This is a genomic window from Flavobacterium sp. UM26 (assembly GCF_057922445.1).
On record NZ_JBVHCY010000006.1, the window covers coordinates 115344 to 173014 of the forward strand.

The 57671-nt window shown below is 36.2% G+C and carries 54 protein-coding genes; 27 read left to right on the forward strand and 27 right to left on the reverse strand.

All coding sequences use genetic code 11. The annotated features are described in order from the left end of the window. Positions 1–109 precede the first annotated feature (109 nt). The 5 genes from ACZ1AQ_RS08835 (at position 110) to ACZ1AQ_RS08855 (ending at position 6894) form a co-directional block, all read left to right on the forward strand. Entirely contained in the window at positions 110–1777 is a 1668-nt protein-coding gene (locus tag ACZ1AQ_RS08835) for a glycosyl hydrolase (RefSeq protein ID WP_489632552.1), read from the forward strand. Positions 1778–1930: 153 nt separating this feature from the next. Beyond that, a complete protein-coding gene (locus ACZ1AQ_RS08840) occupies positions 1931–3073 on the forward strand; it encodes a glycoside hydrolase family 26 protein (RefSeq protein WP_489632553.1) in 1143 nt (380 codons plus the stop codon). A 30-nt stretch (positions 3074–3103) separates the two neighbouring features. Next, positions 3104–4489 (forward strand): MFS transporter, encoded by a 1386-nt coding sequence (locus ACZ1AQ_RS08845; protein ID WP_489632554.1) that lies wholly within the window; start codon positions 3104–3106, stop codon positions 4487–4489. Between the two features lie 28 nt (positions 4490–4517). Next, positions 4518–5705 carry a glycoside hydrolase family 130 protein gene (locus ACZ1AQ_RS08850; protein ID WP_489632555.1) on the forward strand — a complete coding sequence of 396 codons (1188 nt, stop codon included), beginning with the start codon at positions 4518–4520 and terminating at the stop codon, positions 5703–5705. A gap of 4 nt (positions 5706–5709) precedes the next feature. Beyond that, positions 5710–6894, forward strand: a complete 1185-nt coding sequence (locus ACZ1AQ_RS08855) for an AGE family epimerase/isomerase (RefSeq protein WP_489632556.1) — start codon at positions 5710–5712, stop codon at positions 6892–6894. 158 nt (positions 6895–7052) lie between these two features. Here the strand turns inward: ACZ1AQ_RS08855 and ACZ1AQ_RS08860 are convergent, their stop codons facing one another. After that, positions 7053–7178 carry an aldo/keto reductase gene (locus tag ACZ1AQ_RS08860; protein ID WP_489632557.1) on the reverse strand — a complete coding sequence of 42 codons (126 nt, stop codon included), beginning with the start codon at positions 7176–7178 and terminating at the stop codon, positions 7053–7055. A 78-nt stretch (positions 7179–7256) separates the two neighbouring features. Between ACZ1AQ_RS08860 and ACZ1AQ_RS08865 the strand changes: the two genes are divergently transcribed. Both ACZ1AQ_RS08865 and ACZ1AQ_RS08870 read left to right on the forward strand, forming a co-directional pair. Beyond that, a complete protein-coding gene (locus tag ACZ1AQ_RS08865) occupies positions 7257–7484 on the forward strand; it encodes a DUF433 domain-containing protein (protein WP_315170055.1) in 228 nt (75 codons plus the stop codon). Continuing rightward, a complete protein-coding gene (locus tag ACZ1AQ_RS08870; RefSeq protein ID WP_489632558.1) occupies positions 7484–7819 on the forward strand; it encodes a DUF5615 family PIN-like protein in 336 nt (111 codons plus the stop codon). The genes ACZ1AQ_RS08865 and ACZ1AQ_RS08870 overlap by 1 nt, the downstream gene beginning before the upstream one ends. Here ACZ1AQ_RS08870 and bglX read toward each other — a convergent pair whose 3' ends face one another. From bglX to ACZ1AQ_RS08890, 4 genes are all read right to left on the reverse strand, one after another. Continuing rightward, positions 7820–10114 (reverse strand): beta-glucosidase BglX, encoded by a 2295-nt coding sequence (gene bglX / locus ACZ1AQ_RS08875; protein WP_489632559.1) that lies wholly within the window; start codon positions 10112–10114, stop codon positions 7820–7822. A gap of 260 nt (positions 10115–10374) precedes the next feature. Further along, positions 10375–11751 carry a sialate O-acetylesterase gene (locus tag ACZ1AQ_RS08880; RefSeq protein ID WP_489632560.1) on the reverse strand — a complete coding sequence of 459 codons (1377 nt, stop codon included), beginning with the start codon at positions 11749–11751 and terminating at the stop codon, positions 10375–10377. Further along, a complete protein-coding gene (locus ACZ1AQ_RS08885; protein ID WP_489632561.1) occupies positions 11741–12868 on the reverse strand; it encodes an SGNH/GDSL hydrolase family protein in 1128 nt (375 codons plus the stop codon). The genes ACZ1AQ_RS08880 and ACZ1AQ_RS08885 overlap by 11 nt, the downstream gene beginning before the upstream one ends. Positions 12869–13060: 192 nt before the next feature. Next, complete coding sequence (locus ACZ1AQ_RS08890; protein WP_489632562.1) at positions 13061–13486, reverse strand: DUF1573 domain-containing protein; 426 nt, start codon at positions 13484–13486, stop codon at positions 13061–13063. 163 nt (positions 13487–13649) lie between these two features. Between ACZ1AQ_RS08890 and ACZ1AQ_RS08895 the strand changes: the two genes are divergently transcribed. The 4 genes from ACZ1AQ_RS08895 to ACZ1AQ_RS08910 all read left to right on the forward strand — a co-directional run bounded on the left by ACZ1AQ_RS08895 (position 13650) and on the right by ACZ1AQ_RS08910 (position 17462). Continuing rightward, a complete protein-coding gene (locus ACZ1AQ_RS08895; RefSeq protein WP_489632563.1) occupies positions 13650–14915 on the forward strand; it encodes a sensor histidine kinase in 1266 nt (421 codons plus the stop codon). Continuing rightward, entirely contained in the window at positions 14908–15594 is a 687-nt protein-coding gene (locus ACZ1AQ_RS08900) for a response regulator transcription factor (protein ID WP_489632564.1), read from the forward strand. Before ACZ1AQ_RS08895 ends, ACZ1AQ_RS08900 begins: the two co-directional genes overlap by 8 nt. Positions 15595–15736: 142 nt before the next feature. After that, positions 15737–16405 carry a hypothetical protein gene (locus tag ACZ1AQ_RS08905; RefSeq protein ID WP_489632565.1) on the forward strand — a complete coding sequence of 223 codons (669 nt, stop codon included), beginning with the start codon at positions 15737–15739 and terminating at the stop codon, positions 16403–16405. 4 nt (positions 16406–16409) lie between these two features. Further along, entirely contained in the window at positions 16410–17462 is a 1053-nt protein-coding gene (locus ACZ1AQ_RS08910; protein ID WP_489632566.1) for a PCMD domain-containing protein, read from the forward strand. Between the two features lie 222 nt (positions 17463–17684). Here ACZ1AQ_RS08910 and ACZ1AQ_RS08915 read toward each other — a convergent pair whose 3' ends face one another. The 4 genes from ACZ1AQ_RS08915 to ACZ1AQ_RS08930 all read right to left on the reverse strand — a co-directional run bounded on the left by ACZ1AQ_RS08915 (position 17685) and on the right by ACZ1AQ_RS08930 (position 23559). After that, a complete protein-coding gene (locus ACZ1AQ_RS08915) occupies positions 17685–19226 on the reverse strand; it encodes an acyl-CoA carboxylase subunit beta (RefSeq protein WP_489632567.1) in 1542 nt (513 codons plus the stop codon). A 37-nt stretch (positions 19227–19263) separates the two neighbouring features. Continuing rightward, positions 19264–20703: an acetyl-CoA carboxylase biotin carboxylase subunit gene (locus ACZ1AQ_RS08920; protein ID WP_489632568.1), complete on the reverse strand. Its 1440-nt coding sequence runs from the start codon at positions 20701–20703 to the stop codon at positions 19264–19266. 7 nt (positions 20704–20710) lie between these two features. Further along, positions 20711–21196: an acyl-CoA carboxylase biotin carboxyl carrier protein subunit gene (locus ACZ1AQ_RS08925; protein WP_489632569.1), complete on the reverse strand. Its 486-nt coding sequence runs from the start codon at positions 21194–21196 to the stop codon at positions 20711–20713. Positions 21197–21357: 161 nt separating this feature from the next. Further along, a complete protein-coding gene (locus tag ACZ1AQ_RS08930; protein ID WP_489632570.1) occupies positions 21358–23559 on the reverse strand; it encodes a B12-binding domain-containing radical SAM protein in 2202 nt (733 codons plus the stop codon). A gap of 215 nt (positions 23560–23774) precedes the next feature. Between ACZ1AQ_RS08930 and ACZ1AQ_RS08935 the strand changes: the two genes are divergently transcribed. Continuing rightward, a complete protein-coding gene (locus tag ACZ1AQ_RS08935) occupies positions 23775–24791 on the forward strand; it encodes a PDDEXK nuclease domain-containing protein (RefSeq protein ID WP_489632571.1) in 1017 nt (338 codons plus the stop codon). A 4-nt stretch (positions 24792–24795) separates the two neighbouring features. Here the strand turns inward: ACZ1AQ_RS08935 and ACZ1AQ_RS08940 are convergent, their stop codons facing one another. After that, a complete protein-coding gene (locus ACZ1AQ_RS08940) occupies positions 24796–26079 on the reverse strand; it encodes an MFS transporter (RefSeq protein WP_489632572.1) in 1284 nt (427 codons plus the stop codon). Between the two features lie 122 nt (positions 26080–26201). Here ACZ1AQ_RS08940 and bshC point away from each other — a divergent pair, with 122 nt between their 5' ends. The 3 genes from bshC to ACZ1AQ_RS08955 all read left to right on the forward strand — a co-directional run bounded on the left by bshC (position 26202) and on the right by ACZ1AQ_RS08955 (position 29602). Next, positions 26202–27791, forward strand: a complete 1590-nt coding sequence (gene bshC / locus ACZ1AQ_RS08945; protein WP_489632573.1) for a bacillithiol biosynthesis cysteine-adding enzyme BshC — start codon at positions 26202–26204, stop codon at positions 27789–27791. Positions 27792–27805: 14 nt separating this feature from the next. Further along, positions 27806–29074 (forward strand): acyltransferase family protein, encoded by a 1269-nt coding sequence (locus ACZ1AQ_RS08950; RefSeq protein ID WP_489632574.1) that lies wholly within the window; start codon positions 27806–27808, stop codon positions 29072–29074. A 108-nt stretch (positions 29075–29182) separates the two neighbouring features. Then, a complete protein-coding gene (locus ACZ1AQ_RS08955) occupies positions 29183–29602 on the forward strand; it encodes a nucleoside-diphosphate kinase (protein ID WP_064715300.1) in 420 nt (139 codons plus the stop codon). 98 nt (positions 29603–29700) lie between these two features. On the opposite strand, the gene ACZ1AQ_RS08960 is transcribed toward ACZ1AQ_RS08955, so the two are convergent. The 15 genes from ACZ1AQ_RS08960 to ACZ1AQ_RS09030 form a co-directional block, all read right to left on the reverse strand. Beyond that, on the reverse strand, positions 29701–30174 hold the full coding sequence (locus tag ACZ1AQ_RS08960) for a hypothetical protein (RefSeq protein ID WP_489632575.1): 474 nt from the start codon (positions 30172–30174) through the stop codon (positions 29701–29703). Between the two features lie 21 nt (positions 30175–30195). Beyond that, positions 30196–30492: a DciA family protein gene (locus tag ACZ1AQ_RS08965; protein WP_489632576.1), complete on the reverse strand. Its 297-nt coding sequence runs from the start codon at positions 30490–30492 to the stop codon at positions 30196–30198. Then, entirely contained in the window at positions 30473–30913 is a 441-nt protein-coding gene (locus tag ACZ1AQ_RS08970; protein WP_489632577.1) for a lipocalin family protein, read from the reverse strand. Before ACZ1AQ_RS08970 ends, ACZ1AQ_RS08965 begins: the two co-directional genes overlap by 20 nt. Positions 30914–31191: 278 nt before the next feature. Further along, complete coding sequence (locus ACZ1AQ_RS08975) at positions 31192–31353, reverse strand: hypothetical protein (protein WP_489632578.1); 162 nt, start codon at positions 31351–31353, stop codon at positions 31192–31194. A gap of 6 nt (positions 31354–31359) precedes the next feature. Continuing rightward, positions 31360–32313 carry a signal recognition particle-docking protein FtsY gene (ftsY, locus tag ACZ1AQ_RS08980; RefSeq protein WP_489632579.1) on the reverse strand — a complete coding sequence of 318 codons (954 nt, stop codon included), beginning with the start codon at positions 32311–32313 and terminating at the stop codon, positions 31360–31362. 121 nt (positions 32314–32434) lie between these two features. Next, positions 32435–32587: a DUF4295 domain-containing protein gene (locus tag ACZ1AQ_RS08985; RefSeq protein ID WP_489632580.1), complete on the reverse strand. Its 153-nt coding sequence runs from the start codon at positions 32585–32587 to the stop codon at positions 32435–32437. Between the two features lie 46 nt (positions 32588–32633). Then, a complete protein-coding gene (rpmG, locus tag ACZ1AQ_RS08990) occupies positions 32634–32816 on the reverse strand; it encodes a 50S ribosomal protein L33 (protein ID WP_017495179.1) in 183 nt (60 codons plus the stop codon). Positions 32817–32844: 28 nt separating this feature from the next. Next, positions 32845–33081: a 50S ribosomal protein L28 gene (gene rpmB / locus ACZ1AQ_RS08995; protein WP_024980263.1), complete on the reverse strand. Its 237-nt coding sequence runs from the start codon at positions 33079–33081 to the stop codon at positions 32845–32847. 71 nt (positions 33082–33152) lie between these two features. After that, positions 33153–34406 carry a CinA family nicotinamide mononucleotide deamidase-related protein gene (locus tag ACZ1AQ_RS09000; RefSeq protein ID WP_489632581.1) on the reverse strand — a complete coding sequence of 418 codons (1254 nt, stop codon included), beginning with the start codon at positions 34404–34406 and terminating at the stop codon, positions 33153–33155. 65 nt (positions 34407–34471) lie between these two features. Further along, positions 34472–35176, reverse strand: a complete 705-nt coding sequence (locus ACZ1AQ_RS09005; RefSeq protein ID WP_489632582.1) for a hypothetical protein — start codon at positions 35174–35176, stop codon at positions 34472–34474. Between the two features lie 10 nt (positions 35177–35186). Beyond that, entirely contained in the window at positions 35187–35531 is a 345-nt protein-coding gene (locus tag ACZ1AQ_RS09010) for an Hpt domain-containing protein (protein WP_489632583.1), read from the reverse strand. Continuing rightward, complete coding sequence (locus ACZ1AQ_RS09015) at positions 35531–36142, reverse strand: fumarylacetoacetate hydrolase family protein (protein WP_489632584.1); 612 nt, start codon at positions 36140–36142, stop codon at positions 35531–35533. The genes ACZ1AQ_RS09010 and ACZ1AQ_RS09015 overlap by 1 nt, the downstream gene beginning before the upstream one ends. A gap of 77 nt (positions 36143–36219) precedes the next feature. Next, positions 36220–36990, reverse strand: a complete 771-nt coding sequence (locus ACZ1AQ_RS09020) for an exonuclease domain-containing protein (RefSeq protein WP_489632585.1) — start codon at positions 36988–36990, stop codon at positions 36220–36222. Between the two features lie 168 nt (positions 36991–37158). Next, entirely contained in the window at positions 37159–38469 is a 1311-nt protein-coding gene (locus tag ACZ1AQ_RS09025; RefSeq protein WP_489632586.1) for a dihydrolipoamide acetyltransferase family protein, read from the reverse strand. An 83-nt stretch (positions 38470–38552) separates the two neighbouring features. Further along, complete coding sequence (locus ACZ1AQ_RS09030; protein ID WP_489632587.1) at positions 38553–39716, reverse strand: glycosyltransferase family 2 protein; 1164 nt, start codon at positions 39714–39716, stop codon at positions 38553–38555. 115 nt (positions 39717–39831) lie between these two features. Between ACZ1AQ_RS09030 and ACZ1AQ_RS09035 the strand changes: the two genes are divergently transcribed. The 9 genes from ACZ1AQ_RS09035 (at position 39832) to secA (ending at position 50311) form a co-directional block, all read left to right on the forward strand. Then, complete coding sequence (locus tag ACZ1AQ_RS09035; protein ID WP_489632588.1) at positions 39832–40758, forward strand: T9SS C-terminal target domain-containing protein; 927 nt, start codon at positions 39832–39834, stop codon at positions 40756–40758. Positions 40759–41153: 395 nt separating this feature from the next. Beyond that, a complete protein-coding gene (locus ACZ1AQ_RS09040) occupies positions 41154–43010 on the forward strand; it encodes an ABC-F family ATP-binding cassette domain-containing protein (protein WP_489632589.1) in 1857 nt (618 codons plus the stop codon). 103 nt (positions 43011–43113) lie between these two features. Further along, positions 43114–43572 (forward strand): FKBP-type peptidyl-prolyl cis-trans isomerase, encoded by a 459-nt coding sequence (locus ACZ1AQ_RS09045; protein ID WP_489632590.1) that lies wholly within the window; start codon positions 43114–43116, stop codon positions 43570–43572. A 114-nt stretch (positions 43573–43686) separates the two neighbouring features. After that, positions 43687–44256, forward strand: a complete 570-nt coding sequence (locus ACZ1AQ_RS09050; protein ID WP_489632591.1) for a hypothetical protein — start codon at positions 43687–43689, stop codon at positions 44254–44256. 84 nt (positions 44257–44340) lie between these two features. Next, entirely contained in the window at positions 44341–45120 is a 780-nt protein-coding gene (locus tag ACZ1AQ_RS09055; RefSeq protein WP_489632592.1) for an O-methyltransferase, read from the forward strand. Positions 45121–45223: 103 nt separating this feature from the next. Further along, on the forward strand, positions 45224–45910 hold the full coding sequence (locus tag ACZ1AQ_RS09060; protein ID WP_489632593.1) for an ABC transporter ATP-binding protein: 687 nt from the start codon (positions 45224–45226) through the stop codon (positions 45908–45910). Positions 45911–45983: 73 nt separating this feature from the next. Then, entirely contained in the window at positions 45984–46553 is a 570-nt protein-coding gene (locus ACZ1AQ_RS09065) for a cob(I)yrinic acid a,c-diamide adenosyltransferase (protein ID WP_489632594.1), read from the forward strand. Positions 46554–46659: 106 nt separating this feature from the next. Beyond that, positions 46660–46881, forward strand: coding sequence for a DUF2795 domain-containing protein (locus tag ACZ1AQ_RS09070; RefSeq protein ID WP_007138072.1), 222 nt, complete (start codon positions 46660–46662; stop codon positions 46879–46881). A gap of 85 nt (positions 46882–46966) precedes the next feature. Beyond that, the gene (gene secA, locus ACZ1AQ_RS09075; protein ID WP_489632595.1) at positions 46967–50311 is read left to right on the forward strand and encodes a preprotein translocase subunit SecA; all 3345 of its coding nucleotides are present in this window, start codon (positions 46967–46969) and stop codon (positions 50309–50311) included. Between the two features lie 124 nt (positions 50312–50435). Here the strand turns inward: secA and ACZ1AQ_RS09080 are convergent, their stop codons facing one another. Then, positions 50436–51095 carry a TrmH family RNA methyltransferase gene (locus ACZ1AQ_RS09080; protein ID WP_489632596.1) on the reverse strand — a complete coding sequence of 220 codons (660 nt, stop codon included), beginning with the start codon at positions 51093–51095 and terminating at the stop codon, positions 50436–50438. A 301-nt stretch (positions 51096–51396) separates the two neighbouring features. Here ACZ1AQ_RS09080 and ACZ1AQ_RS09085 point away from each other — a divergent pair, with 301 nt between their 5' ends. From ACZ1AQ_RS09085 to ACZ1AQ_RS09095, 3 genes are all read left to right on the forward strand, one after another. Continuing rightward, positions 51397–52104: an SIR2 family NAD-dependent protein deacylase gene (locus ACZ1AQ_RS09085; RefSeq protein ID WP_489632597.1), complete on the forward strand. Its 708-nt coding sequence runs from the start codon at positions 51397–51399 to the stop codon at positions 52102–52104. A 58-nt stretch (positions 52105–52162) separates the two neighbouring features. Next, positions 52163–53509, forward strand: a complete 1347-nt coding sequence (purB, locus tag ACZ1AQ_RS09090) for an adenylosuccinate lyase (RefSeq protein WP_489632598.1) — start codon at positions 52163–52165, stop codon at positions 53507–53509. A 153-nt stretch (positions 53510–53662) separates the two neighbouring features. Continuing rightward, on the forward strand, positions 53663–55894 hold the full coding sequence (locus tag ACZ1AQ_RS09095; protein ID WP_489632599.1) for a cation:proton antiporter domain-containing protein: 2232 nt from the start codon (positions 53663–53665) through the stop codon (positions 55892–55894). A gap of 240 nt (positions 55895–56134) precedes the next feature. Here ACZ1AQ_RS09095 and guaB read toward each other — a convergent pair whose 3' ends face one another. After that, complete coding sequence (guaB, locus tag ACZ1AQ_RS09100) at positions 56135–57607, reverse strand: IMP dehydrogenase (protein ID WP_489632600.1); 1473 nt, start codon at positions 57605–57607, stop codon at positions 56135–56137. Positions 57608–57671: the final 64 nt, after the last annotated feature.

The following is a 57671-nucleotide window of genomic DNA, read 5'->3' on the forward strand; positions in this document are numbered from 1 at the left end:
GTTTCATATTTTGTTTTGTTTGAGTGGTTTTTAGAAATAAACAGGGTGAACGTTCACCCTGTTTATTAAAAAACAAGTCAATAAAAACTATTGATTTAAATTAAATTAGATGAAAAAAATAATTCCAATATTTTTCTTGACCTTGCTTATGGGTTCTTGCTCAAGCAACGAAAACACAGTAGAAAGCGAGAAAAAACTACTCTCATTTAGCATCATCGAACTGCCTAATTCAACTTTTGTGATCAATACAGATTATTCTATAACCACCAATGTTCCATCAGGTACGAGTTTAGATAATTTAACCGCAAAATTTGAAGTCTCTCCAGAGTCGAATCTTTTCATTGGCTCTACGCCGCAAATTTCGGGTCAAACCAAAAACAACTTTACGCAACCTATTCAATATGAATTGGTTACTAAAGAAAAGAAAATAAAATACACGGTCAACATTACTCATTTTCCAAACAATTTACCTCTTGCTAATGCTGGCGATGATAAATTCATTATAATCCCAAAAGGCACTTCCTCCGCAACCGTAACTTTAGATGGTTCAAAATCGTCAGACTCTGAAGCTCCAATAGTAAGTTATGAATGGAAAAACGGAAACACTATACTTGGTACTACTCCTACACTATCCACAAACTTAAATTTAGGAACTCATTCTATCGTTTTAAAAGTGACTGATACTACTGGCGATACTGCTACAGATACAGTAATCGTAAGTGTTACGCAACAAGGAGTTTATACCCCTATCGACAATAATGCAACTCAAGAAACTAAAAACCTGTTTACAAACATTGCATCAATTGCAAATAGTGACAAATTCATTTTTGGGCAAGAATTCCCTTTATCATTTCAATTAAAAAGTCTTGATTTTGACTTAAACACCTCCGACTGTAAAGATATTACAGGAGATCACCCAGGCGTTTATGGAATTGACCCACATTATATGCTTTATAAAACTGCCTCGCAAAAACAACTTCATATTGACGAAGCAAAACATGCATATGCAAATGGATCTATTGTAACCTTTGATTTTCATCAACAAAGCAAAAGTGACCACAAAATATATTTTAATGATATTACAACAAGTACAGACAAAAGTCTAATGTTTGATATTGTAAACAATAGAAACAATGCAAGAGATTGGTTTTATAAAGAACTAGATCAAGTACTTAACATTATCAATAATGATTTAGGATTTCCTATCGTTTATAGACCTTTTCATGAAATGGATGGAAATTGGTTTTGGTGGGGAACACAAGCCACAAATCACAGCCCACAACTGTACATCGATTTTTATAGATTGACCGTAGACTATATGAGAAATAAATCAAATTTGATTTTATTCGGTTGGACACCTAATGAAAAAATAAATAACAGTTATTATCCCGGAGATGCTTACGTTGATGTGGTAGGAATCGACGCATACAGCCAAAATGCGACTACGCTCAAAAACAACCTGATTGACTTGACAAAATTCGCAACGAATCATAATAAAGTAGCCATCTTATCAGAAACTGGAAAAGGAAATTATGTAAATGACGCTCCTACTTTCTGGACCTCAACTATTTTAAAAGCGATTCAAGATGGTGGAAGTGACATCAGAATAGCTTGGGCTCTGGCTTGGTTTAATGCACCTTGGGATTCTAATCAAAGTAATTTATTTATTCCAAATAGTAGCTCCTCTACAGAGGTAAAAGATGATTTTAAAAAGTTTTATAATAGTGAAACAACTTTATTTCAAAATGAAGTAAAAGCATTAAAAGTTTACAATTAAACGGAAGCAATTTCCTTTTTGTAAACCAAAATTAAGAGTTCCTATTACTATAAAAAATGATTGTATGGATGACCAAAGAAATGTTTTTAAAAAGATCTCATTTTTACTATTTCTAATTTAAAAACATAGCTTAACATCACTAAAACTAAATAAATGTATACCACCAAAACAAAAAGATTATTTTTCGTTTTTTCCTTAGGGATAACCATCTTCAGTTATGCTCAGAAAAGTGTTTCTACCTCATTACTTGTAGATAAAAAAGCAACTTTTGAGACACAAAGGCTATACAAAAACTTACAAGCCTTGACTCCAAAAGGTATTCTTTTTGGACATCAAGATGACCTAGCCTATGGCGTAAAATGGAGATACGAAGAAGGTCGTAGCGATGTAAAAGATGTAACTAATGATTATCCAGCCGTATATGGATGGGATCTGGCAGGACTCGAAAAAAAATCCGATAAAAACATAGATGGAGTACCTTTCGATAAAATGAAACAATACATTATTGAAGGCCATTCTCGTGGAGGTGTTATAACAATAAGTTGGCATTGTGACAATCCATTGACAGGAGGTCCTGTATCGGATACCACCCCAAATTCATTAGCCGCTGCATTACCAAACGGTACAAGTCATGAAAAATTCAAATCATGGTTGGATGAAATCGCAACATTTTTTAGTGCTCTAAAAGACAAAAAAGGGAAACCAATTCCTGTTTTATTTCGCCCTTTTCATGAACTAAACGGAAGCTGGTTTTGGTGGGGAAAAAACAACGCAACTTCTGAAGATTTGATTGCACTATGGCGATTTACTTTTGACTATTTACAAAGCAAAGGCGTTCATAATTTAATTTACCTATACAACACGGATAGATTTAAAACTAGAGAAGAATACTTAGCATCGTATCCTGGAGCTGATTATGTAGACATGTTGACTTTCGACACCTACCATAGTTATCCACCAACAGCTGAGGCTTTTATAGAAAATTGCCAACGTCAACTCAAAATTGTAACAACCATTGCAAAGGAACAGAATAAAATCACTGCATTTGCCGAAACAGGATTCGAAGCAATTCCTTATGATAAATGGTGGACTGACACTTTGATGAAAGCTATTGGTGACTATAAAATTTCTTATGTCCTATTATGGAGAAATCAAGGTTGGCAGGAAAAAGAACAAAAGATGCATTACTACACCCCTTATAAAGGACATCCAAGCGAAAAAGATTTTATTGACTTTTACAATTTGAAACAAACATTATTTGGACGTGATGCCGCAAAGGCCAAACTTTACAAATAACAAAAAATAACAATTAAGTTTTATTTACAAATGCACGAAAAAATAAGTTTAAAAGAAAAAATAGGTTACGGACTTGGCGATGCAGCCTCTTCTATGTTTTGGAAAATATTCAGTATGTATCTACTGTTTTTCTATACAGATGTATTTGGGCTAGCCCCAGCAGTTGTCGGAACCATGTTTTTAATCACTAGAATTTGGGATTCTTGCTTTGACCCCATCGTAGGAATTCTTGCTGATAGAACCACATCAAAATGGGGAAAATTCAGACCTTATTTATTATGGACTGCCATCCCCTTTGCCATAATTGGAGTGCTCACTTTTTACACACCAGATTTTGATGAAAAAGGCAAAATTATTTATGCTTATGTGACCTACTCATTAATGATGATGGTATATTCAGTAATCAATGTGCCTTACGCCTCCTTACTAGGCGTTTTATCTTCAGACCGAAAAGAACGAACCACGCTTTCTTCTTACCGTATGGTGTTTGCCTTTGGAGGAAGTTTGCTAGCACTTTGGTTAATAGAACCCTTAGTAAACTATTTTGGTGGAAACCTGAATTCAAAATCAGGTTGGTTGATAACAATTGCTGTTTTTGGAGTGATTACCACCATTTTCTTTTGGGCCTGCTTTTTTTGGACCAAAGAAAGAGTTCAACCTATTTCTGACGAAAAATCGAATCTTAAAGAAGATTTAAACGACTTACTAAAAAATCGTCCATGGTGGATTCTTCTTGGCGCCGGAATTGGAGCTTTGATTTTCAATTCAATCAGAGATGGAGCTGCGGTTTACTATTTCAAATACTATGTAAGTAGCACCATTAATTTTGATTTTACGCTTTTTGGGACAGATTTTCATATGACGCCTACTTCAATTTATTTGGTTTTAGGACAAGCTGCCAATATTATTGGGGTTGTAATCGCTACGCCCATTGCCAATCGATTAGGAAAGAAAAACACATTCTTGGGCGCTATGTTTTTAGCTGCCATCTTTAGTCTAATTTTTTATCTATTCAAAAACGATGACATCTATTGGATATTAAGTTTTCAGGTACTAATAAGTATTTGTGCAGGTTGTATCTTCCCATTAATCTGGTCGATGTATGCTGATAGTGCTGATTATTCTGAATGGAAACAAGGTCGAAGAGCAACGGGATTAGTTTTTTCTGCTTCTTCTATGTCACAAAAGTTTGGTTGGACAATTGGAGGCGCAGGTACTGGATGGTTATTAGGATATTATGGATTTCAAGCGAATGTAGCACAAACCGCCGATACTCAAAACGGCATCCAACTGATGCTGAGTGTACTGCCAGCAATAGCAGCAGCAATATCCGTGATTTTCATTTTCTTTTATCCTCTTAACGAACAAAAATTACAAATAATAGAAGACGAACTCAACAATAAAAGAGAACAATAAAATAAATCTTGAACTAGCATTTTATAGCATGATCACATCTGAAAACAACATAGTAACACAAAGATTAGAAAACTTGAAAAAAGAATTTCAAGCGCTAATTGAGAAAAAAAACGAACCAGAAAATACCGCTGGAAACGGAATATATACCCGTTATAAAAACCCTATAATAACTGCTGCTCATACTCCACTTGAATGGCGTTATGACTTTGACCCAAACACCAATCCATTGCTTTTGGAACGCATTGGTATCAATGCAACATTCAATGCTGGAGCTATAAAATGGAACAATAAATACATCACTGTCGTGCGTGTAGAAGGTGTAGACAGAAAATCTTTTTTTGCCATTGCCGAAAGTCCAAATGGAGTGGATAATTTTAAATTTTGGGACAAACCTTGTGTTATCCCTCAAACCGAAGAACCTGATACCAACGTGTACGATATGCGTTTAATTGCACACGAAGACGGCTGGATTTATGGCATCTTTTGTACCGAACGCAAAGACCCAAAAGCTCCTGCTGGTGACACGAGTATGGCTATTGCCAATGCAGGAATTGTGCGTACCAAAGATTTAGTGAATTGGGAACGATTACCAGACCTAATCTCAAATACGGGACAACAACGTAACGTGGTTTTACATCCCGAATTTGTTAATGGGAAATATGCATTGTACACTCGTCCACAAGATGGCTTCATCGATGTTGGTAACGGGGGCGGCATTGGATTAGGCTACGTTGAAAACATGAGCAATCCAGTAGTGAAAGAAGAACAAATCATCTACGGAAAACAATACCATACCGTTTATGAACTAAAAAACGGTTTGGGTCCAGCTCCTATCAAAACATCAAAAGGATGGTTGCATTTAGCACATGGTGTTCGTAATACGGCTGCTGGTCTTCGCTACACCTTATACATGTTTATGACCGATTTGAATGATATTTCAAAAGTAACACATTATCCTGCTGGACATTTTATGGCTCCAGAAAACACAGAAAGAATTGGCGATGTATCAAATGTATTGTTCTCAAACGGTTGGATTGCCGATGAAGATGGAACCGTTTATATCTATTATGCTTCATCGGATACGCGCATGCACGTAGCTGTTTCAAGTATTGAGCAATTAGTTGACTATGTTACCAATACACCAGAAGATACGTTTACTTCTGCAGGTTCCGTACAAACCATTATCAAACAAGTTGAAAAAAACAAATCAATCTAAACCTGTGACAACCGAATTAAAAAATCTAAAAATCGAGTTACGATTAGAACTCCAAAATATACTCGAGTATTGGATGACCCATACAATCGACAGTAAAAACGGAGGATTTATAGGTCAAATTGATTTTGAAAATCTGAGAAATGAAGATGCTGAAAAAGGCGCTGTCTTAAATGCCCGAATTCTTTGGGCATTTTCGGCAGCCTATCATTTATCTAAAAACGAAGAACATAAAAACACCGCTACAAGAGCTTTTGAATACATCAAAAACTACTTTCTTGACCCTGAACATGGCGGGATATTTTGGAGTCTAAATTTTGATGGAACTCCAAAAGATACCAAAAATCAAATTTATGCCTTAGGTTTTGTAATCTACGGAATGGCTGAATATTACTCGATTTCGAATGATGATGAAGCATTAGCCATTGCCATTCAGCTTTATAAAAAAATAGAAACTTATAGCTTTGACCCAATAAACAAAGGCTATTTAGAAGCCTTTACTCGTGACTGGAAACTCATTGACGACCTGCGTTTGAGCGACAAAGATGCTAACGAAAAGAAAACGATGAACACGCATTTGCACATCGTAGAAGGGTACGCCAATTTGTATAAAGTTTGGAAAGACGAAACGCTACGTCAAACGATAATCGAACTTTTAACTACTATAGAAATCCATTTTATCAATACTGAAAATGGTCATTTGCGTTTGTTTTTTGATGAAAATTGGATAGAAAAACCGGATGTCATTTCTTATGGTCACGATATTGAGGCAGCTTGGTTATTGCTGCAATGCGCCGAAATAACCGGTGATACTACTTTGATTGCTAATTATAAAAAACATGCAATACAAATCGCCGAAGTGACCAAAGAAGGCATCGATACTGACGGAGGATTATGGTACGAATACAATCCTGAAACACAAAAATTAATGGCAGAAAAACATTCCTGGCCACAAGCCGAATTGATGATTGGCTATTACAATGCTTGGCAGCTTTCGGGCAATCAAGGCTATTTAGACATCGTTTTTAAAAATTGGTCTTTCGTCAAAAAACACATTATTGACCATCAAAATGGTGAATGGTTTTGGGGCATAAATAGCGATTATTCTACTATGCAGAAGGACAAAGCAGGTTTCTGGAAATGCCCTTACCACAACAGTAGAGTGTGTATAGAACTCATTCACAGAATTTAAATTTCTATGTAATTATAACTAGAATAACAATACCCCAAAATGGCTCTCAGTCTCTTTTTGGGGTATTGCTTTTTAGTACTACCTCAAAACCCTCTAATAGCCTCCAATTCATCAACTGAAAAGGACAGCGAATTGAGACTATCGATATTGTTGTTCAATTACCCCACAGAACTCGCTCCAATCAACACCAAAGTTATTCTTTCATCTTTGAGCAACCAAGCCAAAACCATTTGTGACAACGACTGATTTCGCTCCTTTGCTATTTCATTTATTTTTTTTAGCAATTAATACAGACTGTAACAATAATTTATTTTTAAAATAGCTAGACACTTTTTTGTAAATTTGTATCAAATGATAAAATTATGAATAATTGGCAAAACTTGATTTCAATAAACCCTGATATTCGATTTGGAAAACCAACGATAACTGGAACACGAATTTGTGTATCTGACATTTTATCTTGGCTTGCACAGGGTATGTCGATGGAAGAAATTATTTTGGATTTTCCAGAACTAAAAAAAGAAGACATTCTGGCTGCCTTAGCCTTTGCAGCTAATAGAGAAAATATCACCAAAATAATTGCAGCTTAATGAAATTGCTTCTTGACGCTAATATTTCTTGGAGAATAATCAAAATGATTGAGGATAGCTTTCCCAATTGTTTTCACGCTAAAGACATTGAAGTTCCACAACCTGCAAAAGATAGTGAAATATGGGAATTTGCCAAAAAAAACAATTTCACTATACTCACCCACGATGAAGATTTTGAAAAACTATTACTTTTGAATGGTACACCACCAAAAGTAATAGTTTTAAAAACGTTCAATCAAAATACAAAACAACTTGCTCAAACATTAATAAATAAAAAGACAACTATTGAATCTTTTATTCTAAATGACGAGCTGATGATTCTAGAAATTTATTAACTACTCCAACTCAAATTGGCCTTCCAAACCTTTATCCGAGCTTCCTCCAACCATCAGTTTAAAGGTTCCCGCTTCTACCAAGTACTTCCCTGCATTGTCATAGAATCCTAACTCCTTCTCAGTCAAAGTAAAGGTTACGGTTTTGGTTTCTCCTTTTTTCAAAGCAATCAACTCAAAGCCTTTTAGTTCTTTTACAGGTCTGGCCAAACTTGCCGCAACGTCTTGGATATACAATTGCGCCACCTCTTTACCATCATAATTACCAGAGTTGGTAATATCCACCGAAACGACAACCGGCTCTCCTTTTGCGAAAGAAGCTTTGTTGATTTTTAAATTTTTATAATCGAAAGTAGTGTAACTCAATCCAAAACCAAAAGGAAACAAAGGCGTTTTCTCTACATCAGTATAATGCGACCAGAACACATTTTTGTCGCTATTTACAGGTCTTCCAGTGTTGTAATTGTTATAATAAATCGGTACTTGCCCTACATTTCTTGGGAAAGACATTGGCAATTTACCACTCGGATTGTAATCACCATACAACACCTGAGCCACGGCATTACCGGTTTGTGTACCCAAATGCCAAGCCTCAACAATCGCAGGAATATGTTCCGCTGCCCAAGGCAATGCCAAAGGTCGACCGTTGTTTAAAACCAGAACAATATTTGGATTCACTTTATACACTTCTTCTAATAATTCTTGTTGAACACCCGGTAAATCAAGATTCGTTCTACTACGTCCTTCTCCTGATTGAAAACCGTGCTCACCCAAAACCATCACTACAACATCTGCGCTTGCTGCAACTTTTCTAGCAGCATCAAATCCACTTTTATCGGTAGTATTGAACACCAGTTCGTCAATAAACGTGGTTTTACCCACCGTCAAATCGGCACCTTTTTCAAACGTTAGTACGTTGCCTTTATACTTTTGCATTCCTTCCAAAACCGAAACCGCTGTATTGTCATCCGAAGCAATTCTCCAGCTTCCCAACGGACTGTTTTTATCATTAGCCAAAGCCCCAATCAAGGCTATTTTTTGACCCGATTTTTTTAGCGGAAGTATCCCCTTTTCGTTTTTCAACAATACAATCGACTTCTTTGCCATATCTAGCACTGCCTCATTATTAGATTTACTACCCAAGGTCGCTTTCTCACGCTTTTCATCGCAATATTTATAAGGATCATCAAACAAGCCCAATTCAAACTTCACACGCAAAATTCTGCGAACGGCATCATCTACCAGCGCTTCTTTTACTTTTCCTTCTTTGACCAACTTCACCAATTCGACCACATACAAATGCGATTCCATATCCATATCTGACCCTGCAATCACGGCCTTTGCAGTCGCTTCTGCTCCATCTTTGGCAAAACCGTGCGGAATCATTTCCCGAACCGAAGCCCAATCTGACACCACAAAACCGTCAAATTTCCATTGTCCTTTTAAAATATCCCTTTGCAAAAAAGCATTGCCTGTAGCAGGAACGCCATTCAAAATATTAAACGAATTCATCAACGTACGCACACCCGCATCTGTCGCCGCTTTAAACGGAGGCAAAACGGTATTGTATAATTTAGAATCGCTAATGTCTACCGTATTGTAATCCCTTCCTGATTCGGCAAAACCGTAGGCCGCAAAATGTTTCGCACAAGCTGCTATCGTATTTACTTTCAACAAATCAGCTTTGGTGTCACCTTGAAAACCCGTCACTCTAGCTTTGGCAATTTTACTTCCCAAATAAGGATCTTCTCCCGCACCTTCCATCACTCTTCCCCAACGAGCATCATTCGAAATATCTACATTTGGACCAAATGTCCAGTTGATCCCCACCGCCGATGCTTCGTCTGCCGCCACTTGAGCCGATTTTTTAATCGCTTCCAAATCCCAGCTCGCAGCCTCAGCCAACGGAATCGGGCTTAAGGTTTTGTATCCGTGAATTACATCAAAACCTATAATCAGAGGAATCCCCAATCGGGTTTCTTCGACTGCTATTTTTTGCACCGCTTTTACTTCCTTCACGCCACGAACCGTAAGCATCGAGCCCACCCATCCTTTGCGCAAATGCTCGTATTTCTTTGCTGCATCTCCTCCTTTGGGTGCTGGTCCAGTTACTTCCCAAAAGCCATTGTATTGGTTCATTTGTCCCACTTTTTCCTCCAGCGTCATTTGTTGCATCAACAAATCAATTCGTTCTTCAATGGGTTTTGTTTGATCTAAATGTGACATTTTTTGTGCATTCATACTTCCAGTTATCATCAGGGCAAAAATCCCTACCGTTACTACTATTTTATTCTTCATACTATGTTTTTTATTTTTTGGGCGTGCCCCGCCAGATACTTCGACAAGCTCAGTAGGCGGGTCGGGCTATCCGCTACAAGTCCTCGCTCCGAGAAAATCGGAGCTGTGGGCTTTTCACTCCTATCCCTCACGCGAAATCCCATCAATCAATGCGTTTTTTGGTAATTCTGAGAAACGAAGAATCACATATTGTGAACAGCTTGTATCATTCATGTTATGGGATTTCTCCTCCTTTGAAAAGACAAATTAATGCTATGTACTTACTCACTTATAAAAGTCGAAGCCGGTAAATTCGCTTGATTAAAAAGTGTGGCTTGATCCGTATTTTTCCAAGCGTAACGCACTTTAGTGGGCGCCTTTACTTTATCCGATTGTACGATGACCGAATTATTTTTAATCACAGCTGTTGCTTTATAAAACACATTGTCAGCACCCGCAACTTCAAACAAATCGGCTTTCTTATCCTTAAAATACAAGCCTTCGTCATAGTCAAAAGTGACTAGCGCTTTACTTTTTTCCATTTTTATGGCTTTAAACAAAGGACCATTCACCAACTTTTTGTTGGTTTTATAGGTATTCGCCAAAGCCAAATTCCCCAATCGAATCCCCACCGATTTTTTATCCTTTGGATGAATATCATCAATAGACGAAATATCGCTAGTAACCACCAATCCTGTATTGGGAACTTGTTGAGCTACTTTTCGCTGGGCATCGCGAATCACAGCACCACCAAAATGATTTTCTCCATACTTATAAGGAGCAATTTGAACCACATAAAACGGAAAGTCATATTGCCACAATTGTCTCCATGAAGTAATCAAAGCCGTGAGGGTTTTATCATAAACTGTTGATCCCACATTGCTTTCTCCTTGGTACCATAAAGCCCCTGCAATTTTGAATTTCATCAACGGATAAATCATAGCATTAAAGGCACGTCCCGGCTGATGGGGACCATAACTTTCTTCTTTTCTAGTTTTGGCAGCTTCCAACAAAACAGCATCCTTTTGAATCACTTCTTCGGGCATCCAAATCTCCGCTGGCGTTCCTCCCCAATTGGACGAAATCAAACCAATCGGTACATTCTTTAATTCTTCTTGCAAACGCTGCCCAAAAAAATAGCCCACAGCGCTAAAATACTTCATCGTCTCTGGTGTACAGGTAGTCCAGGTACCAGATAAATTATTTTGCGTTGTGGACGCCGTTAATTTGGGGATTGAAAAGAATCTTATGGTGGTATTTGTGGCATTCTTTACTGCATCATCGCCATTGGTTATTCCCCATCCGGCATTCATTTCCATATTTGATTGCCCAGAACAAATCCAAACTTCTCCAATCAAAATATTTTTAAGAACAAGTTCGTTGTACCCTTTTATGGTAATTGTATAAGGCCCTCCTTCTTTGGGTGTTGGAATCTTAATTTCCCATTGGGCTTGATTGCTCGTTTTGATTTTGTACGTTTCGTTACTCCAACTCGGAGCAATCACTACTTCTTCCTGCGGATTTGCCCAACCCCAAAATGTCACATCAGCATTGCGTTGCAAAACCATATTATCCGAAAAAACATTCGGAAGCGTAACATTGGCGAAGGCCAAACCAACTTGGAAGAAAACGACTAGGGCGAAAAGTCTATTTTTCATACAATAATTTTTTAAAAAAAGACAATAATTGATCCGCCATTACTTTATCATCGTTACTATCGGGATGATAGCCACAACCTTTGGGAGACATCGGCTGGAATTCAAACAAGGCTATCGGTTTGTGGGCTTTATCCGTTTCAAAAGCTTGGATTACTTTTTTCAAGCATTTCACCAAAGTCACATTACGATCTCCCGAAACCATAGGGCTAGTCAACAAAACAATTCGGGTATTTGGTGAATGTTTGTATACCGTTTTGATAAAATCAATATAATTCGCTACGTATTTTTCTTCATTAAAAGGCAATCTAGGCTTTTTTCCATCACCATCCGAAAGGTCATTAGTACCCAAACAAATACTCACCAAATCCGGCTGAAATGCAAAATCATACGATTTGGATTGGTCTTTGTTCAAATGTAAATTTTCGTAAACATCAGGCATAATGGCTTCTTCCAAATGCTCGTCATTCCAGTTGCGATACATTCCAATTCCAGAAACAGAACTCAACAAATAATCTGCATCCAAACGTCTAGAAAGCACTGGTCCATAGGCCAAATAACCGTTGTGTTGATCGTACCATTCGCCCGACCCACAAGGAATCGGATTGGAATCATTGCCCATTCCACAAGTAATAGAATCACCTATGAACTCGATTTTCTTTTTCTTTTTAATTTTTGTTTTCGAAGGAATCACTTGGGCTGTCGTGCCTGCAAATAATACACTGCCGTTTGCCGCCTCCGTGGCTTTATACACCTCTAATCGATGCGTTTTTTTAGCAGAAGTAACTTGTATTGGAAACGATTGAACGCTTCCTTTTTCTATTCTCAAACGGCCCAAATACTGACCATCTAATACCAAAGAAACATAATTATGATGTTCAAAACCATCCACACTCTGAAGCGAAATAGCACAAGTCGAACCCGTAAACTCAAAAGCCACCGAAGCAGCTGAACCAATAAGAAGTACTTGATTATTCTCGAGTGGGTTTACTCGACCTGACAAAGTATAATAACTAGAGCTTTCCTGTTTTTGTTGGGCCGATACATTCATCGCTAACAACAAAACCAAAGCAAAACGTAACTTATTTAAAAACATTAATTTTGGAAATTTATTTAACATAAGCTACAAATTTAAAGGGATAGATTAGTAAATTTAGATACTATTATTTCATTTTCTAATCAAATAATACCAAATGCAAATCTTCATCCCAATTGATACACTAAGCGTCTAACTTTTTTCACCCGAAAAGTAAACGCATAAAAAAACCACCCTTTTCAGAGTGGTTTGATTGCCTTTATAATCTGTTTTCTATTAGCTTTTCACAGTAGCCGCAACTACAGTTCCTTTAATAGTCAATACTTTTGGAGTAGTTTCTGCATTAGAAGTTACTGTAACTGTTTTAGTAAAAGCTCCCATAGCAGCTGCATTGTAAGTAGCCGTAACCGTTCCTGATTTCCCTGGAGCGATTGGAGTTTTAGTATAATTAGTAGCTGTACAACCACAAGAACCTTGTACATTAGTCAAAATTACAGGTGTTTTTCCAGTGTTTTTGAATTCAAAAACAATAGGTTTTGGAGTACCTTGAGGGATAGAACCCACATCAATAGTTTCTGATTTCCAAACCAAAACGCTTGCATAATTTGCTACTTTATTTACCATTGTTTTAACTGGAGTAATAGCTGAGAAAGACATTAATCCAAAAGCTACTGCCAACAAAGAGATTTTTAACATTTTCATAATTTCTATATTTAATTGTTTAGTGTTCTAAATTTTTACTTTTCAAATATAGTTACTCTTTTTGGCATTGCTGTTAAACAAATTCAAATGATTGTTAACGACTTGTTAATGCCTTAAAAACAACTTATTTTTACTTAATATTACATCAAAAAAAGACCCTTTCTTGAAAATCAATCGCCTCAATAGTATCATTGTCATTGGACTCATTGCCATCATCGGTATTTTATTGGCACAACTTTTATGGACCAAAGAAGCTTTTCGAATCGAAGAAAAAAAGTTCAGTCAAAAAGCTCATATTGCACTGTATGAAGTGGCTAAAAACTTGTACAAAGGCAACAATCAGGAAATTCCGGTGCAAAATCCAGTACAAAAAATCTCTAATGATTATTATATCGTTAATGTAGAGAATGATTTTGATGCCTCGATTTTGGAATTTTACCTCAAATCCGTTTTCAAAAAACTGGGCGTAACCACAGATTTTGAATATGCGATTTATAATTGTCAGAGCGACGAAATGGTATATGGCAATTATGTTTCCCTTGACGAAAAAGACACTTCTAAACACTCGATTCATTTTCCCAAACACAAAAACTTGGTCTATTATTTTGCTATTCGTTTTCCCAACGAAACGACCTTTTTATTCAGTTCTCTTAAGTTTTGGTTCGTACTTTCATTGGTTTTGGTGTTGATTCTTTTGATTTATGTGTACTCGATTTATACGCTTTTGCAACAAAAAAAATATTCCGACTTACAACGTGATTTCATCAACAATATGACTCACGAATTCAAAACACCTTTGTCGTCCATATTAATTGCTTCGAATTATTTGAGCAAACAAAAACCAATTACTGATGACGAAAAGTTGGAAAAATATGCCCAAATCATTGTGGAGCAAAGCAACAAACTGAATCAACACATCGAGAAGATTTTGACGGTTGCCAAGTCGGATGCTACGCCCTTACAACTCCAAAAAACTACTTTTGAGTTCCTTCCTATCATCAAAGAAATCATAGAAAACTGTCAACTCAAACATCCAATGGTGGTGTTTCATTTAGATAATCAAAGTAGCAAAACTCAGCTAAACGGTGATGTTTTTCATTTTTCAAACATCATCTATAACTTAGTAGACAATGCAATAAAATATTGCGAAAAAACACCCGAAATCACACTTCGTTTTACCGATACCAAACAGCATTTACAAATTGACTGCATCGATAACGGAATTGGGATTGAACCTAAAAAAATTCCTTTTATTTTTGATAAATTCTACCGAATTCCATCCAAAAAAAGCAATGAAATTAATGGTTTTGGACTAGGGCTGTATTACGTAAAAAAAATTTGCGATTTACATCATTGGAAAATAACTGCAAAAAACAACGAGACTTTTGGGACAACTATAACTTTAGTACTGCCGATAAAAAATGAATAATCCAAAAATTTTATATGTCGAAGACGATGCCACTTTGGCTTTTTTGACAAAAGACAATTTAGAACAAAATCAGTACAATGTTTACCATTGTGAAGATGGCGTAGCTGCTTTAGAATGCTTTCATAAAATTGATTTTGACATCTGTATTTTCGACATTATGTTGCCCAAAAAAGATGGTTTTGAATTGGCCGAAGCCATACGAAAAGTCGACACCCATATTCCCATCATTTTCCTTTCGGCCAAAACACTCAAAGAAGACCGCATCAAAGGACTGCGTTTGGGCGCCGATGATTATTTAGTAAAACCCTTTAGCATCGAAGAGTTATTGCTCAAGATTGAAATTTTCTTGAAACGCTCGCAAAAAAAGGAAAAGCTCGAATATGCTCAGTATCAAATTGGCAAATACACGTTTGACACCAAAAACTATTTGCTTTGGAATGCCTCCGAAAAAATAAAACTAACCCAAAGAGAATCCGAGTTATTGAAATTATTTCTAGACAATAAAAATGTCGTCTTAAAACGAGAAGAAATTCTTACAGCGCTTTGGGGCGATGATGATTATTTTATGGGCCGAAGCTTGGATGTTTTTATTTCGAGGTTGCGTAAAATTCTAGCCAATGAACCCGGGATTTCCATTGAAAACCTTCACGGTATTGGGTTTCGTTTTTTTGAATCATAATATCGATTGATTATTGCTTTTTTTATACATTTATTTAAAACTTTAATTTTCAATATTGTAAATAAAAAAGCAGATGATTTCAACTACAAAAAGGCTCTTTTTTTTAATACTGACTCTTTGGCTTCTGATTTTCCCTAAAACAATGAGTGCTCAAACTTCAAATGCAATTGAAGTTTCGTCTTTTACCAAACTTCAAAAAGGCTTAGCATTTATTGGTTTAACAGGCGGAGCAAATACGAGAACGAGTCGAAACGAAAATTTACTCATCACCAATGTCATTGATAAACGAAAAGATGGCTTTAACGTTCAAGCTAATGGAGGTTATTTCTTAAGTAAATCATTTGCTGTTGGAACTGCTTTGCGCTATGACTGGGCAAAACTCGATCAGATTTTAGAAGATACAGAAGGAGTCCAAACCTTTGTCAAAGAAGCCAAAAGTAGCCTTGGTGGATACTTATTTATTAAAAACTATATCCCCATAACTCCCAACGGTCGGTTTAATCTTTTTAATGTGGTGAGCCTAGGAATGGATAAAGAAAATAAAGTAACCGAAAATACCACCAATGATGTATTAACCCGATATTATGCTGTTACCAACAATTACAATCTTGGAATTAATCCAGGGATTCAAGTATTTATCATCAAGGGATTTGCTACTGAAGTTGGGGTAAATCTAGCTGGACTTTCTCATACATACAAAAGAACCACTATAAACGAAGAAGAAAATACAGTAATCAAAAGCAATACTTTAGACTTAAAACTAAACATTTTATCGTTAAACATTAGCTTTTTTTATTTCTTTAAATCTTGACAATATGAGAACAAAACTTTTATTCTTAGCCCTCTTTTGTGTTGTTTTGTCCAACTGTGTCTCAGAAGATTATTTTGGAAATTCAGATCAAAAAAAAATATTGAGTTTTATTTTAATAAATCAAGTAGGCAATACAATCATTGAGGAATCTACGAGTACAATCAGTATAACTGTCGCAGCTACCGCTAATATCAAACAACTAAAGCCTCAAGAAATTGTGCTCTCTACCTTTGCCACAATTAGTCCATCGAGTGAGGAACTATTAGATTTTAGTAATCCCGTAAAATACACTGTAACAGCCGAGGACGGATCAACAAAAACTTATACCGTAACCGTAAAACAAGAAGGAAGTGAACCACAATTAGAAAATAGTTCCTTTGATGATTGGTATATGACTCCCAAAAATTACTACGAACCCGGAAAAGACGCCAACTCAATTTGGTCAAGCGGAAATGCTGGAACGACCACTCTAGGAAACGCAAATGTTACTCCTTTTACCATCAACGGAACGAATATCGCAGCTAAATTAGTAACTCAAGATATGGGAAATCTAGCGGGATTGGTCAGTCAACGAATGGCGGCAGGCTCAATGTTTACGGGTAAATTTGAATTGGATGTGGCAAATCCAATTAATTCTGCCAAATTTGGAATTCCTTTTGCTGCTAGACCTAAAAATTTCTCTGTAGAATATGCCTACAGTCCAGGTACTCCCTATTTGGATAGAAAAGGACAAACTTTAACGACCAAAGATGCCTGCGATATCTATGTTTTATTAGAAAATAGAAGCGGTACCGAAGTAAAAAGAATCGCTACAGGTTGGTTTCGTTCCGAAGAAAAAGTAATTGACGCTTTTAAAACCATTACCATCCCATTGACCTACGGAGAATTAAACAACTCTTTTCCAGCCTATCAAAAACCTAAAAACGGTCTTTATGGTAGTACTAATGAAGCAGTCACCCATATTACAGTGGTTTTCTCCTCAAGTTTTAATGGTGATCAGCTAGAAGGAGGTACAAATAGTACCTTATTGGTCAACAATTTCAAATTGATCTATTAACCTGAGTTCATTTATTCAAGAACTTGAAATGAAATGGATATCCTGCAAGTTTTTTTAAACCTTGTAGGTATGAATTTAATTTAAGAAATACCTACAAGGTCTGGAAAAAGACCTTGCAGGAACATCAAATAGTCTAGTTAATTTTAAAAATAGCTTTGTAATTTATTAATCGATCTTAGTTTATTAATAAACGCTCACAATTATAATCGCTCAAGCAAACTATTACAACGGAATATTACCGTGTTTCCTATCTGGTCTATGAACAGTTTTTCCTTCGAGCATACTAAAGGCTTTCAACAACTTTCGACGGGTATCTTCTGGAAGAATAACCTCATCTATAAATCCGCGTTGTGCTGCGGTGTACGGATTGGCAAATAACTCAGCATATTCAGCTTCTTTTTCTAATAGTTTTGCTTCGTGGTCTTCGGCTTCGCTAATTTCTTTTTTGAAGATAATTTCTGAGGCACCTTTGGCACCCATTACCGCAATTTCTGCCGTAGGCCAAGCAAAATTCATATCGGCACCAATGTGTTTTGAATTCATTACATCATAAGCTCCTCCATAGGCTTTTCGAGTAATCACCGTCACTCTTGGCACGGTCGCCTCACTAAAAGCATATAATAATTTAGCACCGTGTACAATGATTCCGTTCCATTCTTGGTCGGTACCTGGCAAGAAACCGGGAACGTCTTCCAACACCAACAACGGAATATTGAAACTGTCGCAAAAACGAACAAATCTCGCAGCTTTGATAGAGCTCTTCACATCCAAACAGCCGGCTAAAAACATTGGATTGTTGGCTATAATTCCGATACTTCTTCCTCCCAAACGGGCAAATCCAACAATAATATTTTCGGCATACTCTTTATGAATTTCATAAAAAGAATCGGCATCAATAATCCCTCGAATCACTTCGTGCATATCATAGGGTTTGTTGGCACTGTCTGGAATAATTGTAGCCAATTCCATTCGCACTTCATCGCCCAGAACATAAGGTACTTTTGGAGTTGTTTCTTTGTTGTTTTGTGGCAAATAGCTCAAAAGATTTTTGATACTGTTCAACAAAGCCACTCCGTTGGGAGCTGTTAAATGGGCCACTCCCGATTTGGAAGCGTGTGTTACGGCTCCACCTAAAGCTTCTGAAGTTACTTCCTCGTTGGTTACCGTTTTCACTACATTGGGTCCTGTAACAAACATATAACTGTTATTTTCTACCATCATAGTAAAATCGGTCATCGCTGGGGAATACACTGCACCACCCGCGCAAGGTCCCATAATTGCCGAAATCTGAGGTATCACCCCAGAAGATTGTACATTGCGATAAAAAATATCTGCGTAACCTCCCAAAGAACGAACGCCTTCTTGAATTCGAGCACCTCCTGAATCGTTTAATCCAATCATTGGCGCACCCACTTTGAGCGCCATATCCATTACTTTACAAATTTTCTCGGCGTGTGTTTCGGACAAAGAACCACCAAAAACGGTGAAATCTTGTGCAAAAACATAGACCAATCTTCCATTAATAGTTCCGTAACCTGTAACTACCCCATCTCCGTAAATCAGGTCCTTCTCCATACCAAAATCGGTAGTTCTGTGGGTAACCAACATCCCAATTTCTTCAAAAGAACCTTCGTCCAACAAATACATTACACGCTCTCTTGCGGTTAGCTTCTTACTGGCGTGATGTTTATCAATTCGGGCTTGACCACCGCCCAATTGGGCTAGTGCTATTTTTTCGTTTAATACTTTTATTTTAGATTCCATACTTTTCTGTTGTTATTAAAATGCACAAAGCACCTATTTAATTAGGCAATCGAAGCACTTTTTGGTCCTGTAAATACTGTTGCAACGCCAATTTTGCTGCAATCAATGCTTCTTTCTGGGTTTGCTCTTTTAAAATTTCAGGATTGTAATACTTCTTTACAAAATTGGTATCAAAATCACCCGAACGAAACGCCTCGTGCTGCATTACAAAAGCACCAAAAGGTAATGTGGTTTGCACGCCTTCCACTTTATAATCAGCAATAGCTTGTTCCATACGCTGAATAGCTTCTTCACGAGTGGCTCCGTAAGTGATTAATTTGGCCAACATCGGGTCATAATAAATAGGCACATCCATACCTTGAGCATATCCGTTATCTACTCGGACACCATCGCCTTCGGGCAATTGGTACACTTCTAAATTACCTACACTTGGTAAAAAGCCATTCAAAGTATCTTCGGCATACACACGTAATTCTACAGCGTGACCGTGAATTTTCAAATCCTCTTGTTGAATGGTAAGCGCTTCGCCTCTAGCCACACGAATTTGCATTTCGACCAAATCGACTCCAGCAATAATTTCGGTAACTGGATGCTCTACTTGCAAACGCGTATTCATTTCTAAGAAATAAAAGTTCAGTTGTTCATCCACCAAAAACTCCACGGTTCCTGCTCCCAAGTAATCACAAGATTTGGCTACCAATACGGCGGCTTCTCCCATTTTTTTTCGAATTTCGGGTGTGATAACCGCAGAGGGCGCTTCCTCTACTACTTTTTGATGACGACGTTGAATACTACATTCTCTTTCAAACAAGTACAACACATTGCCGTGACTATCCGCCATCACTTGAATTTCGATATGTCTTGATGACGCCACATATTTTTCAATAAAAACTGCTCCATCTCCAAAAGCAGCCACAGCCTCACTAATAGCACGGTTCATTTGCGCTTCAAAATCGGCTTCATTATCTACGACGCGCATCCCTTTTCCGCCACCTCCAGCAGAGGCTTTGATTAAAATAGGAAAACCGATTGCTTTTGCGGTTCGCTTAGCCTCTTCAATATCGGTAATCGCGTGGTCCACTCCAGGAACCATTGGAATATCGTATTGTAGAACAGCTTCTTTGGCGGCCAATTTACTACCCATAATATGAATGGCTTTGGATTTTGGACCAATGAATATGATGTTGTTTTTTTCGGCTTCTTCGGCAAATTCAGCATTTTCACTCAAGAAACCATAGCCTGGATGAATCGCATCTGCTTGGACCGCTTTGGCCACTTCTATAATTTTATTTCCTAACAAATAGGATTGATTGGATGGTGCTTCACCTATACAAACCGCTTCGTCTGCAAAGGCAACGTGAGGTGCATTTCGGTCTACAGTAGAATACACCGCCACTGTTTTGATTCCCATTTTTCGAGCAGTTTTCATCACTCGAATCGCGATTTCTCCTCTATTGGCAACTAGTATTTTTTTCATTTTTTTTCTATTCAAATTCTACCAACAATTGTCCTTTATCAACAGCATCGCCAACAGCAACTGCAATCGATTTGATTACTCCATTTCGTGGCGACTGAAAACTGTTTTCCATTTTCATCGCTCCTAAAATGAGTAAATTATCGTTTTCTTGAACGGTTTGTCCCACACTAACATTGATTTCTAAAATCAAACCAGGCATTGGTGCTTTGATGGCATTTACTTTTTGTACCGTGCTGGTATCAAATCCCATTTCTTTAATCAAAAGGTCCAAAGCGTCAGCAATGGCGACAGTATACACTGAGTTATTCACTTCAATAGTGTATTCCTTTTTATGAAAATCAGCAGCTACAATCTGAGCTTGATACCGCTTGTTTTCACTTAAAATATGAAATTGATTGTCAGTTGTCGCAACCGCATCCAGCGCATTGGCTGAGGCGGCATCGCATTCGAAATGAAAAGTATCATTTACTTTTAGTTGATAACTACTACTCATGTTTACGTTTTTAGTACTTGTAAATGTAATTAAAGAAAACGTTTTCGTAATACAGCTAAAGTAAGATTTATGCAAAAATTAGCAAGTAGCTAACTGTTTCACAAAAAATCATTGTAAATGGTTTTGTCAACGATAGATTTCGAAAGAAAATTGTAAAGAAATTATAAAATCAACAATCCAAAGGAGCGCAAGGTTTGCATCGGTTTTGAGTACCAAAACAGCTCAAAATCGGATAAATGGTCTTCAAAATCAGCTTTAATTTCTTGAAAAGAATACACTTTGGATTGAGAAACCGCAATTTTATCTAAAATAGCAAGCAACCATTCGCCTTCCGCTTTATTGGTTTGAACAGCAAAACTTTCTTTCTTGTCATGAAAGGTCAATTTAGCGAGTTCCCAAGGATTGCCTTTTTTGGATTTAGTAAAATATTCAACCAAAGGTTTTCCTCCCAACCAAACTACTTTGGCTGTAGGTTTTGTGGTGAAATTTTCTTCTTCTTGAAGCGCATTAAAAATAAAATCAGGGTGAATTTTGGTTTTTGGAATCTTAAAGTCAAACCATTCTTGCAGCTCAAAGTCGAAACAAATACCATGCATAAAATTGAACAAGGATTTCTTCAATCCGAAACTAAATTTTTCGTGGTCAATACCTGTCTTGTCTGTATAATTAATGTCATTTATGGCAAAAATCCCTTTCTCTGAACCTTGTAATGGAAGGAGTTCTGGTGTAACACCAAATTTTTCAGGATACAATCCCACTGGGCTATGAGCCGTCATCGCAAACTGGTGCCAAAATCCAGATTGCAACACTCCTGCTTCAAACAATTGACGCACCATTTCGAGACTGTCTATCGTTTCTTGAACCGTTTGGGTAGGATAACCGTACATCAAATACGCATGTACCATAATACCTGATTCCGTAAAATTGCGAGTCACTTTGGCCACTTGCTCAACGGTTACTCCTTTATCAATTAGTTGTAACAAACGATCAGAAGCAACTTCTAATCCACCCGAAACTGCTATACAACCTGAAGCTTTGAGTAATCGACACAAATCCGCCGAAAAACTTTTCTCAAAACGTATATTCGTCCACCAAGTAACCGATAATTTTCGGCGTAAAATTTCGAGCGCTAAAGCTCGCATCAAAGCTGGCGGTGCCGCTTCGTCAACAAAATGAAAGCCATTCTGACCTGTTTGTGTCATCATTTCTTCCATTCGGTCGCACAACAAATTGGCAGCTATAGGTTCGTAGATTTTGATGTAATCCAAAGAGATGTCACAAAAAGTACATTTGCCCCAATAACAACCATGCGCCATCGTCAACTTGTTCCAACGCCCATCGCTCCACATCCGATGCATCGGATTCACCACTTCGATTACCGAAATGTATTTATCCATCAGCAAATCCGTATAATCTGGAGTACCAACTTGCGATTGTTTATAATCAGGTCTAGTGGAATTGTTTTTATAAACGACTTTTCCTTCTTCTAAAATAAAAGTTCTTTTGAATTCTTTTGTATTTGGATTTTGAATATTGGCAATTAGTAATTCAACAGGAAGTTCCCCGTCATCTAAAGTAATAAAATCAAAAAACTCAAACACTCGAGCATCCGAAAGCGAACGCAATTCGGTATTGGGAAAGCCACCTCCCATTGCAATTTTGATATTCGGATAGTGCTTTTTCACCCATTGTGCCGAACGAAAAGCGCTGTACAAATTTCCAGGAAAGGGTACAGAAATCAGCATTAATTCTGGCTGAATTCTGGCTATTTTTTCTTCCAAAATAGACAATAAAATACCATCAATGTAAGTAGGTTCTTTTTGCAAAGCATCGTACAATTCGTCAAACGAATTGGCACTTCGACCCAGACGCTCAGCATAACGACTAAACCCAAAATTTTCATCGACACATTCGACTATAAAATCCGAAATATCTTCAAGGTACAAAGTTGCCAAATGTTTGGCTTTATCCTGTGTTCCCATCGTACCAAAAGCCCAATCCAACTCCTCCAATTGCGCAAAACGTGACGCTTCGGGCAAAAAATCTTCTTGACAAATTGGCAAAGCCAAGGTTGGATTTTTGCCTTGCAAAAAAGCAATCACTGAATCTATGGTTTTCAGGTATTCATCCCAAAGTGCTATTATTCTTTTCGCATTATCAGACAAGTCGCGAGTTCCCCTTTTGGGGGTTAGGGGGCTCAATCCCTCTCTCGAAAACAATTTCAAAATCACCTCAATACCCAAATCCGCTTGTTCTGAAGGCACTTCAAGGGTATTCAAAAAACCTTTGATATACGCCGTCGCTGGATACGGGGTATTCAGTTGCGTAAACGGTGGCGTGATGAGGAAAAGTTTTGGTTTCAAGAGTGAGATTGTTTTGATGCAAAAGTAACGCATTTTTAAAAAGAATAAGAATCCCTCATTATACAACTTCTTGCTATAAAGAATAAATTAGTATTTTTAAGTTTCAGAATTAACGATTTTATATATTGCCAACCAATCCAAAAATTACTAATTCAAATTATTTTTGTCGAAAAACTTATTTAACTAAGAGAATTTTCCAAAATCATTTACAAAAAATGCAATATCTAATTGAAATAAAACAGACAATAGCACAAGCTCGTCAAAAAGCGTATGCAGCTATTAATACGGCTATGATAGAAGCCTATTGGAATATTGGTAGACAAATTGTTACCGAAGAGCAAAATGGAAAAGACAGAGCTACTTATGGTAAAGAAATTATAAAAAATATTTCAAAAGAATTAACAGCAGAATTTGGTAAAGGTTTTTCAGAAAGAAACATTAGAAATTTCAGACAGTTCTACATTACATTCCCAAACATTGAGATTTGGCAGACACTGTCTGCCAAATTGAGTTGGTCCCATTTTCAATTAGTGCTAAAAATAGCTAACCCAAAAGCACAAGAATATTATCTAACTGAAGCGGCCGAAAACATGTGGTCGGTAAGAACTTTGGATAGAAATATCGCTACCATGTATTATCAACGTTTAGTATCTTCTCAAATTAAAGAAGATGTAATCAATGAAATGAACTTCAAAACAAAAGACCTTCAACATCATCCCTTCGAATTTATCAAGAATCCAACAGTGTTAGAGTTTTTAAATTTACCGACGCAACTCAGCTATACAGAACAAACTTTTGAAAAAAACTTAATTGACAATCTCCAAAAGTTTATCCTTGAGTTGGGAAAAGGATTCGCATTTGTAGAAAGACAACAACTCATTCGAACAGAAACTACCGATTTTTATATTGATTTAGTGTTTTATAACTATATTTTGAAATGTTTTGTAATAATAGATCTTAAAACCGATAAAATAACCCACCAAGATGTTGGACAACTCGATATGTATGTGAGAATGTATGACGACCTCAAAAAACAAGAAACAGACAATCCAACTATTGGAATATTACTCTGTACAGAAACAGATAATACGATAGCCAAATATTCTGTCTTAAGCGAAAACGAACAACTTTTTGCTTCAAAATATTTACCTTATTTACCAACAGAAGCAGAACTTATTGCCGAAATTGAGCGCGAAAAACAATTCATTATGGAGCAATTGTCCAAAGAATAAATCCTTAAAACTGATGATTTTTTCTAGAAATCATAAAAAGAGAGCCTAAACTTAACAAAGCAGCCCCCGTCAAATAATACCCCACATACGAAATGTCATAATCCGTAGCCAACCAAATGGCAATCATAGGAGCAAAAGCAGCTCCAAATATTCCGGCTAAATTAAAGGTTAAGGAAGCTCCAGAATAGCGGACTTGTGTAGGAAACAACTCAGACAAAAAGGTACCTAAAGGACCATAGGTAAATCCCATTAATGCCATTCCAATACAAACGAAAGCAGTTACCATTACAGCACTTCCCGAACTAAGAAAAAATGGAAAGAAAAAACCAAAAACAGCTATGGCAATAGTAGCCCAAACCAGCATTTTTTTGCGCCCAATGGCATCGGCAACCACTGCAGAAACAGGAATAAACAGCGCAAAAAAGAGCACGGAGAACAACTGAATCAACAAAGCCTCTCTTTTGGTAAAACCTAAATCAGAGGTTGCCCAACTTAAAGTAAATACCGTCATTAAATAAAAAACCAAAAAAGTAGTCACTGCCGCCAAGGTTCCAAAAATCAATTGATTCTTGTAAGAGGTAAGCAAGGTGAAAAACGGAATTTTTACTTCTTCTTCTACTTTTTTAGCCTGCTCAAAAGAAGGCGTTTCAGAAATTTTAGTTCGAATATAAAAACCAACCACGACCAAAAGCGAACTGGCTATAAAAGGAATTCGCCAACCATAATTCATGAAATCTTCGTTGGACATACTATCCGTTAAAAGCAAAAAAGTCCCTCCAGAAAGCAACAAACCTATCGGAGCGCCTAACTGTGGGAACATACCATACCAAGCTCTTTTATTAGGTGGCGCATTTTCGATGGCTAGTAAAACAGCACCGCCCCATTCTCCTCCAAGACCAACACCCTGTCCAAAACGACATAGCATCAACAACAAAGGTGCAACAATACCAATACTAGCATAACCCGGCAGAAAACCAATGGCAACAGTAGAAATTCCCATAGTAAGTAATGCGGCTACCAAAGTAAATTTACGACCTATCTTATCACCAAAATGGCCAAAAAAAGCCGACCCCAAGGGACGGGATAAAAAAGCAATAGAAAACGTAGCTAGTGATTGCAACGTAGCCATAGTAGCGTCGGTACTCGGGAAAAAAAGTTGTGGAAAAACCAATACTGCGGCATTGGCATAAATATAAAAATCAAAAAACTCGATGGTCGTTCCTATCAAACTACCAAAAAGTACGTGTTGTATTGAATTTTTTCCTTTCGAAGGAGCATCTTGGGTCATTTGTTGTGGTTTTAGTTAGTGGTTTAGAATTACAATAATAAGTTAAAATGCATTGCTATTCAAAAAGGGAAGCCATTTAATTCCGCTTTTTTTGGTAATTTAGCCCTAAATCTATTTCAATTATGCCATCCGACTGTATCAGCTTTCAAAATTCTGGGTATTTTTCCTCACTAATCAATGATTATTTAGACCAAAAACCAAACGTACAGCCTTTGTACCATCGATTCCCAACTCTTGAAAATTTTGCTCCTCAAATAGATGAAAAGAAAGCCAACTTCGAAGACAAGAAAAGAGCTGTTTTAGTGGCTACTCTTGAAGCCCAATATGCCAAAATCAAGGCTTCAACGGCAACGTTAAACAACATTAAACTTTTAAATCATTCCAATACGTATACCATTACAACGGGTCATCAACTGAATTTATTCAGCGGACCATTGTATTTTCTATATAAAATCATTTCTACCATCAATCTGACCAAGGAATTACAACAAAAATACCCTGAACAAAATTTTGTTCCCGTCTATTGGATGGCTACCGAAGACCACGATTTTGAAGAAATCAATTACTTTACTTTTAAAGGAAAAAAATTCTGTTGGAACAGAGAAAGTACTGGACCAGTGGGCCGCTTATCTACAGAAGGTCTTGATGAATTTTTAGCCATTTTTGCACTAGAGTTAGGAAGCAGTACCAATGCCGAAACGCTAAAAAAACTATTTCATGAAGCTTATTTGAAGCATACCAATTTAGCAGACGCGACCAGATATTTGGCCAATGAGTTATTTGGTCACTACGGATTAGTCATTTTGGATGCTGATGATTCCAATTTAAAAAGACAATTTATTCCATTCATTAAGGAAGAGGTACTTAAGCAAACTGCTTTTTCAAAAGTGAATGAAACTATTGAGCAATTTGGTAACTATACCGTTCAGGTCAATCCTCGTGAAATCAATTTGTTTTATATAGAAGACAACTTGAGAGAGCGTATTATTTTTGAAGACGGATTGTACAAAATAAACAACACTAAACGCCATTTTTCAGAACAAGAACTACTCGCCGAACTGGAACTTCATCCCGAAAAATTTAGTCCCAATGTAGTGATGCGTCCTTTATACCAAGAAGTTATTCTCCCTAATCTAGCCTATATTGGCGGTGGTGGAGAAATAGCCTATTGGCTAGAATTGAAATCATTTTTTGAAGCAGTAAAGGTGACTTTCCCAATACTCATTGTACGTAACTCCGTAGTTTTGGCTACTGAAAAACAGCTAAAAAAAGCCGATGCCTTAGCCTTGACTTGGAGCGATTTATTCCAAAAACAAAACTTTTTAATAAACAACAAAACCAAACAATTATCGGAATTTGCCATCGATTTGAGCGATTTGAAACAACAATTACAACAACAGTTTCAAGTCCTAAATGAACTGACTTCCAAAACCGACCGTTCTTTTGCAGGTGCCGTAAAAGCGCAGGAAGCAAAACAAACCAAAGGACTAGATAACTTAGAAAAACGACTGCTAAAAGCACAAAAACGAAAATTAGCCGATAGTTTAAGCCGAATCACTGCACTTCAAAATGAATTGTTCCCCAACCAAAGTTTGCAAGAGCGTCAAGCCAATCTTTCGGAATTTTATCTAGAAAATGGCGAACAACTACTTCCTAAATTGGTTGATGAAATAAAACCTTTGTCTACCAATTTTACCATTATTACCTTTTAAAACCAACTTTTTTCATGAGCAAAGACCGACTGATTTCACTGGATGTATTTCGAGGATTAACTATTTTATTAATGACTGTTGTCAATAATCCTGGAAGTTGGTCCACTATTTATGCTCCCTTACGTCACGCCGAATGGCACGGTTGCACACCAACCGATTTGGTATTTCCTTTTTTTATTTTCATTATGGGAACCGCCATTGCTTTTGCCATGCCTACTAAAACCTACGACAGCTCAACCTTCAACAAAATCTTTGTTCGTTCGTTGCGCATGATAAACTTGGGCCTGTTCTTTAACTTTTTCGGTAAAATTCAGTTTTTAGACCTTGAAGGAACACCATTAATGATTATTCGCCTACTTATAACAGCTATTGTTGGATATGCTTTAATGGGGAATTTCAATCAAAAAACCAAAACCTATTTGGCCATTGGATGTTTTATTGTTTTTATGTTCTTTGCTTACAGCGGGATTCCAGCTTATGAAAACGTACGTCTTCCTGGGGTTTTACAGCGTATCGGGATTATATATTTTATCGCTTCCCTTTTATATTTAAAAACTACGCCCAAAATACAACTCATCGTTAGCAGTGTTTTACTACTGGGCTATTGGGCGCTAATGACATTAGTTCCTGCGCCGGGCTTTGCCGTTACCAATCTCGAAAAAGGAACGAATTTAGCTACTTGGGTGGACCAAATGTTGTTATCAGGACATGTTTGGGAAGCTACCAAAACTTGGGATCCAGAAGGTATTCTAAGTACAATTCCTGCTATAGTAACGGGTTTATTAGGCCTTCAAATTGGGCAATTACTCAATATGAATATCTCAAAAAAATCAAAAGCACAAAAAATGATTAGCATTGGAGCACTATTACTGCTCTTGGGTTGGCTTTGGAATTTTGTATTCCCCATCAACAAAGCCCTTTGGACAAGTTCATACGTGCTTTATACCGCTGGATTGGCTACGCTTATCTTGACGATTTTGTATTATTGCATCGACCTACTCAATTTCAAAAAAGGAATCACGCTATTTTTGGTTTGGGGCGTTAATCCCATGATTGTTTTCTTTTTGTCCCAAATCATTCCTCAAGCTTTGGTAATGATTTCGGTTCAAAATCCAAAAAACAACACTCCAATCGACTTTTGGACCTACAGTTATGAATTTGGAGTTCTGCCTAATTTCGAAAATCCTATGAATGCTTCACTGGCTTTTGCTTTGCTTTATGTAGGTTTTTGGAGTCTTTTATTGTGGTATTTCTACCAAAAGAAACAGTTTTTTAAAGTATAATCACACTATTTTATCGCATAATCAAAAATTTGACTTAAAAATGACAATTTCACAAATTGTATTTGCAAAAAAAGTCTATTTTTGCACCAAATTTTAAAAAACCAAAAAATGGCTACAAATAGAACTTTTACAATGATTAAGCCTGATGCTGTAGAAAACGGACACATCGGAAACATCTTAGCAATGATTACTAACGCAGGTTTCAAAATTGTTTCTTTGAAATTAACGCAATTGACTGTGGCTGACGCACAAGCATTTTACGCAGTACACTCAGCTAGACCTTTCTTTGGAGAATTAGTAGAATTCATGACTCGTGGTCCTATTGTTGCTGCCATTTTAGAAAAAGAAAATGCTGTGGAAGATTTCAGAACTTTAATTGGAGCGACGAATCCAGCTGAAGCTGCTGAAGGAACTATCCGTAAAGCTTACGCAACTTCTATCGGAGAAAATGCAGTTCACGGTTCTGATAGCGACGAAAATGCTGCTATCGAAGGTGCTTTCCACTTTGCAGGAAGAGAGCAATTCTAAATCAGTGTTCAGTAAACAGTTTTTAGTGGGCAGTAAAATGTACTAAAAACAGTTATCTCATAAAAAATCCCGTTTCAATTGAATAGAAACGGGATTTTTTATTTAAAAAGATTACTCCATTCTTCTTTAACATCATAGTCATTAACCCCAAAATTGATTAATCTTTCAATAAGTATTTTTTTAAATTCACCATAATTAGAATGATAGAATTCAGAAATACAGACAACTCTTTTTCCTTTTTGAAGAATAAAAAGGTTTTCAGAAACACCAAGTTTTCCAGACTCAAACAAGCTTACAAAACCATCTAAACTATTTAAAGCATATGATTCTGATTTACCTAACCCAAAATATCGTTTTACAACTACATATTGTTGATCAATTGTTACTCTATGTGCCCTAGTTCTAAAAACTGTTCCCCAAAAAACCAAGATAAAAAGCAAGAACAAAATAGGAAGAGTCATCGTTGCATAGGGTGAATTATAACAAAGATAAATAAGCATAACGGGCAAAATACTAATATAAGATGCTAATAAAATCGGCAAGAATTTAAACTTCGAAACTGTACTCATCATATTTTTTAAAACTCAACAAAACTACCTCAACACCACGTCTCTAACCACATCACGACGCAATTCCTCATTAATCATCGCAATTATTTTCGATTTCCCGTGGCTCAATTCTTCACGTAAAACAGAAGAAGACAATTCAACATGTAAAACGGATCCTTTCAACATCACATTTTTGGTATAATGATTCACACCATTGCCCATCAAATTTTTCCAAGCTTCACGTACATCAATCTGGTTAAGTCCCGTTTGCAGTTTATTAACTTCAATAATATGCTTCAAAACATCACCTACCGTATTCTGATCATTTAGTCGTTTTGCCATTGTCAATAATTTTTATCGGACCTGTTTTTTTATAGTGATACTCTTTTTGCTCTGCATTTCTCAAGACCAATTCCTTCGCGTCAATCTTTACCAATTCCTCAGACCATTGTGCATAATCAGTCTTGAAATCAAGAAAAATTTGATCATTTTTTTGTCGAACATGAATCGTTTCTACCAAATCATTCGCCTGAAACGTACCGTCCAATTGCGGCATTACTTTCTTTCTAAATCCAGTATCGCCTTTTATTTCAAAATAATCAAAACTATCATTGCTCGGGTATTCTTTATCTTCACCTTCCTCAAAAACCACTTTCTCAATCTCCCAATACCCATTCAACAAAGTCACAGATTCCTTCTCAACTTTAGGTTGACACCCTAAAAAAAACAAACAAACGGTTACTAATACAACTACTTTTTTCATAGAATATTTTTATTTTTTATAAGGAGCTATTTCCTGCTGTCCACTATATCTTGTAGTCCCGAACCCCGGGACCACAAGGATGCCGTTCCCATCAGGGCTAGAAAAACAGTGCACAACAACACGCCTGCTCTTATTACAAAGTACGCCTAAATCAAGTAAAGAAACAAAGAAAAAGAGTGCGCATTCCACATTTTAAAACAAAAAGGAAAGCAACAAAAAGAAAATTAAAAAGATAGGAAAACAATAAACTCGTACAAAAAAGCAAGGAAAAATCAGCTTTACTTCGCACTAAACTTCTTGTAAACACCAATTATAAAAAGAACAACGCCAGCTCCAAGAAAAAAACCATACGCATAATCCATTTTGCCTCTAACTAAATTTGCCAAGAAAAGACAAATCATACTCATAAAGTAAAGATATAAAGGACTCAAATTTTTCATAACAAACTATTTAAAGAAAGAATCAACAAACTCAAACTTATTAAAGACTTGTAAATCTTCAATGCCCTCACCTACTCCGATATATTTTACAGGAATCTGGAACTGATCTGAAATACCAATCACAACACCACCTTTGGCCGTTCCGTCTAATTTCGTAACTGCAAGAGAAGTAACTTCGGTAGCAGCCGTAAATTGTTTGGCTTGTTCAAAAGCATTTTGACCTGTAGAACCATCTAGTACCAAAAGCACATCATGAGGTGCATCGGCAACAACTTTTTGCATCACACGCTTCACTTTAGACAATTCGTTCATCAAATTGATTTTATTATGCAAACGTCCAGCAGTATCAATAATCACAATATCGGCATTTTGAGCCACCGCTGATTGCAAAGTATCAAAAGCTACAGAAGCTGGATCACTTCCCATTTCCTGACGCACTATAGGCACTCCAACACGATCTGCCCAAATTTGTAACTGATCGATTGCTGCCGCTCGGAAAGTATCTGCTGCACCAAGAACTACCTTGTATCCTGATTTTTTAAACTGGTGAGCCAATTTACCAATAGTAGTGGTTTTACCTACACCATTAACACCTACCACCATCAACACATACGGTTTGGCTTGAACAGGAATAACAAACTCAGTAGCTTCACCATTATTAGTTTCAGATAACAAACCTGCTATTTCTTCCTGTAAAATAGTATTCAATTCATCAACGCCTAAATATTTATCCTCAGCAACGCGTTTTTCAATTCGAGTAATAATTTTCAATGTAGTTGCTACACCAACATCTGAAGCAACCAATATTTCCTCCAAATTATCCAATACATCATCATCTACCTTAGACTTTCCAGCAACAGCTTTGGTCAGTTTGGTAAAAAAATTAACTTTTGTTTTCTCAAGACCCTTATCTAAGGTCTGCTTCTTTTCGGTGGAAAATATACGTTTAAAAAAACTCATTTCTTGTTAGGTTAAGTATGTCATCAAAGGAAAAATTCCTCGAATTATTTGAAAGGGTAAATATAAAAAATAAAAAAGCTACTTCCGAGAGAAAGTAGCTTTTCTATAAAATGTATGTAGATTATTTCTTTTTCAAGAATTCATCAACAGCTTCAGGAGCCATAATAGATTCAACGAATGTATATGCACCAGTCTTAGGAGATTTTACCATTTTGATGGCTTTTGATAATCTCTTAGAAGCAGTTTGTAACGTAGCTACGGTTTTCTTTGCCATGATTCAAATGTTTTATAAAAGTTTTACTTCAAGTAAAATTTTCTTATTATTTAATTTCTTTGTGAACAGTTACACGTTTCAAGATTGGATTAAATTTTTTAATCTCTAATCTATCAGGGGTATTTTTTTTGTTCTTAGTAGTTATATATCTTGAAGTTCCTGCAACACCTGAAGTTTTGTGCTCAGTACATTCTAAAATTACCTGGATTCTATTACCTTTCTTTGCCATCTTGCTATATATTTATTTAGGAAAAAGATTATTTTATAAATCCTTCTGATTGCGCTTTTTTCAATACAGCAGCAATTCCATTTTTGTTAATTGTTTTTATCGTAGATGCTGCTACTCTAAGAGTAATCCATCTATCTTCTTCTGGAAGATAAAAACGCTTTTTCACTAAGTTTACAGAAAACTTTCTCTTAGTTTTATTCATAGCGTGAGAAACGTTATTTCCTACCATCGCTCTTTTACCTGTAAGGTCACAAACTCTTGACATTATGCTTATCTTTTATCGTTATTCAAAATCAGGGTGCAAAGAAAAGAAAAATAAACGGATGAAACAAAAAATTATAACACATTTTTTAAAATTTCTTTTTGCAACATTTCCAAACTCTTAGTAACCGCTCTATCTATTACTTTTTCTCGGGGTTGACCAAAATTAAACTCTTCTACAAGGACTCCTTTTGGGGTTGCCAAAGCAATAATTACGATTCCAACACTAGCCTCTGAGTCGCCTTTTGAAGGACCAGCATTACCTGTAGTTGCAATTGCATAATCTGTCTTGAAGATTTTTTGACAATTTATTGCCATTTCTTTTGCTACTTCAACACTCACTACACTATGGGTTTGAATTGTATCTGAATCAACCCCCAATAGCTTAATTTTCATTTCGGTAGCATAAGCCACCACACTCCCTTTATAATAATTAGAAGCCCCAGGAACTCCTGCAACGAGTTGTGCAATTTTACCTCCAGTGCAACTTTCTGCCGTAGCTAGTGTTTTATTTTTTTGAACTAACAACCTTCCAACAACAACTTCAAGAGTTTCTTCTTCATCAAACCCTACAATAATATCCCCTATAAGCGTAGTCAATTGAACCAACTGATTATCCAATTCGCTTTCTAAAAAAGTTTTATCTACACCTCTAGCGGTTAAACGCAAACGCACTCTTCCGGGAGCAGGCAAATAAGCCAATTTGATAAAATCAGGCAAACTATCCTCCCAACCTTCAATGCGTTCCGCCACCAAACTTTCTCCCTGACCATAAGTCAAAACCGTTTTATGAATTATAAAAGGGCGCTCATACTCATTTACAATCTTCGGAACAACCTGATGATCCACCAAATATTTCATTTCATAAGGCACTCCAGGTAACGAAACAAAAACTGTTTTCCCTTTTTGAATCCACATCCCAGGAGCAGTACCCACTTCATTATGCAAAACAATGCATTTTGAAGGAACCAAAGCCTGATCTTTATTCATTTGAGATGCTTCTCTTTGCAAAGCTCTTTCGATTAGTAGAATCACATGACTCTCTACTTCTGCATTCCGAACAAGTACATCGTCAAAATAATCACAAATTGTTTTTTTTGTAATATCATCCTTTGTTGGTCCTAAACCTCCTGTAATCATCACAATATCAACCTGATCTTGCAATAAAGCAAAGGTGTCCAAAATAGCTTGTTTATCATCACTAATAGACAACATTTCCTTAATCTCAATTCCTATTCGATCCAAAGCTTTGGCGATATAACCAGAATTGGTATCTACAATTTGACCAATAAGAATTTCGTCACCGATAGTAATAATGGCTGCTTTCATTTAAAATTAAATTGTAGTGGATGTATGAATAAAAATAAAAAAGACTATTATCTGCATTAGAAAAACTATTCTTTCCTAAGAGAAATAATTCTCTTTCTGAATTTTTCATAATCACATTCGACTGGAACCACAAGCTGCTTGTTAATTGATTCTTTCTTCACCAACCTTCTAATCTGAAACAATTCCTGATTAACAGTATTAGCACAAAATTCCATAAAAACAAAGCCATTTGGAATGCTTTTTTCAACCTTCCACTCCTCATAAGCAGTGTCTTCAAAGAAAATAGGCAAATGAAAAGCACTTTCTTTATCTATGATATAATGAGCTCTACTAATTTTTTTTCTTTTCTCCCGTTGTATCGAGCTGCTTTTTAACACATAATGATAGTAAGAAACCCCATAGATAAGAGTATCATTCAAAGAAGAGAAATCATAATTCTTTGTTTGCAATTTATTTGTTCCATAAATCTGAACAAACTTACAAGGAATACTAATAGATTCTGACTTTAAAAACTCAGCCTTAGCGAAATATACGACTGCATGATTACCAACATAATCCAAAAAGTTTATTGTAAAATTTAAAGAATCTTTCTCGACAACACTCATTTTATAGCTATTATCTTTAGAATTAATGTAATAATATTCTTTCTGAATTGGAGCCCCTTCCTTTATCTGAAGATCATATTGCAAAACATAATCAAAAGTATATGTTTTTTGACTATATAATGAATTTGAAGCCACTATGAGTAATCCCAAAAAAAACAACCTCATATAAAATAGTTTACAAATCAAAATCTTTTTTGATTTCTTTTACCGCTTCCTTAACGCGTTTTTTGATACTCTTGAAAGTCTCAATAATATCTTTTTTTCTTCCTTCGGCTTTAGTCCATGCTTCTACTTGTAGTATTTCCTCAAAAGCCACGTTCAAACCTATTAAATCAAGAGTTGGTTTGATTTTATGAGCGAATGCATAAGCTTGTTTATGATCCTTATTATCAATTCCTTCTTTGATTTTTTTCAAATCCTCTGGAACTTCGGTAACAAAAAGAGTCAAAATTTGATGTACAAATTCTGGGTCATTATCTGAAAGTGCATACACTTTGGAGAGGTTGTATTTTAACGCCATTACTTTACCTGTATTCTAAATAGTTGTTGTCCTTCTAAAAATCCTTCTAAAATATCATTCGAGCGAACTGAAGCTACTCCTGCTGGTGTACCAGTAAAAATAATATCTCCAATTTTTAAAGTAAAAAATTGAGAAACATAAGCAATCAACTCGTCAATAGACCATAACATATGACTAGAACAGCCTTTCTGAACTGTTTGTCCGTTATTGGTTAACTCAAATGTAAGATTTTCTAATGAACTAAACTGCGTTTTAGGTAAAAATTCTCCAATCACTGCCGAACCATCAAATGCCTTTGCTTTCTCCCATGGCAATCCTTTTTGCTTTAACTTTTCCTGTAAATCTCTTGCCGTAAAGTCGATTCCAACACTAATTTCATCATAATATTTATGTGCAAACTTGGGTTCGATATACTTTCCAACCTTGCCAATTTTTACAATCAACTCAATCTCGTGATGAATATCTTCCGAAAACTCTGGAATCACAAACGGATGTTGTTTGAGCAAAATTGCCGAATCTGGCTTCATAAAAACCACTGGCTCTGCTGGACGCTCGTTTTTCAACTCTTCTATATGGTTGGCATAATTTCTGCCTATGCAAATTATTTTCATTTTCTTAAGTTTCTAAGACACTAAGCATCTCAGTTTCTAAAATACATTACATCTTAGAGACTCAGAACCAAGAGACTTTACTTTGTGTTCAATTTTCTTAATTTAATCGCTGTAAGTACTTTTTTGGTGTACAGAGGAAAATCGGCATTTTGGATCCAACTAAAATAACCCGGTTCTGCCTCAAGAACTTTCTCTACTTTAACTCCTTTGTGTTTTCCAAAAGTAAATACCTCTTCATTATCTTTATCAAAAGCAATCATTCCAGCAAAATCGGCAATTTTTTTACGAGTAGTGAATTCAGACAATGCTTTTATATCATTTTCCAATTCGGGGTAACGATCCAATTGAGCCTTTAAAATTTCATAGGTTGCCATCGTATCTGCTTCTGCAGAGTGCGCATTTTCCAGAGAATTTCCAGTGTAAAATTTCAAAGCCGCTGCTAATGTTCGCTCTTCCATTTTATGAAAAATAGTCTGAACATCTACCGAAACTCTGTTTTTCATATCAAAATCAACTCCTGCTCTCAACAACTCTTCTGCTAGCAATGGAATATCAAAACGGTCAGAATTAAATCCTGCCAAATCGCTATCTTTAATCATCAAATGCACCTGCGAAGCCAATTCTTTGAAAGTTGGCTCATTAGCCACTTTATCATTGGTTATTCCATGAACCGCAGTAGATTCCGCCGGAATTGGTATTGTTGGATTTACCAACCAAGTTTTGCTTTCCTTGTTTCCGTTTGGATACACTTTAAAAATTGAAATTTCTACAATACGATCTTTCCCAATATCAATGCCTGTTGTTTCCAGATCGAAAAAACAAATTGGTCTATTTAGTTTCAGTTCCATTTTTGGTCATTATAAGAATGCAAATATAATTCATTAAAAATGATTAAAAACAAGTGTGTAAACATTTTAGAACAAAACAAACCACTTCTCCTATAATAAAAAGAGCAAGACATAAAAAAACCGACTATTGAATTCTCCAAAGTCGGTTTTTACATTTTATATTCTCTATTAAAAATCTCTATTTACATCGAAAGCTTCTAGATATTCAGCTACTCGTTTTACAAAACTTCCACCCAGCGCACCATCTACCACTCTATGATCGTAAGAATGAGACAAGAACATTTTCTGACGAATACCAATAAAATCACCCTCTGGTGTTTCGATAACCGCAGGCACTTTTCTAATAGCTCCTAGCGCTAAAATACCTACTTGTGGCTGATTGATAATTGGTGTTCCAAAAACAGAACCAAAAGTTCCCACATTTGTCACTGTATAAGTCCCCCCTTGCGTATCGTCTGGTTTTAATTTTCCAGCTTTAGCACGATTCCCTAAATCATTTACAGCTTTAGCCATTCCCACTAAATTCAATTGGTCTGCATTTTTGATAACAGGAACAATTAAATTTCCGTTTGGCAAAGCTGCTGCCATACCCAAATTGATATTTTTCTTTTTGATGATAAATTCGCCATCAACAGAAATATTCATACCCGGAAAATCTTTTAGTGCTTTGGCAACCGCCTCCATAAATATAGGAGTAAAAGTCAACTTCTCACCTTCTCTTTTTTCGAAAGCTGTTTTTACTCGATCTCTCCATTTTACAATATTCGTTACATCCACTTCAATAAACGATTGTACGTGAGCCGATGTTTGAACAGAAGCTACCATATAACCTGAAATCAGCTTACGCATTCTATCCATTTCTACAATTTCGTCTCCTCCATTGACAGAAACTGGAGCTGCTTTCGACACCACTGGCGTTACTACAGGCGCGATAGTATCCACCATTAGTGATGGCGTTGTAGTAACTTTAGGTTGACTTCCTCTGTTTTTAATATATTCTAGAATATCCGCTTTGGTAATCCTTCCTTCTTTTCCAGTTCCTGAAATCGTTTGCAATTCTGCTACAGAAACACCTTCCTCTTTTGCGATATTTTTCACCAACGGAGATAAAAATTTATCGGATTCAGTAAAATCAACAGGAGCAAGTACCGTTTCTTTAGCTGCTTCAATCGCTTTTTCAATAACTACCACTTCTTCTGGAACTTCATCAGCAACAATTGTAGTAGCACCCTCACCTCCTTCGGTTTCAATAATAGCAATGGTTTGCCCTACTTGAACCAAATCATTTACTTGAAACAATTGTTCTACAAGAACTCCCGAAACTTCACTAGGCACCTCACTATCCACTTTATCCGTTGCAATTTCTAATACTGCCTCGTCTGCTTCAATTTTGTCACCTACTTGTTTCAACCAATTGGTTATGGTTGCTTCTGCAACACTTTCTCCCATTTTTGGAAGCTTTAATTCAAATCTTGCCATATTATTAACCTAAAAGGTGTTTTTTATTTTTCGCTTGCGAAATTAATAAATAATTTAAATATAAATTACATTTAATGTAATTTTTACCGAATTTTTAAAATCGCACCTCTTTCGTTATTATTATTACTTCCAATCAAAAAATTAGAACTTTTTGGTATAATTTTAAAAGTAAACCCTTGGTTTTTTAACGATTCTAAAATAGCTATGCAGTCTTTAAATGAAATATCCTCATTATCTAGGATAATTTCAATTCCATACTTTGTTTTAAAAAGAGACGAATTTACCATTTTTTCTCCTTCAAATGGCTGAAAAAAGACTTTTTTTCCTAATAGCAATTGCAATTCATGAGCTAATTCTTTGTTGGAAGAATACAACAAATAAGCGTTAGGCTTTTTTTGATTCTTAGGTTTTCCTTGAAGTGTTTTAAATAAGGAAAAAAAGAAAATACCTAGTTTCATAAACATTTCGAAGAAGAAAGATACTCTAAAATGTTTTTGATAAATAAATCGCATAGCTTCTTGAAAGCGCTTCATATAGGTTCCGTCCTTTACAGTGCTCTCACCTTTGTAATGTAGTACCGTAGTTTCATGAAAATAAAAATTATCTTTCCCTTTTTGCACTACTTGATATGACAAGTCAATATCATCCGAATACATAAAACAGTTTTCATCGAACCCTCCAACCTCTATGTACAATTCTCGGGATAAAAACATAAATGCCCCCACTAGAATATCCACTTTTCCGGTTTGATCAGGATGCAAATGTTGCGCATAATATTTTGTAAAAATTGAAAAGGAAGGAAACCATCGATACAAACCCATGACTTTTGTAAAAGCTACCCAAGGAGTAGGCACACTACGCTTACTCTCTGGCAAAAAATTTCCAGAACCATCAATGAGTTTCACACCAACAATTCCGAGATTCTTTTGAGCTTTGGCAAAAGCCAAAACCTTTTCAAAAGTATCTTCGGCAACGACTGTATCAGGGTTCAGAACACAAAGATATTCGCCTTTGGCGGCAGCTACTCCAATATTATTACCTTTCGGGAAACCCAAATTTTCAGCATTTTGAATGAGCTTAACTTCTGGAAAACGAGTTCGCATCATGGCACAACTATCATCAGAAGAACCATTATCTACTACTATAATCTCTCCTTCAATGTTTTCTAACGCTTTTTGAACGCTGAGCACACATTGTTCTAAGAAAAAACGAACGTTGTAGTTGAGAATGATAACTGATAATTGCATGATGCAAATATAATGAGATAATATTCTCTCAAAAACTCTAATGATAATTCTTATAATTAAAATAATGGCACCAAAGTAATTCCTTATTTTTACGGTTCCATTTGCATGAAAATCTATGAAATTCTTATTGTATATATTATGTTGTTTTTCGATAGCTTATCCACAAGCGAATAAACATACTGATGATGCTATGGTAAAAAACAAAAATTGCGAATATCCCAAGACCAAAACAAAAGCCATATTTTCAGCTCCGCTATCAGATTCTCTAAAAGAAACTTCGGGGTTAGTGTTTTTTGATGGTTTATTTTGGACTCACAATGACGACCATGATACCATCATTTATGGTTTGGATAAATCTGGGAAAATCAAAAGAAAAATCAATTTAAATAAGGTAGTAAATCATGATTGGGAAGAAATCACACAAGATGATTCCTATTTATATATAGGAGATTTTGGCAACAACTTTTCTGGAAATCGTAAGGATTTAAGCATTTTAAAAATTGAAAAAAAGTCCTTTTTGAAACAAGAGCCAATCATTGATACGATTTCTTTTTCCTACAGCAAACAATCAATTTTTAGTTCTCAACAACCTAACAAAACCGAGTTTGATTGTGAGGCTTTTATTGCCACAAAAGACAGTATTTATTTGTTTACAAAAGAATGGAAAACGGCTTCGACAAGTCTTTATGCGCTGCCAAACAAAACAGGCCATCACGTTGCTCAATTCAAAGCCAGTTGGAATTGCAAAGGCTTGATTACAGGTGCCACTTACATGGATAAAGAACAAAAAATTGTGTTGTGTGGATATACCAAAACAGGAAGTCCTTTTTTATATTTTCTATATGATTTTGAAGACCATCATTTTTTTTCGGGTTGCAAAAAAAGAATCGATCTAAAACTACGGTTTCATCAAATTGAGAGTATTAGCACCACTGACGGCAATACATTTTATCTCAGTAACGAAGCTTTGACAAGAAAACCTTTCTTGAATATTCCCCAACAATGGCATGTGGTGGAGCTGAAAAACCAAAGCGAGAAATAAGACTACTAATAACACCATTTAACGGCAAACCTTTTTTATTATTTAGAGCGCAGTAAATACAGTATGTGGTTCTCGACTTTACTTTGACTTCGCTGAGTATAAACTACAACTAATTACATCTTTGTTTAAGAAGAGTTTCGACTGCACTCAAACTAGCAACTAGAACTAATTTATAAAGACCAATGCTGCTCCCTAACCCCGATGGGAGCGGCATCCTTTTTTTCTGTACAAGACAGGTTAAAAACTTGTCTTGTATAGAAAAAAAGATATAGTGGACAGCGGTAACCCTGTTTCCTGAAAATGCCTTTTGACTCCGTTCCTAAAACAACTTTATCCCTTGAGAAATAATTCGCAAATGGCATAGAATAGTTTACTTTTGCAAAAAAATAAGCACTGTGAATTACTTATCTGTCGAAAATATCTCTAAGTCTTTTGGAGAAAGAACTCTTTTTGAAAACCTTTCGTTTGGGATTAATAAGGACCAAAAAATTGCCTTTATTGCTAAAAATGGTTCGGGAAAAACCTGTATCATGAAAATTATTAATGGCGAGGACGAGCCAGATACGGGACAAGTAGTGGTTCGTAAAGACATAAAAATGGCGTTTTTGTCACAAGAACACAATCTACAAGATGAATTGACGATTGAGGAAAGTATTTTCGCATCGGATAATGAAATTTTGAAGGTTATTGAACGCTACGAAAAAGCGTTGGAAAATCCCGAAGATGAAGAAGCCTATCAAAAAGCATTTGACCAAATGGATCAATACAATGCTTGGGATTTCGAAACGCAGTTTAAGCAAATTTTGTTCAAATTAAAGCTGGAAGATTTCAAACTGAAGGTTAAGAATTTGTCGGGGGGACAGAAAAAAAGGTTATCTCTCGCTATCATTTTGATCAATCGCCCTGATTTATTGATTCTAGACGAACCTACCAACCACTTGGATTTGGAGATGATTGAATGGCTGGAAAGTTATTTTGCTAAAGAAAACATTACATTATTTATGGTCACGCACGATCGTTTCTTTTTGGAACGCGTGTGCAACGAAATTATTGAATTAGACAACGGAAAATTGTATCAATACAAAGGCAATTATTCCTATTATTTAGAAAAAAAAGAAGAGCGAATTGCCTCTGAAAATGCTAGTATTGACAAAGCGAAAAACTTGTTTGTAAAAGAACTGGAATGGATGCGCAGACAACCTAAAGCTCGAACAACCAAGTCAAAATCGCGTCAGGACGATTTTTATATCATCAAGGAAAAAGCGCAAAGTAGACGTCGTGAAAACAAAATAGAATTGGAAATCAACATGGAGCGAATGGGTAGCAAAATTATTGAGCTACACAAAATCTCAAAGAAATTCAAGGATCGTGTGATTTTGGATAACTTTAGTTTTGATTTTCAAAGAGGCGAACGCATTGGGATTATTGGCAAAAATGGAACAGGAAAATCTACTTTTTTGAATGTCCTAACAGGTACTTTGCCACCAGATAGCGGAAAAGTCATTGTGGGTGACACTATTAAAATTGGGTATTACACTCAATCAGGAATTAACCCAAAACCCAATCAAAGAGTCATTGACATCATCAAAGAATACGGCGAATACATTCCGTTGAGCAAAGGAAGAATCATTTCGGCTTCGCAATTATTGGAACGCTTTCTGTTTGATTCTAAAAAGCAATATGATTTTGTAGAAAAGCTGAGCGGAGGCGAATTGAAACGCTTATACTTGTGTACCGTATTGATTCAGAATCCTAACTTCTTAATTCTCGATGAGCCTACCAATGATTTGGATATTGTAACCCTGAATGTTTTAGAGAATTTCCTTTTAGACTATCCAGGTTGTTTGCTAGTAGTATCGCACGACCGTTATTTTATGGATAAAATTGTAGATTATTTATTCGTGTTTAGAGGTCAAGGAGAGATTGAAAACTTTCCGGGCAATTACTCTGATTTTAGAGCATACGAAGACAGCGCAGATGTCGCCCAAAAAGAAGAAAACAAAAGTGAGAAAAAAGATTGGAAACAAAATAATCCATCAGGAAACTTGACTTTTAACGAGCAAAAAGAATATCAAAAAATAGAAAAAGAAATTAAAGACCTAGAACTAGAAAAAGCCAAAATAGAACAGCTTTTCACTGACGGCCAAGTCATTGACATCGAAAAGAAAGCCAAAGAATTGGAGGATATCATCAAAAAAATCGAAACTAAAGAAGAGCGTTGGTTTGAACTTTCTGCTAAATTAGAAGGGTAACCAATTTTAAAAATAAAAATCGTTATTTTACTTTTTTTGGAAAGGACAATTCTATCAACTAGTGTTTTTACTACTTTCGCGTTTATATAAATTTAATTATAATATGAGACACCTTTTATCCACCTTATTAGCAATAACTTTTTTTATTTCATGCTCTAAAGACATTGAAACAGTAACAGATTATACTGCCAAAAATGAGCAAGAAATAAAAGATTACCTAGCCAAAAATAATTTAACCGCACAAAGAACTGATTCAGGTTTGTATTACATCATCAATGAACCTGGCACAGGAACAAAACCTACAGCAACATCTAATGTTACTGTGGCATACAAAGGATATTTTACCAACGGAAATGTATTTGACCAAAGCAAAGCAGAAGGCATCTCTTTTGGATTAAATCAAGTGATCAAAGGATGGACAGAAGGAATTCCTTATTTTAAAACAGGAGGAAGTGGAGTACTCTTAATCCCCTCTCATTTGGGATACGGAAGCTCTAATTACGGACCAATTCCTGGAGGTTCTGTACTTATTTTCGATGTTAAATTAATTTCTGTAAATTAGTTTATTTGAAAAAAAAACACAAAGCCGCTACCTCTTAGATAGTGGCTTTTTTCATGCTTCTAATCGACTTGTAAAACACATATTTTTAAAATACATTTATAGAAATTAAATGGAATGAAAAAGATAGTATTGTTTCTGCTCTTATCTTATAGTGTTTATCTTCAAGCACAACATAATAACGAGAATTATTCGAGTAACTCATCAACAAAAAAATACAATTTCGGTATAGAACTCGATGCCTTACCTTATGCTACGGGCGGTTACTTTGCTGGAGCTTGGATTGGAAAAAACCAATGGAGAACACGGGCACTTCTAGCCGATGTAAACCTACCTGATTTTACCACCAAAAAAGGATTTACAAACCATCATGTTAGAGCATATGCTGTGCTTCTGGATCGGTTTCTTAATAAAAACTGGAAAGGCTGGTGGGTTGGTGCTGGTCCTGTATATTGGAAAAGCTCCATTCAAGATGACAACCGAAAAACAACTCAAAATTTTGAAAACATATTACTTAATGGTAGCATTGGGTACAATTTCACTATTTACAAAAACCTGTATGTTTCACCTTGGGCAGGTATGAGTTGCAAGATTGGAGGCAACGACCACTTTAGACTTGAAAACAAAGCCTATAAATTACCGCTTTTAAATCCTGAATTGTCTATAAAACTTGGTATATTCTTCTGATTTAAATAAAATCATCAAACTTGCGCTTGTACCTTTTTTTTAAAAAAAAGAGATTAACTCCTATTCATTTACTCCTCATATAAGATGTTACTTTTTTCACTAAAATCATACTTGAACTTTTTATGGCGCTCCAAAAACGAACATGGCGTACACTCTCCTTTTGTTTTCTCATTGGTAACCCGTTGTTTTTATAACAAAGAGAACAAACCAAAATACTCCCTCCTAAAAAACTACAGAAAAGCATTACTCGAGAATAAAGAAACAATTACCGTTAAGGATTTTGGTGCAGGTTCAAGGGTATTCAAATCCAACAAAAGACAGATTGCAAAAATTGCAAAAACTGCTGGGATTTCGGCAAAACGAGCTGAGTTATTGTATAGAATTGTTGAGTATTTTGAGCCAAAATCGATTTTAGAAATAGGAACTTCGTTAGGATTAGCTACCTCTGCCCTTGCGTTAGGAAATCCAAAAGCAAAAATTACAACACTAGAAGGTTGTCCCGAAACTTCAAGAATTGCCCAAGAGCAATTAAACAAAAGTCGTATCGAAAATATAAAATCAGTAACCACATCATTTGAATCGTTTTTCACATCCAAAGAGCTCGATAAACATTACGATTTTATTTATTTTGATGGAAACCATTCAAAAGAAGCAACTCTGAACTACTTCGAATATTTATTACCCACTATACATAACGAAACAGTATGGATTTTTGATGATATCCATTGGTCTGCTGCAATGGAAGAAGCTTGGGAAATTATTAAAAAACACCCTCAAGTGAAAGTGACTATCGATACCTATCAATGGGGCTTAGTTTTCTTTAGAAAGGAACAAGCCAAAGAGCATTTTGTAATTCGGATTTAAAGTTGTGTAAACACTTAAATAATTTAAATTTGTTGTAACAATATCGTTCATTTGCAGTCCTATCTGCTATAAGTAAAGTAAACTATTAAACTTCCAACCAATAATGAGCAATCCACTTATCAAAATAACCAATATTAAACGAAATTTTTCATTGGGTAACGAAACGGTTTATGTGTTAAAAGGAATCGATTTAGAAATATACAAAGGAGAATATGTAGCGCTCATGGGGCCATCGGGATCCGGAAAATCTACCTTAATGAATCTTTTGGGTTGTTTAGACACCCCAACATCTGGAAATTACATTTTGAATGGCAAAGACGTCAGCAAAATGAGAGATGACGAATTGGCCGAAATTAGAAATAAAGAAATTGGCTTCGTTTTTCAAACGTTTAACCTTTTGCCAAGAACAACAGCATTGGACAATGTTGCTCTACCAATGATTTATGCAGGTTATTCAAAATCAGAACGTGTAGCAAGAGCCACAGATGTACTCCAACAAGTAAACCTAGCCGATAGAATGGATCACCAACCTAACCAACTTTCAGGAGGTCAACGTCAGCGTGTGGCTATTGCAAGAGCCCTTGTCAACAAACCTTCTATCATCCTTGCCGATGAACCTACCGGAAATCTAGATAGTAAAACTTCGGTTGAAATTATGAAGTTATTTGGTGACATTCACGCTCAAGGAAATACCGTTATTCTAGTAACTCACGAAGAGGATATTGCGGCTTATGCACACCGCGTAATTCGTTTAAGAGACGGATTGATAGAGACAGATACTACAAAGTAATTTATAAATTGGATTTGTTAATTAGTTAACCCATAAACAGTCCCGATACTTTGGGACAATCAAACTTCTTAGGATGAAAGTATATACAAAAACGGGGGACACAGGAACCACCGCTTTATTTGGAGGAACTCGAGTACCAAAAGATCATGCCCGTATTGAAAGTTATGGCACTGTAGATGAACTCAATTCCTACATCGGCTTGATTCGTGATCAAGAAATGGACAATCATTATAAAAATACACTTATCGAGGTGCAAGATCGTTTGTTCACCATTGGAGCTATATTAGCGACACCACCCGAAAAAGAAGTGATGAAAAACGGAGAACTACGTTTAAAAAAATTAGGTATAGTAGCAGAAGACATTGAGTTTTTAGAACTTGAAATTGACGCTATGGAAGCTTTGCTTCCACCTATGACTCATTTTGTTTTACCAGGAGGACACACTACCGTGTCATATTGTCATATTGCGCGTTGTGTTTGCCGAAGAGCCGAACGATTAGCCGTGCATTTAAGCCACAACGAACCTGTTCCTCCAATCGCTATTCAGTACTTGAACCGACTTTCTGACTACCTTTTTGTATTGGCACGAAAGTTGACCCTAGATTTGAATGCAGAGGAAGTAAAATGGATTCCTAGAAAGTAATTTTTTTCCTAAAAAAAACGTTCTTAACTTTACGCAAAAATAAATTGCATTTTACTTGTATTATTCCGTAAAAAATTTATTTTTGCACAAATTAAATCGACAAAATATGTATTGGACATTAGAATTAGCATCTTATTTAAGTGATGCACCATGGCCTGCTAACAAAGACGAACTTATTGACTACGCTATTAGAGCTGGAGCTCCATTAGAAGTAGTAGAAAACCTTCAATCTATTGAAGATGAGGGCGAGATATATGAATCAATGGAAGAAATTTGGCCAGATTATCCTACGGACGAAGATTACCTTTGGAACGAGGATGAGTATTAAAAAGTAACCCAAGAAAAAGTCTCAAAAAGAGGCTTTTTTTTTGTTAGAAATAACACAAAATATAAAACAGAAATACAACTAAATCATGAGTTTCATTAACAGCATATTAAAAATATTTGTAGGCGATAAATCTCAAAAAGATATTAAAGCCTTACAACCTTATCTCAATAAAATCAAAAGTTTTGAAAGTACTCTTCAAGGACTTTCTCACGATGAACTAAGAGCCAAAACTGCTTTCTTTAAAGAAAAAATAAAACAAGCAAGAGCTGAAAAAGATGCCAAAATTGCTACTTTAAAAGAAGAAGTAGAAACTATCTCAGATATCGATAAAAGAGAGGATATTTATATCGCTATTGACGCTCTTGAAAAAGAAGCCTATGATATTTCTGAAAAAACCTTAATGGAAATTCTTCCTGAAGCTTTTGCAGTAGTAAAAGAAACAGCCCGAAGATTCAAAGAAAACACTACCATAAGTGTTACAGCCACACCAAAAGACCGAGAATTATCAGCTACCAAAAGTTACATTACGATTGTAGGTGATACCGCTAACTGGGCCAATTCATGGAATGCAGCAGGTAAAGAAATTACTTGGGACATGATTCATTATGATGTACAGTTAATCGGTGGTATGGTGTTGCACCAAGGTAAAATTTCTGAAATGCAAACGGGTGAAGGAAAAACATTAGTTGCTACTCTTCCTTTATACTTAAATGCTTTGACGGGAAATGGAGTACACTTAGTAACTGTAAATGATTACTTAGCCAAACGTGATAGTACGTGGAAAGCCCCTCTGTTTGAATTTCATGGTTTAACGGTAGATTGTATTGATAATCACCAACCAAATTCTGAAGGCAGAAAAAAAGCTTACGATGCAGATATTACCTACGGAACCAATAACGAATTTGGTTTCGATTACCTGAGAGACAATATGGCACATTCGCCAGAGGATTTAGTGCAACGTAAACACAATTACGCCATTGTCGATGAGGTGGATTCTGTGTTGATAGATGACGCTAGAACTCCATTAATCATTTCTGGTCCAGTTCCTCAAGGAGACCGTCATGAATTTATGGAATTGAAACCAAAAATCGAAAACTTAGTAAACCTACAGCGTCAATTGGCCAATGGATTTTTGGCTGAAGCAAAAAAGCTAATCAAAGAAGGAAACACCAAAGATGGTGGTTTCAATTTATTGAGAGCTTACAGAAGCTTACCAAAAAACAAAGCATTGATTAAATTCTTGAGTGAAGAAGGTATCAAGCAATTGCTTCAAAAGACAGAAAACCAATACATGCAAGACAACAATCGTGAAATGCATGTTGTAGATGAAGCTTTATACTTTGTTATAGAAGAAAAAAACAATCAAGTAGAATTGACGGATAATGGAATTAAATTCCTTTCTGGTGATACAGATGCAGACTTCTTCGTTCTTCCAGACATTGGAACTGAAATTGCAGCTATCGAAAAACAAAATTTAGACAAAGATGCTGAAGCAGAAGCTAAAGAAAGATTGTTCCAAGATTTTGGAGTAAAAAGCGAGCGTATCCATACGTTAACTCAATTGTTAAAAGCTTATACTCTTTTTGAAAAAGATGTTGAATATGTAATCATGGACAATAAAATCCTTATTGTTGATGAACAAACAGGACGTATTATGGATGGTCGTCGTTACTCAGACGGATTACACCAAGCCATTGAAGCCAAAGAAAATGTAAAAATTGAAGCAGCCACTCAAACTTTTGCTACAGTTACTTTACAAAACTACTTTAGAATGTATAACAAACTAGGTGGTATGACTGGAACAGCTGTAACAGAGGCTGGCGAGTTATGGCAAATCTACAAATTGGATGTTGTTGAAATTCCAACAAACAAGGGAATTGCCAGAATTGACAAAGACGATTTGATTTACAAAACCACTCGTGAAAAATTCAATGCCGTAATCGAAGATGTTACCGAGTTATCTAAAGCAGGAAGACCTGTCTTAATTGGAACTACTTCTGTTGAAATTTCAGAATTATTGAGCAGAATGCTTAAAATGCGTGGTATTACTCACAATGTATTGAATGCCAAAATGCACAAACAAGAGGCTCAAATTGTTGAAGAAGCAGGTAAACCAGGTGTGGTAACTATCGCTACCAACATGGCGGGTCGTGGAACGGATATCAAATTGACACCAGAAGTAAAAGCAGCTGGTGGACTGGCCATCATCGGTACGGAACGTCACGATTCGCGTCGTGTGGACCGTCAGTTACGTGGTCGTGCTGGTCGTCAAGGAGACCCAGGAAGTTCTCAATTCTATGTTTCTTTAGAGGATAATTTAATGCGTTTGTTTGGTTCTGAAAGAGTAGCCAAAGTAATGGATAGAATGGGCTTACAAGAAGGTGAAGTAATTCAACATTCTATGATGACCAAATCTATCGAACGCGCACAGAAAAAAGTAGAAGAAAACAACTTTGGAGTTCGTAAACGTTTGTTAGAATATGATGACGTAATGAACGCACAACGTGAAGTGGTATACAAACGTCGTCGTCATGCTTTGTTTGGCGAGCGTTTGAAATTAGATATCGCCAATATGTTGTATGATACTTGCGAATTAATTGTTACCAACAATAAATTAAGCAACGATTACAAAAACTTCGAGTTTGAATTGATTCGTTACTTCTCTATCACGTCACCAGTTAGCGAAAGTGATTTTGCCAAACTGAATGAAATGGAGTTAACTGGAAAAATATACAAAGCCACATTAGATTTTTACACCGAAAAAACAGCAAGAAGCGCTAGAGAAGCCTTCCCTATTATCAAAAGTGTATATGAGGACCCAAACAACCAATTCGAGCGCATTGTAGTTCCTTTCTCAGACGGAATTAAATCCTTGAATGTGGTAACCGATTTGAAAAAAGCTTACGATACTGAAGGAGCGCAATTAGTAGCTGATTTTGAAAAAAACATCACTTTAGCGATTGTAGACGAAGCTTGGAAAAAACATTTACGTAAAATGGACGAATTGAAACAATCGGTTCAATTGGCAGTTCACGAACAAAAAGACCCCTTGCTTATTTACAAATTAGAAGCCTTCAACTTATTCCGCTCTATGTTGGATAATGTGAATAAAGAAGTGATTTCATTCTTATTTAAAGGTGACTTGCCAGCTCAAGAAAATCAAAGAATTCAAGAAGCTAAAGAAGTAGAACGTCCAAAAGAGGATTACCAACTGAATAAAGACGAAATCGAGAACAGCGAAAGTATCAATCGCGAGGCAGGACAAACACAAGCTCGTCAAGTGACTGAAACTATTGTTCGCGACCAGCCTAAAATTAATCGTAATGATACGGTAACTATTCAAGAAGTAGCTACTGGCAAAACCGAAACGATGAAATACAAAAAAGCTGAAAGCTTATTAGCAGCTGGAACTTGGGTTTTAGTAAGCTAAACCCAATTTTATATAACAAAACAAAGGCTACCCAAAAGGTAGCCTTTGTTATTTGGTAAAGGTAAAAAGTCAAATTCTAAATTCTAAATTCCAAGGCTAACAGCTAAAAGCCATAAGCCAAATGCTATTTTTTCTCCTCAAAATAACGCGCCTCGATGCGTTTGATGTCTTTGATGGATTTTCGTGCCCAATCGAGTCGTTTTTCTAGAATTTGTGCTTCGGTTAATTGCCAAGGAATATCGGAATTGCGCAAACGATTGGTTAGATTTTGCAAAATAATTGCAGCGGATACTGAAATATTCAAACTTTCGGTGAAACCTACCATAGGTATTTTGAGGAAACCATCGGCTTTTTGCATAATCTCTTCTGATAAACCTTCTTTTTCGGTACCAAAACACAAAGCGCTGGGTTTAGAAAAATCAAAATTCTCTAAATCACAATCATTGGTATGAGGTGTGGTGGCTATGATTTGATAACCTTTACTTTTTAGTGTATCGATACAATTGCTTACCGAATCAAATGGGGTAATATCGACCCACTTTTGAGCGCCCATAGCGATTTGTTTGTCGATTCGTTTACCAAAACGCTGCTCGATTACATTCATATTTTGTACCCCAAAAACTTCACAACTACGCATAACCGCACTAGCATTGTGCATTTGAAACACGTCCTCGACTACCACTGTAAAATGATTGGTTCTGTTTTTGAGTACTTTTAAGAAATTCTCTTTTCTATTGTCGGTTAAAAATCCTTCTAAATATTCTAGGTAATCCAAATCTATCATCCCTGATTTTTTTTTGGCAAAAATAAGAAAAGTAATTAGTCCTTAGTAATTAGAGATTAGTATTTGGGTTTTGGAATTTGTAATTTGAGTTTTGGATTTTGGAATTGGGAATTGGGAATTGATTGAAAAAATGATTTTATTTGAGTTGTTGTTTTTGCGTGAGGGATAGTAGCTAGCTACCGAAGTAGCGCGGATAGCCCGACCGCAGCTTCGCAAAGGGGCGCATAACACGCTTGCTGAATGCCCCTTTGTGAAGCTGTGGGCACGCCCAAATAATGGTGAACAAATTAATTTACTACAAATGAAAAAGAAGTTAGTGGTTTTAACAGGAGCCGGAATAAGTGCTGAAAGCGGCATAAAAACCTTTAGAGATAGCGACGGATTGTGGGAAGGGCACGATGTAATGGAGGTGGCAACGCCAGAAGGATGGCGAAAAAATCCTGCATTGGTTTTGGATTTTTACAATCAAAGAAGGAAGCAACTATTGGAGGTCAAGCCGAATATGGCGCATCTGGTTTTGGTGGAATTGGAGCAGGGTTTTGAAGTTCATATTGTCACGCAAAATGTAGATGATTTGCATGAACGTGCGGGAAGTCAGAACGTTTTACACTTGCACGGTGAGTTGCTAAAAGTACGAAGCACACGAAATGAATCGTATGTTTTGGATTGGAGAGGTGATTTGCAACTGGGCGATTGTGATGCGAACGGCAACCAATTACGTCCGCATATTGTTTGGTTTGGCGAAGCGGTTCCTGCCCTAGAAGCCGCGATTGATTTGGTAGAACAAGCGGATTATATCGCCATTATTGGAACTTCGTTGCAAGTGTATCCTGCGGCAGGACTGACGGATTTTGCACCCAAAAATGTTCCTATTTTTTATATTGACCCCAAAGCGACTACAATTCCGAATTTGAGAAATCCGCTGACTTGTATTGCTATGAAGGCTACAGAAGGAATTCTTGTTTTGCAACAAAAGTTATTGGAATTAGAGAAAAAAACTAAGTCTTGAAAACTGAATACTGAACACTTATGCTTATTTTTGTGCCTTTCGAACAAAAAACACAACAATGACTACTTTAAACGAATTAAATGCCATTTCTCCTATTGATGGGAGATATAGAAATAAAACAATTGCATTAGCGCCTTTTTTCTCGGAAGAAGCGTTGATTAAATACCGTGTTTTGGTTGAAATCGAGTATTTCATTGCCCTATGCGAACAACCTTTACCACAATTGAATGGAGTAAACCCAAGTGTATTTGAGAGTTTACGCAACATCTACAAAAACTTTAGTACCGAAGATGCGCTTTGGATTAAGGAAACTGAAAAAGTTACCAATCACGACGTAAAAGCGGTAGAATACTTTATAAAAGACGCTTTTGAAAAATTGGGTCTTTCGGCTCACAAAGAGTTTATTCATTTTGGATTGACTTCTCAGGACATTAACAATACGGCTATTCCGCTTTCGACAAAAGAAGCATTTGAAAAAGTGTATATGCCATCCTTGATTGGTTTAATTGCCAAATTGAAAGAGTTAAGTCAAGAATGGGCTCACGTTCCTATGTTGGCTCGTACGCACGGTCAGCCTGCCTCTCCTACTCGTTTAGGAAAAGAAATTGGGGTATTTGTTGAGCGTTTAGAAGAACAAATGCGTTTGTTGTTTAATATCCCGTTTGCGGCTAAATTTGGTGGTGCTACTGGAAATTACAATGCACACCACGTTGCCTATCCACAAATTGACTGGAGACAATTTGGTAAAAAATTCGTGGAAGATACCTTAGGATTGCACCATTCTTTCCCAACGACTCAGATTGAACATTACGACCATTTTGCTGCTTTTTTCGATGCTTTAAAAAGAATCAACACCATCATTATCGATTTGGACCGTGATATTTGGACGTATGTTTCGATGGAGTATTTTAAACAAAAAATCAAAGCTGGCGAAATTGGTTCTTCAGCTATGCCACATAAAGTAAACCCTATTGATTTTGAAAACTCTGAAGGAAATTTAGGCATTGCCAATGCGATTTTTGAGCATTTGTCTGCCAAATTACCGATTTCAAGACTACAACGCGATTTGACCGACAGTACCGTTTTGAGAAACATTGGAGTGCCAATGGGACATACACTTATTGCTTTTGAAGCAACTTTGAAAGGATTGAACAAATTGCTATTGAACGAAAGTAAATTCCACGAAGATTTAGAAAACAATTGGGCCGTTGTAGCCGAAGCGATTCAAACAATTTTGCGTCGCGAAGCCTATCCAAATCCTTATGAAGCATTAAAAGGTTTGACTAGAACTAACGAGGCGATTACTAAAGATTCTATTCATAGTTTTATCGCGACCTTAGATGTTTCGGAAGCTATAAAAGCAGAATTACTACAAATCACACCAAGTAATTTTATTGGAATTTAATCGTCCAAAAAATATTTTTACCTACAAAAGCTATCCTAACCGATAGCTTTTTTTTGGTTTTAACTTTTTGTTGTAGCTCAAAAACAGGATTTCAAAAACGATTTTTGTAAATTAGCCAAAATCGAGATTTTATAATTTTCAAAACCAAAAATAATGAGTGCAGTTGCAGAAGCATCAACCCATCTTGAACCACTAATTACTGATTTGGGGTTAATACTTATGACGGCAGGAATTGCTGTATTACTGTTCAAAAAATTAAAGCAACCTTTAGTCTTAGGCTATTTAATTGCAGGATTTTTGGCTGGGAATAATTTTGACTTTTTTCCAACCATTCGCGATACCAAAAGTGTTGAAGTTTGGGCAGAGATTGGCATCATCTTTTTACTATTCAGTTTGGGTTTAGAATTCAGTTTTAAAAAACTAATCAAAGTAGGCGGAACGGCATCGATAACTGCCATCACTCAAATTAGCTTTATGATTTTTTTGGGCTATTTTGTGGGACAATTGTTAGATTGGTCCAAAATGGATAGTCTTTTTTTAGGTGTAATTCTATCTATTTCATCAACAACAATTATTTTGAAAAGTTTTGATGAATTAGGCATTAAAGTACAACGATTTGTAGGCAATGTAATTGGTGCGTTAATCGTACAGGATATTATTGCCATTTTACTAATGGTTCTTTTGTCTACAATAGCCGTTAGCGAAAATTTCTCGGGTGGTGAGTTGATTCAATCCATTTTGAAATTGGTTTTCTTTTTAGTGCTTTGGTTTTTGAGTGGAATTTTTATCATTCCAACGGTATTAAAAAAAGCCAAGCATTTATTAACAGATGAGATGTTACTTATCATTGCCATTGCTCTTTGTTTGTTGATGGTAATATTGGCTGCAAATGTTGGTTTTTCACCAGCGTTAGGTGCCTTTATCATGGGGTCAATCATTGCCGAAACCACTCAAGCGGAACATATAGAGCATTTAGTAAAGCCCGTAAAAGATTTGTTTGGCGCAGTATTTTTCGTTTCGGTTGGAATGTTGATTGACCCGCATGCTTTAGTAGAACACGCAATTCCAGTTCTAATTTTATCTATAGCAACCATACTTGGCCAATCTATTAGTTCAACCATTGGATGTCTTCTCTCTGGTCAACCACTTAAGGAATCCGTTCAAACAGGAATGAGTTTATCACAAATTGGTGAGTTTTCATTTATCATTGCTACTTTAGGAATTACGCTTCAAGTAACTAGTTCGTTCCTTTACCCAATAGTGGTTGCTGTTTCAGCAATGACAACGTTTAGTACACCCTATATGATTAAATTATCAGGGCCTTTTTCTGATTTTTTAAGTAGAAAACTACCCCGAAAATGGCTTAAAAAAATTGAAAGATATAGTGCAAGTACCCAAGCCATCAAAACAGTTAATAATTGGAAAATTGTCATTAATGCTTATTTGATACAGGTAATTATTCACTCTATAATTATTGTTGCCGTTATTTTACTTTCATCAAGATTCATTCTGCCATTAGTAAAAGAATATCCTTTTGGAGCAGCTATAGGCGCTTTAATTACATTGGCTTTTTTAGCGCCATTTCTTTGGGCATTATCGCTAAGAAGAGTTGCGGTTGCCGAGGTTAGTATTCTTTTGGAAGAGCGAAAATCTAGAGGTCCAATGGCAATGTTATTCTTATTTAGAATACTAATTGCCATTGTTTATATTGGCTTGTTATTGAATATCTTCTTTTCTCAAAAAACAGCTTTACTTGCGTTTGTAGTGGCTATTATTCTATACTTTTTGTTCCAAAAGAGATTAAACCATCAGTATCATAAAATAGAGAATCATTTTTTATCCAATTTAAATGATAGAGAAATCACAAAAGCTAAAAGAAGTCGTAGTGATTTATCGCCTTGGGATGGTCACATGGCAGTTTTTGATATTGCAGCCGAATCGAATATTGCTGGTGAGACTTTAAAAAAATTACAACTAAGAGAACAACTTGGAATCAACGTTGCTTCTATCAAAAGGGGTGAAATTACCATTCATATTCCAGACGCCAACGAGCGAATTTTTCCTGGAGATGAAGTATTTGTAATTGGAACTGATGCTCAAGTACAAGAATTCAAAAAATATTTGGACCAACACGAAATTGAAGCCACACCAGAAGTTAGAGAACCAGATATTGTACTCCGACAAATTGAGTTAAAAAATCATGAGTTTATTGGTAAAAGCATCAAAGAGTCTAAACTTCGTGAAAAGACAAAAGGCCTAGTAGTGGGAATTGAAAAAAGAGGACAACGGTTCATGAATCCTGAATCGAATATCTTGCTAGAAAAAGATGATATTTTGTGGATTGTAGGCGATAAAAAATTATTAGCTGATTTGGTGCATGAATAAAGCACTAAGGACTTAAAATCCATGGTTTTGGTTATAGACTTAAGCCTTCACGTTTGAACACTAAAAAACCGCAAATTCGCAAATTACAAACTTACAAGCAGACTATAATTTGCGGTAAACATTTTTAGAACCTGAAAGGAAAACGCACTAAAGCACATAGTTTTAAATAAAATTTGAGACCAACAAAAAAGTGCAAAATCGAAATTTTGCACTTTTAAAAATTTATTGATAAAATTAGAACTACCTAGAATAATTAGGAGCTTCTTTAGTAATCGTCACGTTGTGAGGATGACTTTCGTTGATTCCACTTGAAGTAATACGAACAAACCTACCTGTTTCTTTTAGAGTTGGAATGTCTTTTGCTCCGCAATACCCCATACCAGCACGAAGTCCACCAATAAATTGTTGCATACTTTCGTTCAACTCGCCTTTGTAAGGTACGCGTCCAACAATTCCTTCCGGTACCAATTTCTTCACATCGTCTTCTACGTCTTGGAAATAACGATCTTTGGATCCTTCTTGCATCGCTTCAACAGAACCCATTCCTCTGTAAGATTTGAATTTTCTTCCTTCAAATATAATAGTCTCCCCTGGTGATTCTTTGGTACCTGCCAATAATGACCCTAACATTACACAGTCAGCTCCAGCAGCAATGGCTTTAGGAATATCTCCTGTATAACGAATTCCTCCATCTGCAATAACCGGAACTCCAGAACCTTTGATAGCCGCAGCAACTTCGAGAACCGCAGAAAACTGAGGAAAACCAACTCCTGCAACAACTCTTGTAGTACAAATAGAACCTGGTCCAATTCCTACTTTTACCCCATCAGCTCCACTTTCAACCAAGTATTGTGCTGCTTCTGGTGTTGCAATATTACCAACAATAACATCAATTTGTGGGAATTTAGACTTTACTTCTTTTAATACATTAACCACACCTTGTGTATGACCGTGAGCGGTATCGATAATAATAGCGTCTACTCCTGCGTGAACCAAAGCTTCGGCTCTTTGCACTGCATCTCCAGTAACTCCAATGGCAGCAGCTACTCGTAGGCGTCCATAAATATCTTTATTAGCAATTGGTTTTTGAGTTAATTTAGTAATATCTCTAAACGTAATCAAACCAACCAATTCGTATTTATCATTTACAACAGGTAACTTTTCGATTTTATGCCCTTGCAAAACTACCTCAGCTTGTTCTAATGAGGTTCCTTCTGCAACCGTAATCAAATTATCTTTAGTCATTACCTCAACGATAGCTCTTGACGTATTTTTCTCAAAACGCAAATCTCGGTTGGTAACAATTCCTTTTAGAATTTTATTTTCATCAACAATTGGAATACCTCCAATGCCATATTCTTTCATTGCCATTTTAGCATCAGCAACTGTAGAAGTCAACGGCAAAGTAACAGGGTCGATAATCATTCCTGACTCGGCTCTTTTCACTTTTCTTACTTTAGCTGCTTGCTGCTCAATAGTCATGTTCTTGTGCAACACTCCAATACCTCCTTCTTGAGCCATAGCAATCGCCATAGCACTTTCAGTCACTGTATCCATAGCGGCAGATACAATAGGTACATTTAAAGTTATGTTTCTTGAAAATTTGGACTGAATACTCACTTCGCGAGGAAGAACGCTAGAGTAATTGGGAACTAATAATACATCATCGTAAGTTAAACCTTCACCGATAATCTTGGAATTGTGTGCTTTCATGGTGCAATTTCTAGTTGAATTGCGTGCAAATATAGACAATCTTAAGCAAAAAAACACCTAAACT

What these genes read in the sequence shown, in the direction of transcription:
- ACZ1AQ_RS08975 (WP_489632578.1), bottom strand. Translation starts at nt 31,353, where the DNA reads ATGAAAAATTTGAGTCCTTTATATCTTTACTTTATGAGTATGATTTGT.
- ACZ1AQ_RS08845 (WP_489632554.1), top strand. Translation starts at nt 3,104, where the DNA reads ATGCACGAAAAAATAAGTTTAAAAGAAAAAATAGGTTACGGACTTGGC.
- ACZ1AQ_RS08865 (WP_315170055.1), top strand. Translation starts at nt 7,257, where the DNA reads ATGAATAATTGGCAAAACTTGATTTCAATAAACCCTGATATTCGATTT.
- ACZ1AQ_RS08920 (WP_489632568.1), bottom strand. Translation starts at nt 20,703, where the DNA reads ATGAAAAAAATACTAGTTGCCAATAGAGGAGAAATCGCGATTCGAGTG.
- ACZ1AQ_RS09010 (WP_489632583.1), bottom strand. Translation starts at nt 35,531, where the DNA reads ATGGCGTTAAAATACAACCTCTCCAAAGTGTATGCACTTTCAGATAAT.
- rpmB (WP_024980263.1), bottom strand. Translation starts at nt 33,081, where the DNA reads ATGTCAAGAGTTTGTGACCTTACAGGTAAAAGAGCGATGGTAGGAAAT.
- ACZ1AQ_RS08960 (WP_489632575.1), bottom strand. Translation starts at nt 30,174, where the DNA reads ATGATGAGTACAGTTTCGAAGTTTAAATTCTTGCCGATTTTATTAGCA.
- ACZ1AQ_RS08885 (WP_489632561.1), bottom strand. Translation starts at nt 12,868, where the DNA reads ATGTTAAATAAATTTCCAAAATTAATGTTTTTAAATAAGTTACGTTTT.
- secA (WP_489632595.1), top strand. Translation starts at nt 46,967, where the DNA reads ATGAGTTTCATTAACAGCATATTAAAAATATTTGTAGGCGATAAATCT.
- purB (WP_489632598.1), top strand. Translation starts at nt 52,163, where the DNA reads ATGACTACTTTAAACGAATTAAATGCCATTTCTCCTATTGATGGGAGA.
- ACZ1AQ_RS08900 (WP_489632564.1), top strand. Translation starts at nt 14,908, where the DNA reads ATGAATAATCCAAAAATTTTATATGTCGAAGACGATGCCACTTTGGCT.
- ACZ1AQ_RS08965 (WP_489632576.1), bottom strand. Translation starts at nt 30,492, where the DNA reads ATGGCAAAACGACTAAATGATCAGAATACGGTAGGTGATGTTTTGAAG.
- ACZ1AQ_RS09005 (WP_489632582.1), bottom strand. Translation starts at nt 35,176, where the DNA reads ATGAGGTTGTTTTTTTTGGGATTACTCATAGTGGCTTCAAATTCATTA.
- rpmG (WP_017495179.1), bottom strand. Translation starts at nt 32,816, where the DNA reads ATGGCAAAGAAAGGTAATAGAATCCAGGTAATTTTAGAATGTACTGAG.
- ACZ1AQ_RS09025 (WP_489632586.1), bottom strand. Translation starts at nt 38,469, where the DNA reads ATGGCAAGATTTGAATTAAAGCTTCCAAAAATGGGAGAAAGTGTTGCA.
- ACZ1AQ_RS08955 (WP_064715300.1), top strand. Translation starts at nt 29,183, where the DNA reads ATGGCTACAAATAGAACTTTTACAATGATTAAGCCTGATGCTGTAGAA.
- ACZ1AQ_RS09045 (WP_489632590.1), top strand. Translation starts at nt 43,114, where the DNA reads ATGAGACACCTTTTATCCACCTTATTAGCAATAACTTTTTTTATTTCA.
- ACZ1AQ_RS08835 (WP_489632552.1), top strand. Translation starts at nt 110, where the DNA reads ATGAAAAAAATAATTCCAATATTTTTCTTGACCTTGCTTATGGGTTCT.
- ACZ1AQ_RS08910 (WP_489632566.1), top strand. Translation starts at nt 16,410, where the DNA reads ATGAGAACAAAACTTTTATTCTTAGCCCTCTTTTGTGTTGTTTTGTCC.
- ACZ1AQ_RS08890 (WP_489632562.1), bottom strand. Translation starts at nt 13,486, where the DNA reads ATGAAAATGTTAAAAATCTCTTTGTTGGCAGTAGCTTTTGGATTAATG.
- bglX (WP_489632559.1), bottom strand. Translation starts at nt 10,114, where the DNA reads ATGAAGAATAAAATAGTAGTAACGGTAGGGATTTTTGCCCTGATGATA.
- ACZ1AQ_RS09020 (WP_489632585.1), bottom strand. Translation starts at nt 36,990, where the DNA reads ATGGAACTGAAACTAAATAGACCAATTTGTTTTTTCGATCTGGAAACA.
- ACZ1AQ_RS09095 (WP_489632599.1), top strand. Translation starts at nt 53,663, where the DNA reads ATGAGTGCAGTTGCAGAAGCATCAACCCATCTTGAACCACTAATTACT.
- ACZ1AQ_RS08905 (WP_489632565.1), top strand. Translation starts at nt 15,737, where the DNA reads ATGAGTGCTCAAACTTCAAATGCAATTGAAGTTTCGTCTTTTACCAAA.
- ACZ1AQ_RS08940 (WP_489632572.1), bottom strand. Translation starts at nt 26,079, where the DNA reads ATGACCCAAGATGCTCCTTCGAAAGGAAAAAATTCAATACAACACGTA.
- ACZ1AQ_RS08870 (WP_489632558.1), top strand. Translation starts at nt 7,484, where the DNA reads ATGAAATTGCTTCTTGACGCTAATATTTCTTGGAGAATAATCAAAATG.
- ACZ1AQ_RS08925 (WP_489632569.1), bottom strand. Translation starts at nt 21,196, where the DNA reads ATGAGTAGTAGTTATCAACTAAAAGTAAATGATACTTTTCATTTCGAA.
- ACZ1AQ_RS09065 (WP_489632594.1), top strand. Translation starts at nt 45,984, where the DNA reads ATGAAAGTATATACAAAAACGGGGGACACAGGAACCACCGCTTTATTT.
- ACZ1AQ_RS08880 (WP_489632560.1), bottom strand. Translation starts at nt 11,751, where the DNA reads ATGAAAAATAGACTTTTCGCCCTAGTCGTTTTCTTCCAAGTTGGTTTG.
- ACZ1AQ_RS08970 (WP_489632577.1), bottom strand. Translation starts at nt 30,913, where the DNA reads ATGAAAAAAGTAGTTGTATTAGTAACCGTTTGTTTGTTTTTTTTAGGG.
- ACZ1AQ_RS09085 (WP_489632597.1), top strand. Translation starts at nt 51,397, where the DNA reads ATGAAAAAGAAGTTAGTGGTTTTAACAGGAGCCGGAATAAGTGCTGAA.
- ACZ1AQ_RS09060 (WP_489632593.1), top strand. Translation starts at nt 45,224, where the DNA reads ATGAGCAATCCACTTATCAAAATAACCAATATTAAACGAAATTTTTCA.
- ACZ1AQ_RS08985 (WP_489632580.1), bottom strand. Translation starts at nt 32,587, where the DNA reads ATGGCAAAGAAAACCGTAGCTACGTTACAAACTGCTTCTAAGAGATTA.
- bshC (WP_489632573.1), top strand. Translation starts at nt 26,202, where the DNA reads ATGCCATCCGACTGTATCAGCTTTCAAAATTCTGGGTATTTTTCCTCA.
- ACZ1AQ_RS08915 (WP_489632567.1), bottom strand. Translation starts at nt 19,226, where the DNA reads ATGGAATCTAAAATAAAAGTATTAAACGAAAAAATAGCACTAGCCCAA.
- ACZ1AQ_RS09000 (WP_489632581.1), bottom strand. Translation starts at nt 34,406, where the DNA reads ATGAAAGCAGCCATTATTACTATCGGTGACGAAATTCTTATTGGTCAA.
- ACZ1AQ_RS09035 (WP_489632588.1), top strand. Translation starts at nt 39,832, where the DNA reads ATGAAATTCTTATTGTATATATTATGTTGTTTTTCGATAGCTTATCCA.
- ACZ1AQ_RS09070 (WP_007138072.1), top strand. Translation starts at nt 46,660, where the DNA reads ATGTATTGGACATTAGAATTAGCATCTTATTTAAGTGATGCACCATGG.
- ACZ1AQ_RS08840 (WP_489632553.1), top strand. Translation starts at nt 1,931, where the DNA reads ATGTATACCACCAAAACAAAAAGATTATTTTTCGTTTTTTCCTTAGGG.
- ACZ1AQ_RS09055 (WP_489632592.1), top strand. Translation starts at nt 44,341, where the DNA reads ATGTTACTTTTTTCACTAAAATCATACTTGAACTTTTTATGGCGCTCC.
- ACZ1AQ_RS08850 (WP_489632555.1), top strand. Translation starts at nt 4,518, where the DNA reads ATGATCACATCTGAAAACAACATAGTAACACAAAGATTAGAAAACTTG.
- ACZ1AQ_RS09050 (WP_489632591.1), top strand. Translation starts at nt 43,687, where the DNA reads ATGAAAAAGATAGTATTGTTTCTGCTCTTATCTTATAGTGTTTATCTT.
- guaB (WP_489632600.1), bottom strand. Translation starts at nt 57,607, where the DNA reads ATGAAAGCACACAATTCCAAGATTATCGGTGAAGGTTTAACTTACGAT.
- ACZ1AQ_RS09080 (WP_489632596.1), bottom strand. Translation starts at nt 51,095, where the DNA reads ATGATAGATTTGGATTACCTAGAATATTTAGAAGGATTTTTAACCGAC.
- ACZ1AQ_RS08935 (WP_489632571.1), top strand. Translation starts at nt 23,775, where the DNA reads ATGCAATATCTAATTGAAATAAAACAGACAATAGCACAAGCTCGTCAA.
- ACZ1AQ_RS09015 (WP_489632584.1), bottom strand. Translation starts at nt 36,142, where the DNA reads ATGAAAATAATTTGCATAGGCAGAAATTATGCCAACCATATAGAAGAG.
- ftsY (WP_489632579.1), bottom strand. Translation starts at nt 32,313, where the DNA reads ATGAGTTTTTTTAAACGTATATTTTCCACCGAAAAGAAGCAGACCTTA.
- ACZ1AQ_RS09030 (WP_489632587.1), bottom strand. Translation starts at nt 39,716, where the DNA reads ATGCAATTATCAGTTATCATTCTCAACTACAACGTTCGTTTTTTCTTA.
- ACZ1AQ_RS08950 (WP_489632574.1), top strand. Translation starts at nt 27,806, where the DNA reads ATGAGCAAAGACCGACTGATTTCACTGGATGTATTTCGAGGATTAACT.